This is a genomic window from Parabacteroides sp. TM07-1AC, from assembly GCF_003480915.1.
GTDB lineage: Bacteria > Bacteroidota > Bacteroidia > Bacteroidales > Tannerellaceae > Parabacteroides > Parabacteroides chongii.
This window is the reverse complement of the sequence record NZ_QUKD01000013.1, coordinates 1-57,671: the sequence shown is the minus strand read 5'-3', so window position 1 is coordinate 57,671 and position 57,671 is coordinate 1. Positions and strand designations below refer to the sequence as shown.

General features: G+C 45.1%; 53 protein-coding genes, 3 tRNA genes and 1 pseudogene (1 of these 57 running past the window's edge). 40 read left to right on the top strand and 17 right to left on the bottom strand.

From position 1 onward, the window contains the following. The 7 genes from DXD68_RS21245 to DXD68_RS21215 all read right to left on the bottom strand — a co-directional run. Positions 1-581: the start of a lipopolysaccharide biosynthesis protein gene (locus DXD68_RS21245; protein ID WP_122363471.1), read on the bottom strand. It extends 937 nt beyond the left edge of the window; only the first 581 of its 1,518 coding nucleotides appear in the window; it begins with the start codon at positions 579-581; the stop codon falls past the left edge of the window. Next, positions 578-1,786 (bottom strand): UDP-N-acetyl-D-mannosamine dehydrogenase, encoded by a 1,209-nt coding sequence (gene wecC / locus DXD68_RS21240; RefSeq protein WP_122363470.1) that lies wholly within the window; start codon positions 1,784-1,786, stop codon positions 578-580. Before wecC ends, DXD68_RS21245 begins: the two co-directional genes overlap by 4 nt. A 16-nt stretch (positions 1,787-1,802) precedes the next feature. Beyond that, complete coding sequence (locus DXD68_RS21235) at positions 1,803-2,930, bottom strand: MraY family glycosyltransferase (RefSeq protein ID WP_122363469.1); 1,128 nt, start codon at positions 2,928-2,930, stop codon at positions 1,803-1,805. A gap of 676 nt (positions 2,931-3,606) precedes the next feature. Continuing rightward, positions 3,607-3,678: transfer RNA gene (locus DXD68_RS21230), tRNA-Met, on the bottom strand. 178 nt (positions 3,679-3,856) lie between these two features. Then, on the bottom strand, positions 3,857-4,171 hold the full coding sequence (locus tag DXD68_RS21225) for a chaperone modulator CbpM (protein WP_122363468.1): 315 nt from the start codon (positions 4,169-4,171) through the stop codon (positions 3,857-3,859). A 15-nt stretch (positions 4,172-4,186) separates the two neighbouring features. Continuing rightward, the gene (locus DXD68_RS21220) at positions 4,187-5,101 is read right to left on the bottom strand and encodes a DnaJ C-terminal domain-containing protein (protein WP_122363467.1); all 915 of its coding nucleotides are present in this window, start codon (positions 5,099-5,101) and stop codon (positions 4,187-4,189) included. A 162-nt stretch (positions 5,102-5,263) separates the two neighbouring features. Next, positions 5,264-5,335 (bottom strand) — tRNA-Met (locus DXD68_RS21215). A 157-nt stretch (positions 5,336-5,492) separates the two neighbouring features. Here DXD68_RS21215 and DXD68_RS21210 point away from each other — a divergent pair. The 5 genes from DXD68_RS21210 to DXD68_RS21190 all read left to right on the top strand — a co-directional run bounded on the left by DXD68_RS21210 (position 5,493) and on the right by DXD68_RS21190 (position 10,155). After that, positions 5,493-6,080: a TetR/AcrR family transcriptional regulator gene (locus tag DXD68_RS21210; protein WP_305036997.1), complete on the top strand. Its 588-nt coding sequence runs from the start codon at positions 5,493-5,495 to the stop codon at positions 6,078-6,080. Positions 6,081-6,088: 8 nt separating this feature from the next. Then, positions 6,089-7,033, top strand: a complete 945-nt coding sequence (locus tag DXD68_RS21205; protein WP_122363466.1) for a 3-oxoacyl-ACP synthase III family protein — start codon at positions 6,089-6,091, stop codon at positions 7,031-7,033. A 53-nt stretch (positions 7,034-7,086) separates the two neighbouring features. Next, a complete protein-coding gene (gene fabG / locus DXD68_RS21200; RefSeq protein ID WP_122353044.1) occupies positions 7,087-7,833 on the top strand; it encodes a 3-oxoacyl-[acyl-carrier-protein] reductase in 747 nt (248 codons plus the stop codon). Position 7,834: 1 nt separating this feature from the next. Continuing rightward, positions 7,835-8,509: an RluA family pseudouridine synthase gene (locus DXD68_RS21195; RefSeq protein ID WP_122363465.1), complete on the top strand. Its 675-nt coding sequence runs from the start codon at positions 7,835-7,837 to the stop codon at positions 8,507-8,509. A gap of 107 nt (positions 8,510-8,616) precedes the next feature. After that, positions 8,617-10,155, top strand: coding sequence for a family 43 glycosylhydrolase (locus tag DXD68_RS21190; RefSeq protein WP_122363464.1), 1,539 nt, complete (start codon positions 8,617-8,619; stop codon positions 10,153-10,155). 11 nt (positions 10,156-10,166) lie between these two features. Here the strand turns inward: DXD68_RS21190 and DXD68_RS21185 are convergent, their stop codons facing one another. After that, a complete protein-coding gene (locus DXD68_RS21185; protein ID WP_122363463.1) occupies positions 10,167-11,108 on the bottom strand; it encodes a DMT family transporter in 942 nt (313 codons plus the stop codon). 243 nt (positions 11,109-11,351) lie between these two features. On the opposite strand from DXD68_RS21185, the gene DXD68_RS21180 reads away from it, so the two are divergent. From DXD68_RS21180 to DXD68_RS21155, 6 genes are all read left to right on the top strand, one after another. Then, on the top strand, positions 11,352-12,074 hold the full coding sequence (locus tag DXD68_RS21180) for a FadR/GntR family transcriptional regulator (protein ID WP_122363462.1): 723 nt from the start codon (positions 11,352-11,354) through the stop codon (positions 12,072-12,074). A gap of 29 nt (positions 12,075-12,103) precedes the next feature. Further along, on the top strand, positions 12,104-13,003 hold the full coding sequence (locus tag DXD68_RS21175; protein WP_122363461.1) for a dihydrodipicolinate synthase family protein: 900 nt from the start codon (positions 12,104-12,106) through the stop codon (positions 13,001-13,003). Positions 13,004-13,033: 30 nt separating this feature from the next. Continuing rightward, on the top strand, positions 13,034-15,469 hold the full coding sequence (locus DXD68_RS21170) for a sodium:solute symporter family transporter (RefSeq protein ID WP_122363460.1): 2,436 nt from the start codon (positions 13,034-13,036) through the stop codon (positions 15,467-15,469). Between the two features lie 2 nt (positions 15,470-15,471). Then, positions 15,472-16,506: an exo-alpha-sialidase gene (locus tag DXD68_RS21165; protein WP_122363459.1), complete on the top strand. Its 1,035-nt coding sequence runs from the start codon at positions 15,472-15,474 to the stop codon at positions 16,504-16,506. Positions 16,507-16,794: 288 nt separating this feature from the next. Further along, the gene (locus DXD68_RS21160; RefSeq protein ID WP_122363458.1) at positions 16,795-19,860 is read left to right on the top strand and encodes a SusC/RagA family TonB-linked outer membrane protein; all 3,066 of its coding nucleotides are present in this window, start codon (positions 16,795-16,797) and stop codon (positions 19,858-19,860) included. 12 nt (positions 19,861-19,872) lie between these two features. Next, entirely contained in the window at positions 19,873-21,345 is a 1,473-nt protein-coding gene (locus tag DXD68_RS21155; protein ID WP_158585917.1) for a RagB/SusD family nutrient uptake outer membrane protein, read from the top strand. A gap of 80 nt (positions 21,346-21,425) precedes the next feature. Here DXD68_RS21155 and DXD68_RS21150 read toward each other — a convergent pair whose 3' ends face one another. Continuing rightward, a complete protein-coding gene (locus DXD68_RS21150; protein ID WP_122363456.1) occupies positions 21,426-22,484 on the bottom strand; it encodes a class I fructose-bisphosphate aldolase in 1,059 nt (352 codons plus the stop codon). A 187-nt stretch (positions 22,485-22,671) separates the two neighbouring features. Between DXD68_RS21150 and DXD68_RS21145 the strand changes: the two genes are divergently transcribed. Continuing rightward, entirely contained in the window at positions 22,672-23,223 is a 552-nt protein-coding gene (locus DXD68_RS21145) for an NADH peroxidase (RefSeq protein ID WP_005856013.1), read from the top strand. 215 nt (positions 23,224-23,438) lie between these two features. Then, positions 23,439-23,525 (top strand) — tRNA-Ser (locus DXD68_RS21140). A gap of 92 nt (positions 23,526-23,617) precedes the next feature. Here DXD68_RS21140 and trpA read toward each other — a convergent pair. The 7 genes from trpA to trpB form a co-directional block, all read right to left on the bottom strand. Then, entirely contained in the window at positions 23,618-24,391 is a 774-nt protein-coding gene (gene trpA / locus DXD68_RS21135) for a tryptophan synthase subunit alpha (protein WP_122363455.1), read from the bottom strand. Between the two features lie 77 nt (positions 24,392-24,468). Further along, positions 24,469-25,128 (bottom strand): phosphoribosylanthranilate isomerase, encoded by a 660-nt coding sequence (locus tag DXD68_RS21130; protein ID WP_122363454.1) that lies wholly within the window; start codon positions 25,126-25,128, stop codon positions 24,469-24,471. After that, on the bottom strand, positions 25,122-25,934 hold the full coding sequence (gene trpC, locus DXD68_RS21125) for an indole-3-glycerol phosphate synthase TrpC (protein ID WP_122363453.1): 813 nt from the start codon (positions 25,932-25,934) through the stop codon (positions 25,122-25,124). The genes DXD68_RS21130 and trpC overlap by 7 nt, the downstream gene beginning before the upstream one ends. A gap of 2 nt (positions 25,935-25,936) precedes the next feature. Next, positions 25,937-26,932 carry an anthranilate phosphoribosyltransferase gene (trpD, locus tag DXD68_RS21120; RefSeq protein WP_122363452.1) on the bottom strand — a complete coding sequence of 332 codons (996 nt, stop codon included), beginning with the start codon at positions 26,930-26,932 and terminating at the stop codon, positions 25,937-25,939. A gap of 155 nt (positions 26,933-27,087) precedes the next feature. After that, a complete protein-coding gene (locus tag DXD68_RS21115; protein ID WP_122363451.1) occupies positions 27,088-27,660 on the bottom strand; it encodes an anthranilate synthase component II in 573 nt (190 codons plus the stop codon). Between the two features lie 61 nt (positions 27,661-27,721). Continuing rightward, a complete protein-coding gene (locus tag DXD68_RS21110; RefSeq protein ID WP_122363450.1) occupies positions 27,722-29,125 on the bottom strand; it encodes an anthranilate synthase component I family protein in 1,404 nt (467 codons plus the stop codon). 67 nt (positions 29,126-29,192) lie between these two features. Next, positions 29,193-30,386, bottom strand: a complete 1,194-nt coding sequence (gene trpB, locus DXD68_RS21105) for a tryptophan synthase subunit beta (protein ID WP_122363449.1) — start codon at positions 30,384-30,386, stop codon at positions 29,193-29,195. Between the two features lie 296 nt (positions 30,387-30,682). Here trpB and DXD68_RS21095 point away from each other — a divergent pair, with 296 nt between their 5' ends. The 9 genes and pseudogenes from DXD68_RS21095 to DXD68_RS21055 all read left to right on the top strand — a co-directional run bounded on the left by DXD68_RS21095 (position 30,683) and on the right by DXD68_RS21055 (position 40,012). Further along, complete coding sequence (locus DXD68_RS21095; RefSeq protein WP_122363448.1) at positions 30,683-31,870, top strand: THUMP-like domain-containing protein; 1,188 nt, start codon at positions 30,683-30,685, stop codon at positions 31,868-31,870. A 74-nt stretch (positions 31,871-31,944) separates the two neighbouring features. Then, on the top strand, positions 31,945-32,451 hold the full coding sequence (locus DXD68_RS21090; RefSeq protein WP_122363447.1) for a DoxX family membrane protein: 507 nt from the start codon (positions 31,945-31,947) through the stop codon (positions 32,449-32,451). 4 nt (positions 32,452-32,455) lie between these two features. Next, positions 32,456-34,099 carry a Gfo/Idh/MocA family protein gene (locus DXD68_RS21085; RefSeq protein WP_122363446.1) on the top strand — a complete coding sequence of 548 codons (1,644 nt, stop codon included), beginning with the start codon at positions 32,456-32,458 and terminating at the stop codon, positions 34,097-34,099. A 258-nt stretch (positions 34,100-34,357) separates the two neighbouring features. Then, positions 34,358-35,635: a phage integrase SAM-like domain-containing protein gene (locus DXD68_RS21080; protein ID WP_004293508.1), complete on the top strand. Its 1,278-nt coding sequence runs from the start codon at positions 34,358-34,360 to the stop codon at positions 35,633-35,635. 380 nt (positions 35,636-36,015) lie between these two features. Then, positions 36,016-37,266: a site-specific integrase gene (locus tag DXD68_RS21075; RefSeq protein ID WP_117722017.1), complete on the top strand. Its 1,251-nt coding sequence runs from the start codon at positions 36,016-36,018 to the stop codon at positions 37,264-37,266. Between the two features lie 16 nt (positions 37,267-37,282). Beyond that, positions 37,283-38,242, top strand: a complete 960-nt coding sequence (locus tag DXD68_RS21070) for a tyrosine-type recombinase/integrase (RefSeq protein ID WP_118419102.1) — start codon at positions 37,283-37,285, stop codon at positions 38,240-38,242. 5 nt (positions 38,243-38,247) lie between these two features. Continuing rightward, positions 38,248-39,279, top strand: a complete 1,032-nt coding sequence (locus DXD68_RS21065; RefSeq protein ID WP_117722019.1) for a tyrosine-type recombinase/integrase — start codon at positions 38,248-38,250, stop codon at positions 39,277-39,279. 86 nt (positions 39,280-39,365) lie between these two features. After that, positions 39,366-39,479: pseudogene (locus tag DXD68_RS21060) on the top strand (histone H1); the annotation flags it as partial. Positions 39,480-39,775: 296 nt separating this feature from the next. Further along, entirely contained in the window at positions 39,776-40,012 is a 237-nt protein-coding gene (locus DXD68_RS21055) for a hypothetical protein (protein WP_009316603.1), read from the top strand. A 23-nt stretch (positions 40,013-40,035) separates the two neighbouring features. Here the strand turns inward: DXD68_RS21055 and DXD68_RS21050 are convergent, their stop codons facing one another. Beyond that, a complete protein-coding gene (locus DXD68_RS21050) occupies positions 40,036-40,317 on the bottom strand; it encodes an HU family DNA-binding protein (RefSeq protein ID WP_008142902.1) in 282 nt (93 codons plus the stop codon). Positions 40,318-40,453: 136 nt separating this feature from the next. On the opposite strand from DXD68_RS21050, the gene DXD68_RS21045 reads away from it, so the two are divergent. The 18 genes from DXD68_RS21045 to DXD68_RS20955 all read left to right on the top strand — a co-directional run bounded on the left by DXD68_RS21045 (position 40,454) and on the right by DXD68_RS20955 (position 57,588). Beyond that, the gene (locus tag DXD68_RS21045) at positions 40,454-40,888 is read left to right on the top strand and encodes a DUF5675 family protein (protein WP_009316602.1); all 435 of its coding nucleotides are present in this window, start codon (positions 40,454-40,456) and stop codon (positions 40,886-40,888) included. Between the two features lie 5 nt (positions 40,889-40,893). Continuing rightward, positions 40,894-42,483, top strand: a complete 1,590-nt coding sequence (locus DXD68_RS21040) for a phage terminase large subunit (protein ID WP_004303996.1) — start codon at positions 40,894-40,896, stop codon at positions 42,481-42,483. Between the two features lie 15 nt (positions 42,484-42,498). Further along, entirely contained in the window at positions 42,499-43,518 is a 1,020-nt protein-coding gene (locus DXD68_RS21035; RefSeq protein WP_122363445.1) for a hypothetical protein, read from the top strand. Between the two features lie 606 nt (positions 43,519-44,124). Continuing rightward, positions 44,125-45,288 carry an IS4 family transposase gene (locus DXD68_RS21025; protein ID WP_008675277.1) on the top strand — a complete coding sequence of 388 codons (1,164 nt, stop codon included), beginning with the start codon at positions 44,125-44,127 and terminating at the stop codon, positions 45,286-45,288. A 564-nt stretch (positions 45,289-45,852) separates the two neighbouring features. Next, positions 45,853-46,332, top strand: a complete 480-nt coding sequence (locus DXD68_RS21020) for a hypothetical protein (protein WP_233577266.1) — start codon at positions 45,853-45,855, stop codon at positions 46,330-46,332. Next, complete coding sequence (locus DXD68_RS21015) at positions 46,329-47,888, top strand: ankyrin repeat domain-containing protein (RefSeq protein WP_009316598.1); 1,560 nt, start codon at positions 46,329-46,331, stop codon at positions 47,886-47,888. The genes DXD68_RS21020 and DXD68_RS21015 overlap by 4 nt, the downstream gene beginning before the upstream one ends. Before the next feature lie 10 nt (positions 47,889-47,898). Then, positions 47,899-48,870: an ankyrin repeat domain-containing protein gene (locus tag DXD68_RS21010; protein ID WP_009316597.1), complete on the top strand. Its 972-nt coding sequence runs from the start codon at positions 47,899-47,901 to the stop codon at positions 48,868-48,870. 41 nt (positions 48,871-48,911) lie between these two features. Next, positions 48,912-49,940: a DUF1266 domain-containing protein gene (locus DXD68_RS21005; RefSeq protein WP_009316596.1), complete on the top strand. Its 1,029-nt coding sequence runs from the start codon at positions 48,912-48,914 to the stop codon at positions 49,938-49,940. A gap of 247 nt (positions 49,941-50,187) precedes the next feature. After that, the gene (locus DXD68_RS21000) at positions 50,188-50,694 is read left to right on the top strand and encodes a hypothetical protein (RefSeq protein WP_233577265.1); all 507 of its coding nucleotides are present in this window, start codon (positions 50,188-50,190) and stop codon (positions 50,692-50,694) included. 14 nt (positions 50,695-50,708) lie between these two features. Next, a complete protein-coding gene (locus DXD68_RS20995) occupies positions 50,709-51,269 on the top strand; it encodes a LemA family protein (RefSeq protein ID WP_009316594.1) in 561 nt (186 codons plus the stop codon). A 3-nt stretch (positions 51,270-51,272) separates the two neighbouring features. Then, positions 51,273-52,301, top strand: coding sequence for a DUF3137 domain-containing protein (locus DXD68_RS20990; protein WP_004328545.1), 1,029 nt, complete (start codon positions 51,273-51,275; stop codon positions 52,299-52,301). A 37-nt stretch (positions 52,302-52,338) separates the two neighbouring features. Beyond that, entirely contained in the window at positions 52,339-52,992 is a 654-nt protein-coding gene (locus tag DXD68_RS20985) for a hypothetical protein (RefSeq protein ID WP_004328544.1), read from the top strand. A 35-nt stretch (positions 52,993-53,027) separates the two neighbouring features. Continuing rightward, positions 53,028-53,486 carry a hypothetical protein gene (locus DXD68_RS20980; RefSeq protein ID WP_009316593.1) on the top strand — a complete coding sequence of 153 codons (459 nt, stop codon included), beginning with the start codon at positions 53,028-53,030 and terminating at the stop codon, positions 53,484-53,486. Positions 53,487-53,497: 11 nt separating this feature from the next. After that, positions 53,498-53,764: an immunity 17 family protein gene (locus DXD68_RS20975; protein ID WP_004328542.1), complete on the top strand. Its 267-nt coding sequence runs from the start codon at positions 53,498-53,500 to the stop codon at positions 53,762-53,764. Positions 53,765-53,814: 50 nt separating this feature from the next. Continuing rightward, positions 53,815-54,735, top strand: coding sequence for a hypothetical protein (locus DXD68_RS20970; RefSeq protein WP_004328541.1), 921 nt, complete (start codon positions 53,815-53,817; stop codon positions 54,733-54,735). A gap of 145 nt (positions 54,736-54,880) precedes the next feature. Next, positions 54,881-55,636, top strand: a complete 756-nt coding sequence (locus tag DXD68_RS20965; protein ID WP_009316592.1) for a DUF4261 domain-containing protein — start codon at positions 54,881-54,883, stop codon at positions 55,634-55,636. A gap of 98 nt (positions 55,637-55,734) precedes the next feature. Beyond that, positions 55,735-56,457, top strand: a complete 723-nt coding sequence (locus tag DXD68_RS20960) for a toxin-antitoxin system YwqK family antitoxin (protein WP_224241383.1) — start codon at positions 55,735-55,737, stop codon at positions 56,455-56,457. A 12-nt stretch (positions 56,458-56,469) separates the two neighbouring features. Continuing rightward, on the top strand, positions 56,470-57,588 hold the full coding sequence (locus DXD68_RS20955; RefSeq protein WP_009316590.1) for a tyrosine-type recombinase/integrase: 1,119 nt from the start codon (positions 56,470-56,472) through the stop codon (positions 57,586-57,588). Positions 57,589-57,671 lie beyond the last annotated feature (83 nt).

The following is a 57,671-nucleotide window of genomic DNA, read 5'->3' as shown; positions in this document are numbered from 1 at the left end:
ACCAGCAGTGAATAGAGTATCAGTTTATCCGTATTTATCACTACCAGTAAATAAACGATCAATAGTTTGAGTACAACATCTATAATACTGACATACGCATAGATATTCATGCGTTCATGGGCAATAATACAAGCGTTGTAAGGAGACTGGATAATCGTCAGCAGACTGGCTGCGATGGAGAACTGATAACACCACTGTGCCGCATACATCCTGTCTGGTGGAATGTTCATCTTGTAATCGAGAAACCACAGGCCGATTGTTTCCGCCAGAATCAGGATCAGGATAGCCAGAAAGAAATGGATGACGAGAGTGGCAGAAAATGTTTTTTGAAGTCGGTTGAAATCCTTTCTGCCTAGTTCGAAGGTGAGGAACCGCTGTGTTCCGGAAGTTAATGTCCCTTTCAAGAAAGAGAACATGGTAACTACTCCGCCGACCACATTGTAGATTCCATAGTCATTTACTCCCAGCGCATTTAAAACAACCCTGGAAGTATATAAGGTAACTGCCATAGTCAGCAGCATCCTTATATACATCATCATAGCATTTTGGGCAATGCGCTTGTTACTATTTGTCGTTGTCATTCCCTTTTGTAGACTCCGGCAAAATCAAGTATTATTTTCTTTGGGTCGTAAACTAACTCATTGAAGGGGGCGTGTTTCACCAGGAATACCACGATATCAGCTTTTTCATATGCCTCCCTGTAATCGGTGAGTTTGAACACTTTGTGTACTTCTACGTTCGGTTCCACCACTAATATGTCGGCATTATTATGGCTTTGCATCACCTTGGTTGTGATGTATTTGGCAGGTGACTCCCGTAAATCGTCGATATTTGGCTTGAAAGCCAGTCCCATCATGGCAACAATCGGTTTGCGGTGATGCTCCAGTTCGAATTTCAGCATGGCGCTCTCTACCTTTTCCGCGCACCAGAAGGCTTTGTAGTTGTTGATCTCCCGTGCCTTGGCGATTAATTGTGATTCATAAGGAAATTCAGCCGTGATGAAATAAGGGTCTACAGCAATGCAATGGCCGCCTACACCGGAACCCGGTTGCAAGATATTTACCCGCGGATGCTTGTTTGCCAGTTCAATCAGCTCCCATACATTGATCCCTGCTTTATCGCATATCAGCGACAACTCATTGGCAAAAGCAATCTGTACGTCCCGTGAAGAGTTTTCCGTTAGCTTGCACATTTCGGCAGTCTTGGCATTTGTTTTGTGCAGGGTCCCTTTTACAAACCGGCTGTAAAACCCGATCGCTTTTTCTGTCGACTCTTTGTTGATGCCACCGATAACCCGGTCATTGTGTATCAGCTCGTAGATCACATTACCTGGAAGAACACGTTCCGGACAATAAGCGATGTATATTTTCCCCTCCAGTTCCGGACGGAGTGAATAGATCAGTTGAGTCATTTTCTCCGTTGTTCCGACAGGAGATGTCGACTCGATCACAAACAGATCCCCCTCTTTCAGTAAAGGTATGACAGACCGAGTGGCTGTTTCCACATACGAAATATCCGGTTCATGATTCCCTTTGAACGGTGTAGGTACAACGATCAGGTAAACATCGCTCACTTCCGGTTTCACCGAAGCCCGTAGATGACCGGATGCCACCACTTTCCGGCATAACTCCTGTAATCCAGGTTCAACGATATGTATTTTCCCTTCATTGGTCATATCTACAACCAGCGGGTTGATGTCTACGCCAATTACATCGATGCCGTGTTCGGCTGCTATTATTGCTGTGGGCAGACCGATATAGCCTAAGCCCATAAAACATGCTTTCATAATTCAATTAAACCTTTTAGATGATTTTTTTCTCTTTCAATGAATTCTTTTTGTTTTGTATTTTATCCAAATAAACGTTCAGTCCTGTCCAGATCACTATATCTCCGATAAATAAAATGTTGATGTTTACATAGGGAACCAATATGATATTCAGACTGCTGAAAGTCCATGAAATAGCCAGGATATAAAGCAGGGCCTTGTGGGGGCTGCAGCCCATTTCCAGAAATTTATGGTGTATATGATTTTTATCGGGAGAGAACAGGCTTTTACGTCTGCGGAACCGTATCAGCATCACCCGTATTACATCAAACATGGGAACGATCAATGTGGAAAATGAAATAAGGATGGCGCTGGTGGAGTAGGGGGCAATATCCGGATTGTATGCTGCATAACGGATACACAGGAAAGCCAGAATATATCCTAAAGTCAGGCTTCCGGTATCTCCCATGAATATCTTTCTGCCATGTTCTGCCTGTCCGAATACATTATAATAGAAAAAAGGAATCAGCACCCCCAATGTGGAGAATGACAACATGGCATAGGCCCACATATGATTGTGCAGGAACAAAGATCCCAATATAAGCAGGGCTGCTCCGCTTAACCCTGATGCCAGTCCGTCGATACCGTCGATCAGATTGATCGCATTCGTAATGAACACGATAACAAAGATAGTCAGCGGCATGCCGATCCAGGGTGCCAGTTCGTGGATTCCAAAAAGACCGTAAAAGTTATTGATCCATAATCCGGAAAGAGGGAGTAGGGTGGCAGCGATGATCTGTACGATAAATTTTGTATGGTACCGCAGTCCGATCAGATCGTCTTTGATGCCGGCAAGATAAAGTATGATCAGGCCACAGGTGAGCAAATAGAAATCCGGAGTGATACGCGGAGTAATATCGGCAGGTATTTTGAACCCGTATAAATATCCCAGATACGCGATAGCCGATACGAAAGCTAACGAGAATAAGATAGTCGGAGCGAATGATATGCCACCCAGGCGGGGGATAGCTCCTGTATGTATTTTTCGTTCGTTCGGCATATCGAAAAGTCTTTTCGTCAGAGCCACGATCAGAATACGTGGGATTATCAGCATGGAAAAGACTACTGATATGATAAAGGCCAATAAAATCAAGAGGTATATCATTTGCGTTTTAAGTTAAGTTCTACGACAATGTTCGTCAGTCACATTTACTGTGACTGACGGAAATACAGTTTGGCTTATAAAATACATACCTGATTTTGGCTGAAGGGAGATTCTCCCCGGAGAGGTATGTGTTTTTTGTTTAGCTGTGTATATAAACAGAAAGAACTGGAAAACGTTCAATGTCCAATAGGTTATTACTCAATTTTAACTCTGAATATCAATGTTCTAAAAGAGGCTTGGAATAGATGGACAATTTATGGATCATATGAAAATCCGCCTGTCAAAAAGAACGCTTTTATTGACAAAACGACTTTTTATCTTTACGGGAAGTAAGCATTTCTAATACTAAGATTCAGAGTAAACCATAGGATATTTAAGTATAAACCATTAATATTTTAATAATAAAAGATTATGATTACATAAATGCAGAGTATGCCTTGCCTTTATGTAATTATAGTGTTACATATTTGTAGAGTACATATATTAATTTTAAAAGTCAGGAGATTGTTGTTTAAAAGATAGGAGCCTGGAGGTTAGTTGTCTGGTGGGAGCAGCTTAACAGTAGAGATGAGATTAACCGAGCTGTTTTAGTTAGGTTCATGCGTGGTAGTGACCGTTGAGGGGGATTTCAAGACATAAAAAAAGAGAACCAACATTGTTGATTCTCTTTAGATAGTTGCGGAGGCAAGACTCGAACTTACGACCTTTGGGTTATGAGCCCAACGAGCTACCACTGCTCCACTCCGCGATATAGTTGCTATCATTATCTGATTGCGAGTGCAAAGGTACGAATTATTTCTTATGATCCAAATTGTTTTGCAAAAAGTTTTCAATCCTCTGCTGGAAGCTGGGGATTAAAGGTGTTTTTTGTAACAAAATGACACATCTACCTGGTTGATTGTAAGGTGGATGTGTCGTTTTGTGTTTTATAATTCATTTTCTTCAAAATCTTTTGCCTCATATACATGAAGCATCTTCTTCAGGTGTCCGATCTGCTGTTGCATGGACTTGATACGGTTCAGTAGATGATGGATGGCATCGATCCCTTCGAAGTTGATCGCCAGGTCGTAATACATACGTGTATATCTTTCGATATCCTGTAATTGTTCCGCCTGCAAATACTTCTCACCTTCGACAATGCGGATTTCAATTAGTCCGCCTTCTTCCAGTCTGAAAATGAAGGAAGGTTCGATATGGCATATCCGGCAATATTCGTTGACTATAATTAAATCTGTTTGCATAGTACTCGTGTTTTATTAATTAAGACTCTGTATTTCGCGGAACAACTCTTTCTGTTTTTCCGTCAGATTCGTCGGTATCTCAATAGAGTAGGTGACGATCAGATCGCCGAACTGTCCGTCTTTTTTATAGACAGGGAATCCTTTGCCTTTCAATCGTACTTTGCTGTTATTCTGCGTACCGGGAGCTACTTTCAGTTTGACTTTGCTATCCATCGTTTCGATGATCTGTTCTCCTCCTAATATGGCGGTGTACAGGTTCAGAGGAGCCGTTACATACAGATCGTCGCCCACACGTTTGAAGCGACTGTCTTCACCTATGCTGAACGTTATATATAAGTCGCCTGCCGGTCCGCCGTTTACACCCGGACCACCTTGTCCTTTCAGTTTGATAGTTTGTCCGTCGGCTATACCGGCTGGGACGGTGATACGCAGGTTCTTGCCATTGACCGTGATAACCTGTTTGTGCGTTTTGGCAGCATCTGCCAAAGAGACGTGCAGCTCTGCGTTATAATCCTGGCCGCGGAATGCATAGTTTCCTCTGCCGCTGCTTCGACCGCCTCCGCCGAACATGGACTCAAAGAAGTCGGAGAAGCCGCTACCGTCGTCCGACGCACTCCACTGAGCGCCTCCTCCGTTGCCGCCAAAGCCTCCAAAACCACCCTGGTACTGTCCGTATTGATTCTGTTGAGCCTCGAATTGATCAGCATGTTTCCAGTTTTCACCGTATTGATCGTATTTCTTTCGTTTTTCCGGATCACTTAAAACTTCATTGGCTTCGTTAATCTCCTGAAATTTCCGATGGGCGTCCGGATCATTCGGATTCAGGTCCGGATGATATTTACGGGCCAGCTTCTTGTATGCCTTTTTGATGTCATCCTGCGAAGCTCCTTTGTTCACCCCTAGAATGTTGTAATAGTCTATATAAGCCATATTATTTATATTGTTAAGTCTTTTATCTGTTGCTATTCATACATCTACATTACAATAAACATGCCGGGGCGGAATTTGATCGTTTAATTTTGGCTAATAAAGCTTAGAGAAGATGAAAAATAAAAAAGGCTTCCAGTTTGAACTGAAAGCCTTCTTATATAGTTGCGGAGGCAAGACTCGAACTTACGACCTTTGGGTTATGAGCCCAACGAGCTACCACTGCTCCACTCCGCGATATAGTTTACAATCATTTCGTGATTGCGAGTGCAAAGGTATGGAATTTCTCGTATAAAACAAATTTATTGCAAGTTTTTTTTAATATACTTGGTAAAACCAATCTTTTTTAGGTACTTTGCGCACAGTTTTAATCAAAATGTGCAATACAATGCCGATGACAGTTTCTAAAACACGCGATATGTTGGTGGATGTGGCCAGGCAATTGTTTGCCCGCATGGGGGTTGATAATACGACAATGAACGATATTGCACAGGCTTCCAAGAAAGGCAGACGTACGTTATATACGTATTTCAAGAGTAAAAATGAGATTTATCTGGCTGTGGTGGAATCGGAGCTGGATCAATTATATAAGATGCTGCTTGATGTTGCCGGAAAGGATTTGCCAGCTGATGAGAAGTTGATGACATTCATCTATTCCAGATTGGATGCTATCAAGGCGCTCGTGTTTCGTAATGGTACACTGAAAGCAAACTTTTTCCGTGATATATGGCGGGTAGAGAAGGTTCGTAAGAGCTTCGATATACGCGAAACAGAATTATTGAAGGGAATTTTGGATGCCGGAGTCAAGGAGGGCATTTTCGCAATGCCTGATACGGAAATTACAGCAGTCGTGCTGCATCATGCCTTAAAGGGACTGGAAGTTCCTTATATAAGGGGTATTATGGGAGATAATATCAGCCAGCGGATTAAGCGTAGAGATAATGTAATGAATTTAATATTCAACGGAATAAAGATAAAGTAAAACCAGAGATGTTTATTAATGCAACAGGGTTTTATGTGCCTGAAGAGCGGGTGCACAACCAACATTTTTTGGAATTAAACGGGTTGACAAGTGAGTGGATTGAACAGCGTACGGGTATTAAGACCCGGTCCAAGGCCAAACCGGAAGAGAATATTTGTACAATGGGCATAGAAGCCGTACGTGATGCACTGCCAAAATTGCCATATGACATTACGGAGGTCGATTTGATTATTTCGGCATCCTATTCTCCGTATGATACAGTAGCCACCGCGGCTCATTATACGCAGCGTGAGTTCAATATTACAGAGGCGAAAGCTTTGTATCTGTCTTCTGCCTGCTCTTCCTTTTTAAATGCACTGGAAGTTGTGGAAGGTTATTTTGCTATGGGCAAGGCGACAAAGGCTTTGATCCTTTCGGCAGATAAGAATTCAGCTTATTATAACGAGACAGATCCGAAAGCCGGTCACCTTTGGGGAGATGCGGCAGCGGCGTTCTTTATCTCTAAAGAACGTGTAACGGAAAAAGATCCTCATATCATTGAGATATTTACACAAGGTCTGGGACATTTGAGCAAAGGTCCGGAAGGTGTTCAGTTGCGTCCGCGTGACGGAGGTATCCAGATGCCGGAAGGTCGCGACGTGTTTATCCAGGCTTGTACCTATATGCCTAAGAATGCGTTGTATCTGTTGGAAAAGAACGGATTTGAGCTGGACGACCTGACTTATTTCATCGGTCACCAGGCTAATATGCGCATCATGTCGAATATAGCCAAACAACTGGGGTTGCCGGAAGAAAAGTTCCTGCATAATATCGAAGAGTTGGGTAATACAGGTTCTGTAAGTTCTGCTTTGGTATATGCCCAAAACGATCATTCATTCAAGAAAGGTGATTTGGTTTGCCTGACGGTATTCGGTGGCGGTTATTCTGCCGGTGCTTGTCTGATACAGTGTTAATATAAACAGGAAGGGGCAAAACATTTTTTTGCCCTTCATAAAAAAGAAATAGTATGAAATTATTAGAAGGAAAAGTAGCTATTGTAACCGGTGCTGCACGCGGTATCGGTAAAGCCATCGCTTTGAAGTTTGCCTCTGAAGGTGCGAATATTGCATTTACAGACCTGGTTATCGATGAAAACGGTGAAGCAACACAGAAAGAAATCGAAGCTTTAGGTGTAAAGGCAAAAGGTTATGCTTCTAACGCTGCCAACTTTGAAGATACTCACAATGTAGTGGCAGAGATCGCGAAAGACTTCGGTCGTATCGATATCCTGGTAAACAATGCCGGTATTACGAAAGACGGTCTGATGATGCGTATGAGCGAAGGCCAGTGGGATGCTGTTCTGAATGTGAACCTGAAATCTGCTTTCAACTTCATCCATGCCTGTACTCCGATCATGATGAAACAACGTGCAGGTAACATTATCAATATGTCTTCTGTTGTCGGTGTTCATGGTAACGCTGGTCAGAGCAACTATTCAGCTTCAAAGGCCGGTATGATCGGTCTGGCTAAATCGGTAGCTCAGGAACTGGGTTCACGCGGTATCCGTGCGAATGCGATCGCTCCGGGTTTCATTATCACGGATATGACTGCTAAACTGCCGGAAGAAGTGAGAGAAGAATGGAACAAGAAGATTCCTTTGCGTCGTGGCGGTACTACCGAAGATGTGGCAAATGTAGCAACATTCCTTGCCTCTGACCTGTCTGCTTATGTATCGGGCCAGGTGATTCAGGTAGACGGCGGCATGAATATGTAATATGGAAGTTATCTACGAAGACAATCATATCATCGCGGTAAATAAAACGTGCCGCGAGATTGTACAAGGAGATAAGACCGGTGATACTCCTCTTTCGGAAATGCTCAAGGCATGGCTGAAAGAGAAGTATTGCAAGCCGGGAAACGTTTATGTAGGTGTGACTCACCGGTTGGACCGTCCTGTCAGCGGTGTCGTTCTGTTTGCCAAGACAAGTAAGGCTTTACCCCGTCTGAACGAGATGTTCCGTTTGGGAGAGGTGAAAAAGACCTACTGGGCAATCGTTAAGAATTGTCCTCCGGCAGAAGAAGGCGAACTGGTTCACTGGCTGGTCCGCAACGAAAAACAGAATAAGAGTTATGCTTATGATACTGAACGTCCGGACTCCAAGAAAGCGATTTTGCATTATAAGGTGATTGCCCGCTCGGATAATTATTTCCTGCTGGAGATAGATCTGAAAACAGGACGCCATCACCAGATACGTTGCCAGCTGGCAAAAATGGGATGCCCGATCAAAGGGGATCTTAAATATGGAGCGGACCGTTCGAATAAAGACGGTGGCATCAGCCTGCATTCCCGCAGTGCCGAATTTATCCATCCGGTATCCAAACAGAACATACAGATCATAGCTCCCGTGCCTGACGATAATCTATGGAAAAGTATATCCGAAGGGTTATAACGGAATAAAAAGAGATAAAATAAAAAAAAGCCGTATTCAATATGAATTTACTCATTTGAATACGGCTTCTTTTTTTCCGTTATGTGTTATTAATTAATGAATAGACCATGAAAAAGCTATTGACAATACTATTGTGCTCGGCATCCGCTACTTTCGGGCTGGCACAGCAGCAGACTTATTTTTCCAACCCTGTTATTCACGGAGATCTGGCAGACCCATCCGTCATGTGGATCGGGGAGACTTATTATGCAACCGGAACTTCCTCGGAATGGGCTCCTTATTATCCGGTATTCTCTTCTTCCGATCTAGTCAACTGGAAACCGGAGGGACATGTATTCGACCGGAAGCCGGACTGGACCAAATCTTCTTTCTGGGCTCCGGAGTGGTATTACCACAAAGGGAAAGTGTATGTTTATTATACAGCCCGTAAAGAGTCTGATAATATATCATGTATCGGGGTGGCTGTAGCCGATTCTCCGACGGGAGAGTTCAAAGATTACGGTCCGGTTGTCGAGTTCGGAAAGGAAGCGATCGACGCTTTTATCCTGGAAGATAACGGGCAGCTTTATATCAGCTGGAAGGCATACGGGCTGGACCAGCGTCCGATCGAGTTGTTCGCCTGTAAACTGACCGACGACGGTCTGCGTTTGGATGGGGAACCTTTCTGTTTGCTCCGGGATGACGAAAGACGGGGTATGGAAGGACAGCACTGGTTTAAAATGAACGGGTATTATTACATTATATATTCCGTGAACGGATGTTGTGGTCCGGATAGTGATTATGCGGTAGCGGTGGCCCGTTCCCAAAAGTTGGCTGGCCCGTATGAGAAGTATGAAGGTAATCCTATTCTGCATGGAGGAAAAGATATCCTGTCTATCGGACATGGTACGCTGACGACAACTCCTGACGGGCGTATGTTTTATCTTTGCCATGCATACAGCAATGGGAATAATTTTTATCAGGGACGTCAGCCGCATCTGCAGGAAATGAGGATGGGGGGCGACAACTGGCCTTACTTTGTTACGGGTGAATATGCCAGCATGGTACAACCAATGCCGTTTACCGATTGTGTACAAAAACCGGCTTTTGATTTTGCCGATGATTTTACTGCGACCGCTCTTCGTCCCGAATGGAGTTGGAATTATCCGTATGCAGATGTGAAAACGGAACTGAAAGCGGGAAATTTGTTACTGAGCGGTTCTCCTAAACAGGGTGTAGGTACGGGGAATGCACTTTGCCTTCGTCCGGTGACAGCCGATTATACGTTGGAAACGGCTGTTGTAAACCGGAATGAGAGTTGGAAAGGGGTTGTTATGTATGGAGATGACAAGAACATGCTTACACTTGGCTGTGAAGCGGACCGTCTGAAGTTGAAAGCGGTGAATGACGGAAAGGAGATGGTTCTGGCGGATATGAAACAACCTGCCTCTTCTTTGTATCTCCGGATGAGTGTGAAGGAGGGTGTTCATTGTTCGTTCTCCTATAGTGAAGACGGCAGGAAATGGAAAGAATTGGAGTACTCGCTTTCGCCGGAGGCTGTAAAGTCTCTTGTCCGTTGGGACCGTATTTCCCGTCCGGGATTATATCAGCAGGGAGATATAAATAAACCGGCAATTTATGGTTATTGCCGGTTGTTGAACGAATAAATAAGGTATGGTTATTCAGGCTTGCCCTGTGCGGCCTGATAACCTTCCAGTTGTGCTCTCGATTTGCTCTGTGTCACGATATATACGCCGGAAAATACCAGAGCAACGGCGATACCTTTCATTACCCCGAAAGTATCCATTCCCCAAAGTACGGCTATCAGGGATGCCACGATCGGTTGTACATAGTTATACATGCAGGCTACTGTCGGGCGCAACAGGTTTTGTCCGATAGGGATAAATAAGTAGGGCAGGAATGTTCCTCCCAGTACGACATAGGCGATACCCATATATAATTCAGTAGGAAGATGCAGGAAGTCGATGCCTGCAATGTGGTTGTAGGAGAACGGTATCGTACAGATAGTTGCATACGTGAACATCCATTTCATCAATGTGATCGGAGAATATTTGCCGATCAATCCTTTGAATAGCACGAAGTAGAATGAGAAACTGAACTGCGCGAGCAGGCAGAGCAGGTCTCCCCATATATTGCTGCTTTTCCCTCCGCCGGTACCGGTGCCCTGGCTGCTTAGGATAAGCAATAACGCTCCGGCAGCTCCTATAAATATACCGATAACCTTTTTTCCTGTCACAGGTTCTTTCAGGTAGAAGGCTGCAATGATCATTGTGATGATGGGTGTTGTGGTCGTGACGATAGAGGCATTGATCGGTGAAGTCAGGGAGACTCCGAAGATGAATGACCCCTGGTTCAGTACGATCCCCAGTAGCGCTGCAAAGAATAGCTTCATCAGATCCTGATGATTGACATGTTCTTTTTTCGTAAAGAGGGAAGCGAGCCAGAATACGATTGCCGCCCCTACCATGCGAAAGGTAGTAAGCGATAATGCACTGATAGGACCTGCAGATAATACGGCTTTTGATACCGGTGACATCAATCCCCACAAAATATTGGCTCCCAGCATGGCCAGGTGCCCTTTATAAGCTGCTGATTTCATTTTGCCTTCATTAAAACACGGGCAAAGGTAATGGGTTTTTGGCTTACTGTACTCTTTTGAAAGAATATTAAAATGTAGGGGGATTTTTTTAAACTTGTATTCATTGATATTCAATTCTTTATTTGTTCTGTTTTGATTTTTAACAAAATAAATTACTTATAATGCTTGCTAATATTATAATCATCATTTATATTTGTGGGACATATTTAATATGTCATACATATAACACATAATTATAATACTATGGAATCATTAAAGATTAATACGGAAACTACCACCCTGGTTGATCTGGTGGAAGAGTCTCTTCTTAAATATATTAAGGAGAAGAACTTAAAGCCCGGTGACCGGTTACTTCATGAAGAAGAACTGTCGGAACAACTGGGAGTAGGGCGTAACGTTGTCAGAGAAGCCTTAAGCCGTTTACGTTCATTAGGTATCCTGGACAGCCGTAAAAGGAGAGGGATCGTCCTGCAGGAACCGGACATAAGGAAAAATTTGGAGAAGTTGATCAATCCTCAGATGTTAGGTAGGGATACGATTATCGATCTGCTTGAACTACGGTATACGCTTGAACTGGGAATTATTCCCACTTTGCTGAATCGGATAACGGATAAGGATATTAAAGATCTGGAAAGTATTTTGGCCAAAGAAGTCGTTCTGGGGGAAGTGAGAGTTTCTATGGAAGATGAACTGGAGTTTCATTCCCGGATGTATGCTATTACAGGAAATCAGATTATTATGGACTTACAGCAAATGCTGATCCCTATGTATCGCTATATTCATGACAATTATGATGAGTTTGATGTATTCAATAATAAAATGAAGAAGGAGAAACTTCAGGCTTCTCATAAAGATATTCTTCAGGCTTTGAGGAATAGGAATAAGAATGAGTATGAAGAGGTGATCAGGCGGCATTTGATGGCTTATCAGTTGTATATTGAAGAATACAGGAAAATGAGTAGTTGAAATAGATTATCAACCTTAAATGACAAGTTATGGAGAAGACTAAAATTAAAGGGCTTATTGCCGCCACGGTTACACCGATGGAAAAGAATGGCGATATCAACCTCACAGCGATCGATGCTTATGCGGAGCATCTAATTAAACTGGGAGTGGCAGGTGTTTTTGTTTGCGGAACTACAGGGGAAAGTTTGTTCCTGGACACGGAAGAGCGTAAAAAAGTCGCTGAAGCCTGGATGAAGTTTTCCGACCGGCTTAAAATATTGGTTCATGTCGGCAGTACCAGTTACAGGATATCATCGGAGTTGGCTGTTCACGCCGGTCTCATCGGGGCGGATGCTATCTCTGCTATGGGGCCCTGTTTTTTACAACCTAACCGGGTAGAAGAACTGGTACAGTTTAATAAACTGATTGCGGAGAAAGCTCCGGGCATACCTTATTATTATTATCATATTCCGACAACCTCGGGGGTGAATATTCATATGCCGGCCTTTTTAGAAAAAGCGGCTTCCGAGATTCCGACATTGAATGGTATAAAATATACGTCCTATAATTCAATGGAAATGCAGGAATGTATAAATTATAACGATAAGATGTTCGATATTTTGCATGGCCATGATGAAACCCTGTTGACCGGATTGGTTCTGGGAGCAACCGGCGGGATCGGAACATCTTATAATGTATCTGCTCCGTTATTCAATCAGTTACTTCAGGCATTCAATAAAGGAGAGCTTCAAAAAGCAGTGGATATACAGGCGGATGCAAATAAGTTGATCCGTATCATGGTTAAGTATGTCAATGCTGTTGTGGGTATTAAAGCAATCCTTTCTGTAATGGGGATTGACTGCGGACCTTGCCGTTTACCTTTACAAAATCTCTCTGTTTCGGAAATTAAATCTTTGGAAAATGATTTGAAAACAATCAGTTGGCTTTAATGGAGTAATACTAACAAAGAAATTCATAAGATGAAAAAATCTGCTAAAATAATTGTGTTTGTTCTTTTGTCAATCATTCTTTTCGGAGTGAATGCACAGAAGATTCAGGCAGATGTCGTTGATAAAGCCTCTGAATATCTCTTGAAACAAACAGGGGACAGTTCTTTTTGGAATAAGATTCATGCTTTGGAATTCCTTTGTCAGGTTGGCTATAAGCCACAGGTACAAACTATTTTAAAGAAAGATTTCGAGTATGTTTCTTCTATTCCGGAAAAAAGAATCGGATATTTCAGGTGTTGGGCCAATGCAGCGTTGGATGAGAAGGAAAAGGCATCTTATGTCGATAAAATATTGGAGATATACCTCAATCCGGATAGTCCGGATAAGATACATGCAGCGGAAAGTCTGGCAAAGTTACGAGTTTCTTTGAAAGAATATCCGGCTGTTGTAATAGAAGACGATCCGATCGGTAACGGGCTGTTGCAGGCTTATCTTAAGTGGGGATGTGTTTACAATTCAACATCTTCTATGCCGTTAGATTATACGTTGTTGTTTTCAGTTCTTGATTCCGGTAAAGAGACGGACCGTAAGGTCATGGCTTACGGTTTAAGTTATATGGGTGTTTTTGATACAATTCACTGGAAAAAAATTGTATCATGGGCTTTGGCAGAACCATTGAGTTCTCCTTGTGTGGCCTTTTTATTACATGGCGCTGTTACGACTTGTCCCGATAAGAACACTTTCAGAGAAGAAATAGGACGGATCAGAATCAAATTGCGTGATCTGGCTGTTACAGGTGGAAAAACAGAACGATATGAGGCTTATGTGGCTTTAGGTCAAATAGGTGACCGGGAGGATTGGTCATTCATTACGGATTCGTTTGAAGAAGGAGACGGGGATGAGGGCCTGATCAGTGCGGAAGGGTGGAGGGATATACAATCCGCCCGGGCATACGCGATTTTAAAAATGAATGGCGTACAGAAAACTCAGGGATTTACCTGGTTGGATTGGTCGGTTGTCGTAGTTTTTCTTTTGTTAATGTTGATGGTCGGATATTCTTCCTCCAAACAGAATAAGACTGCCAGTGATTATGTACTGGGAGGAAGGTCCATGAATTCCATGATGATCGGTATATCCTTGTTTGCGACTTTGTTGAGCACATTGAGTTACCTGGCTTATCCGGGGGAGATGATCAAATATGGTCCGGTCGTTTTTACAGGACTTGCCGCTTTTCCTGTAGCTAACTGGATTGTCGGTAAATATCTGATACCTCGTTTTATGTCGATGAGGGTAACGAGTGCCTATGAGATTTTGGAGATAAAGTTAGGAAAAGGCACACGTAATCTGGCTACGGTCTTTTTTCTTTCTTTACGGTTCCTTTGGATGTCGACAATAGTATATGCGACAGTCGATTCTGCCCTTATTCCTATATTGGGGTTATCTCAGGAAATGGTTCCGGCTATCAGTATCATACTGGTGCTGATCACAGTAGTCTATACTACGATGGGAGGTTTGAAAGCTGTAGTTATGACGGATGTATTACAAACAGTAGTGATGTTCGTCGGTGTTATACTGGCTATTGTGGTTATCGGGTGGAAGGTCGGTTCTGTCGATGCTTTTTTGAATCCGGCTCTGTTTGCTCACTGGGAGTCCGTCGATTTTTCTATCAATGCAACGAAAAGAATGACTGTCGGGAATATCTTTATTATGACATTGGTTTGGCAGGTTTGTACGGCAGGGTCGGATCAGATGGCGATTCAACGGTATTTGGCAACTAAGGACGCCCGTACGGCAAGCCGCTCATATAAAATATCATTGGCAGCCTCGTGTGGTATCCAGTTATTACTGGCTGTAGTGGGATTGATGGTCATGGCCTATTTTACTTATTTCCCGGGACAGATGGTAGAAGGTACTACCATATACCAGGATGCAGATACGTTGTTTCCCCGGTTTATCCTGATCGGGCTGCCGGCCGGTATTACCGGACTGATCGCTGCAGCTATTATGGCCGCAGCGATGTCGAGTTTGTCTTCCGGTTTAAATTCTTCTTCCACTGTGATTCAGGAGGATATAATCAACCGGGTACGGAAGAAAAAAAGTGATCCTGTTTCTGATTTGAAAATGATAAAGACAATATCCGCTATTCTGGGTATTGTGATCTCCTGTTCCTGTTTCCTGATTTCTTATGTGACGGGAAACTTACTCGATGTTGTGATCAAAGTCGTCAATTTGGTGGTGGCTCCTTTATTTGTCTTGTTTTTTATGGCCTTGTTTATCCCGTTTGCAACAAACAGAGGGACTGTGATTGCCGGATTGATCTCCCTGCTTACAGCCGTTTTGATTGCATTCTTTGAGATATTCAATATTAAAGTTCTGTGGATTATGCCGGCGGCTTTGATAGTCGGTATTGTTGTTGGTGTTATATGTAGTTATATTGAATCTAAGTTGTTAACTCTAAAAAAGTAATTATGAAACGTGTATCTCTGATTGTTTTTTGCCTGCTGATAGTCAGTATGGCATCGATTACCGCACAAAAGTATGAGGTGTCGGTAAAAAAAATATGGGATAATGGCTCTCACTGTGCATTTACTTCGCTGATCAAATATAAAGGAAAGTTTTATTGTTCTTTCAGGGAAGGTGAAACACATATTTTTGATAGGAAGGGGAATGCAGAGGGGAAAGTCAGAATCTTGGTCTCTGAGGATGGAGAAGAATGGAAGTCGGTTGCGCTGATGTATAAGCCGGAGTATGATCTGCGTGATCCTAAATTGTCTGTCACACCGGACGGACGGTTGATGGTTATCATAGGAGGATCGATCTATAAAGATAAAAAATTGATAGCCCGTATCCCTCAGGTATCTTTCAGCGACGATGGAGTTTCTTTTACAGAACCGGCTCCGATCCATATCGAAGAGAGAGCTAAAAATGGTAATGACTGGCTCTGGCGGGTGACTTGGGATGGTGCTGTCGGTTATGGCGTGAACTATTCGCTGGAAGGAGATAATGAAGCCCGGATCACTTTGCTGAAAACAACCGATGGTGTTAATTATCAATGGGTGTCAGATATGGATGTTCCAGACTTTCCGAATGAAACGACTGTCCGTATTTTGCCGGATAAGAAAATGTTGATGATGGTGAGGAGAGAAAAAGGTGATCGTTACGGATATTGGGGTGTTAGCCTACCTCCTTATAAAGAATGGAGCTGGAAAAAAATGGAGATGCCTCTGGGCGGACCGGATTTTATCTCTCTCGGGAAAGGAGTTTTAGTAGCAGGGTCACGTTCCTATTATGTCCCGTCGCATCATAAAACCGTTTTATTTACGGGTAACGAAGAGGGGGATCTTCAGGAATCTTATGTATTGCCTTCCGGTGGAGATACGAGTTATCCCGGATTCTTGGTAGAGGGAGATCAGTTGTGGGTTAGCTATTATTCTTCACATGAAACTGCAAATTCAGCTGTTTATTTTGCAAAGTTACCTTTGTCATTGTTTCTGAAAAAATAGAAATCGAGTTGTGTCCTAACGAATGACTGTTCCCGACGGTATATATTCGCGCGCTGGTTACCAGGGGGGGGAGGTTGTTTGTATTCTACTTAAAATTTAACTGTATTTTTTGTTTAACCTAGTTTTTGTGTGATACTTATAAAAGAATAATCTTGCTTTAAACAGAGGGTTATGTCTATATGTGCGTTTGGTCACAGACTGAGCGTAGCCCCCTTTTTATCTCGGATCGAACGTTTTTTATAAGTCTGTCCATTATCAAAAGCATCAATCATGAATTAAAGAAAGACCATGAGAAAGAATTTGTTAAAACTGTATTTGTTCCTGACGTTTCTTTTATTATGTGTAAGTCCGTTCCGGCTTGTAGCTCAGGAAAATCAGATAAAAGGTATAGTCTCAGAAGTAAGAGGAGAACGGTTGGCCGGTGTGAACGTTGTTGTGAAGGGAACGACCAGAGGTACTGTCACTGATTTGAACGGTGAGTATTCGCTTGAGGCTAAGAAGGGTGAAACGCTGGTATTTTCATTTATTGGTTATGATTCAAAGGAAATAGTAGTAGGAAATCTGTCTACTATCCATGTGAGTCTCGATGAAAGTGCTTTGGCATTGCAAGAAGTGGTAGCCATAGGTTACGGTAAACTGAAGAGCAGCCAGGTGACGAGTTCCATTACAAAAGTCAGCTCGGAGGATCTGGAAGATCGCCCGGTGACTCGTGTCGATCAGGCTATACAAGGAAAGATTGCCGGTGTATATGTTCAGGAGACATCCGGTGCGCCGGGTAAGTCGCTTAATGTAAAAGTCCGTGGTACGGGGTCTATCAATTACGGAGCTTCACCTTTATATGTAGTGGATGGGTTTCCGATATCAGGCGACCTGAACAGTATCAGTCCTTCGGATATAGAATCCATAGAAGTACTGAAAGATGCGGCATCGGCAGCTATTTACGGTTCACGCGGTGCAAACGGGGTTGTTTTGATCACAACAAAAAGCGGACGCAAAGGAAAGCCGGTAATCGATTTGAATGTGTCTTACGGGATCCAGAAACGATTTAGTAAAGTAGATGTCCTGAACCGGGATGAATATATAGAATATGCCATTGAGGAAAGGACAAACAGCTATATTTATAACGGAGGCGATCTCTCTGTGCCTGAAAGTGACAGAGATAATTATAAATATGCCATCGACCCGTTATGGCGTACGAATCCTACTTCTTTCCCGGATCATGACTGGCAGGAGTTGATCAGCAGGACGGCTCCGGTTCAGAATTACTCGGTTTCTGTTTCCGGTGCGGGAGAGAAAAGCAAGTATTTCATATCTGCTAATTATCTGGACCAGGACGGTATAATAATCAATTCGGATTATAAAAGGTTGTCGTTCCGTTCAAACGTGGAAGTGGATGCCAATAAATACCTGACACTCGGTCTGAATTTACAGACAAGTTATTCGGAGAAAAATGATCCGGATACGGATAGTTCACAAGGACCTATTTCCCGCTCCATCCTGGTTGCACCGATCGTTGGACTGGATCAGCAGACTGTAAAGGGAGGAAACTATTATTATCATGCTCATTTCTTCCTGAATCCTATAGCCCTGGCAAAAGAAGTTGAAAACCAGTCCAAAGGAAATAATTACCTGGCGAACTTATATGCCAATGTAAATATCCTGGATAACCTGGTCTTTAAATCATCTTTCGGTGCCAACATTACGACGTATAATGATAAGTATTACAAGACCATGAACGTAAATAGGGGAAATCCGAGTTTCGGCTCTGTTTCCAATAGTATGCGAAGAAATCTGTTGACGGAGAATACATTGAATTATGATCTGGAGAAGAAGGACTGGTCGTTAAATTTACTGGCTGGTTTTACTTATCAGAATGAATATTTTGAGAACTCGAGTTTCCAAAAGAGTGATTTTCCGGATGATGATATTAAAACACCGAATGCTGCGACGAAGATTGACAGTGCAACAGGCAGTGCAACCGAATGGAGTCTGATCTCTTATCTGGCGAGAGCGAACTTTGCCTATATGAACCGTTATATTTTAACAGCTAGTATCCGCCAGGACGGTAGTTCGCGGTTTGGCAAGAATAACCATTGGGGAATATTTCCTTCCGTTTCTGCCGGTTGGCTGATGTCTGAAGAGGAGTTTATCAAAGACGCTTTGCCTGTTGTCAGCAATATGAAATTGCGTGCGAGTTATGGGGTTGTGGGTAATAATAATATAGGTGATTATTCATCTATTGGACTGATGAGCAATACGAACTATATCTTTAACGGCAATAAGGTTGGTGGTTATAGCCCCAGCAGTTTCAGCAATCCTGATCTTGGTTGGGAAAAGACACAAACGACCGACATCGGCATAGACCTTGGATTTGTGAAAAACCGTATCAATTTAAGTCTGGATTATTATATTGCTAATACGAAGGATCTGCTTTTGAATGTACCGATCCCTCAGATTACAGGATTTGGGACAGCCTTGCAGAATATCGGAAAGATACAAAACCGAGGTTTTGAAGTAGAGCTGATGACTAAAAATATAGTAGGTGCCTTTAACTGGAGTACCAATTTCAATCTTTCTTATAACCATAATGAGGTAAAGCAGCTGGGACCTGACGGCAGTCCTATTATCGGTTATCAGGAAGGTTTCCCGATCACAAAAACAGAGATAGGCGAGTCGATCGGAAACTATTATCTGTTTAAGACGGACGGTGTTTTCAAAGATGAGGAAGATTGCCGGGTAAACAAGAATATGTCTTATGCAAATAAGAACCCTCAGCCGGGAGATATTAAGTATAAAGATATGAATGGTGACGGTGTGATCGATGAGCTGGATAAAACCAATTGCGGCAATAATGTTCCTAAGGTCACGTGGGGATTGACCAATAATTTTTCCTATAAAGGTATCGAACTGTCTATTTTCATGGATGGCGTTTCTAAATGTAATTTGATCAACCTGGGAAAGAAAGAGACGACACAGTCCCGCGGTAATGTAAGAGGATACTGGAGAGATCGTTGGCGTTCGCCCGAACAGCCGGGTAACGGGAGAGTGCCGCGTGCCTGTACAACGGATAATCTGACAACTCCGTCCGACTGGTGGCTGGAAGATGCCTCTTTCTGGAGAATACGAAATATCAATATTGCTTATAATTTTCCGCAAAGTTTAATGAGTAAAATCTTATTTATCAGCAACTGCCGGATTTATTTCAGTATGGATAATGTCTATATGCATGATCATTATAACCACATGGCACAAAATGCTCCGTTCAGTAACAGTAATTTAACTCCGGGTGTGGATTATGATTCCGGATATCCTCTTGCCCGTACGTATCAGTTTGGAATAAATGTCAAATTTTAAATGCAGGAGATTATGAAAAAGAGTTTGCTATATATACTAAGTTCATTGTTATTGGTGGTAGCCGGAGGATGTTCGGATGACTTGAATTTGTCTCCGATCTCAAATAAGAATATCGAAGGATTTTATAAGACACAAAGTCAGTTCGAACAGGCGATTATCGGTTGTTATCATGGTTTACGGAATGCTAATCTGAAAAGCAATTTTTCTTATCAGTTGACCGAATGCCGCAGTGATAATGCCTGGCAACAGGTGGATTATGATGACGGTATGATTTCCCGGTTTACAGAGAATGCTGCGACTCCGGTGCTCAATACAGCTTGGGCAGATTTGTATAATACGGTTATGCGTTGTAATTATATTCTGACCCGTATCGAAGATGCAACTTTTGACGACGAAGGCGTAAGGAAACAGATAGAAGGAGAGGCCCGTTTTGTCAGGGCTTTGATCTACTTTGATTTAGTGCGTTATTTCAGAGGCGTTCCTATTGTTGATAAACCGTTGACGATTAGTGAGGCTTATTCTGTGACACGGGCAACGGAAGAGGAAGTGTATGATTTTATTATCAGTGATCTGAAAGCGGCTATCGGTTTGTTACCGGATGTGAAGCCAAAAGAACTGCCTAACAGGGCAACCGTTTTGGCGGCCAAAGGTTTTTTAGGTAAAGTCTATGTGTTCCAGTCCGGTTATCCGCTGAATAAAAGCAGTTGGGAGTCGGCAAAGGGTGAGTTGGAGGCTGTTGTCAATGGTATAGGTCAGGCCGGATTCTTTTCTAAATATGAGGATATTTTTTTGTATGAGAATGAAAACAAAGATCAAGCGGTGTTCTCTTTAGGTTGCCAAACGAATGCGCAGGGAGAAGGGAATCCTTATCCGAGTCGTAATGCGCCTAATGGTATCAAGCCGGGAGATACGGAACTTACCGTGCCGTTTGGAGGAAGCCCGTGGCAGCTCTTCTTTGATGATGAGATTCTGGACGATATATTTTCCGAGGAAGGGGATGAGCGGAGAGTTTATTCTATACAGACGGAATGGGAGGAAAAATCGGGTAGCATCATTACTAATAAGCCGTTTGTAAGAAAGTATCAAAACGGACCGATCAGTGCGGCGAGCGATTGGGATATCGACTGGATCATGCTGCGTTATACGGATGTTTACATGTTGTATGCAGAGGCTCTTTATCATACGAATAATCAGGCCGGAGCGTTGGATATAATAAATAAGGTGCGTATTCGGGCTGGTTTGACGGCATTGACCTCTGCTGCCATATCTTCGGTAGATAGTTTTACGGATGTGTTGTTGAAAGAACGGCGGCGTGAGTTCTGTTTTGAAAATCAGCGGTGGGGAGATCTGGTCAGGACAGACAGGGCTTTCGATATTATGAAAAAGTTCTTGTCCCGTTATGGTATAGCTGATAATCTGAAAAGTAAGGAACAGTATTTCTATCCTATACCGGAAAGGGAAACCAATGTTTCCGGTATCAAGTAATAGCCTGAAATAAAAAACACCCGAAAAACATTCCATAATCGATGGTGAGTTTTCCGGGTGTTCTATTTAATCGTTATTACTTATGCGATTGTAATTTCCGGGTCTAGATATACGTCCTGAATGGTGTGTAACAGTTCGACACCATCCTTCATGGAGCGTTGGAATGCCTTACGTCCGCTGATCAGTCCCATACCGCCGGCACGTTTATTGATAACGGCTGTGGTAACGGCATCCTTCAGATCGGAGGCTCCGTGTGATTCACCGCCGGAGTTGATGAGGCCGATACGTCCCATATAACCGTTTGCAACCTGGTAGCGGCAAAGGTCGATCGGGTGTTCGGTAGTCAGTTCGGTGTACATCTTTTTATCTACTTTGCCGAAGTTGATGGCAGTGAAACCTCCGTTGTTCGTCGGTAGTTTTTGTTTTACGATATCGGCTTTGATGGTAACGCCCAAATGGTTAGCCTGTCCGGTCAGGTCGGCAGCTGCATGATAATCGACACCATCTTTCTTGAAATCATTGTTTCTTAAATAACACCAAAGCACAGTTGCCATACCCAACTCATGGGCATATTCAAATGCATCTGCAATTTCAACCAACTGATCACGGCTTTCGGCAGAACCGAAATAGATCGTAGCACCAACGGCTGCGGCACCCATATTCCAGGCTTCCTTGACCGTACCGAACATCACCTGATTGTAACTGTTCGGATAAGTCAACAATTCGTTATGATTGAGCTTTACAAGGAACGGTATTTTATGTGCATATTTGCGTGCCACTACTCCTAAGTTCCCGAATGTGGAAGCCACAGCGTTACAGCCTCCTTCGATAGCCAGCTTTACAATGTTTTCCGGGTCGAAGTAAATAGGGTTGGGGGCAAATGAAGCGCCTGCCGTATGTTCTATATCCTGGTCTACGGGAAGGATAGACAAATAGCCGGTATTGGCAAGACGTCCGTTTCCCAGCATCCTTTGTAAATTATTTAATGTTTGAATATTTCTGTCTGTATTGATCCAGATATCATCTACTGTTGAAGGAGATGGAATATGTATCAGCGATTTGTCGATCGTTTTGCAGGTATGACCAAGTAAATACTCCGCTTTGTCGCCTAACAGGCTTTTAATCTTTGATGTATCCATAATATATGTAAGTTTTATAATCTAACACTTGCCGCCGGAAATAAGTTCCATAGTTTTTATCAATTAACAGATAGAATATATCTATCGGAGATCATTTGCCTTTTAGATTTGTTTGGTTAATTTTGTCGCAGGAAATAACAATGATTATATATACTAATAGTTTTACAACCAATAAAATTTTACAAAGATGAAAAAGAAATGGATCTGCACAGTATGTGGTTATGTTCATGAAGGTGACGAAGCTCCTGAATTTTGCCCGCAATGTAAACAGCCGAAAAGCAAGTTCAAAGAACTGGTAGAAACAGAAGGTGCTTTACAGTTTGTTGACGAACATGTATTAGGAGTAGCTAAAGGTGTTGACCCTGTTATTCTTGAAGGGTTGAATGCTCACTTCATGGGTGAATGTACTGAAGTCGGTATGTATTTGGCAATGAGTCGTCAGGCTGATCGCGAAGGTTATCCTGAAGTAGCAGAAGCGTTCAAACGTTATGCTTGGGAAGAAGCAGAACATGCTGCTAAGTTTGCAGAACTGTTGGGTGACGTTGTTTGGGATACAAAGACTAACCTGAAAAAACGTATGGAAGCGGAAGCTGGTGCATGCGAAGACAAAAAACGTATTGCAACATTAGCTAAACAGCAGAATCTGGATGCAATCCATGACACTGTACATGAAATGTGTAAAGACGAAGCTCGCCATGGAAAAGGCTTCGAAGGTTTATATAATCGTTATTTCAAATAATAACGGATAATTCGTTAACACGATAGGAGAGGGGGAGACCGGAAGGTTATTCCCCTTTTTTATATTGATAGTCTTGTATTTTTAGCACAGTAGTGCTATGACTACTAGTACTATAGTGTCACGCCTGTTAGCACAGTAGTGTTACTGATTGAAAAAAAGAGCTTTCGGAGGATAACGGTATGAAATTTTTCATACATTTGTCACGCAAACGACCGGGAAAGCTGCCAGAGTGGTCGAATGGGCCGCACTCGAAATGCGGTGTACGGGTAACTGTACCGGGGGTTCGAATCCCTCGCTTTCCGCTGAAATATAGAAAAACGGGTAGGCATCACTGTATAAATGGATGCCTACCCGTTGTTTGTTCGGTGCTTACCGGTTTGGACGGAGTACCCGATTACTTTTTCAATCCTTCCAACAGCTTATCTACCGCATCGGAAATAGTCTTTTCGCTTTTCAGTAACTGGATAAACTTGCTGCCGATGATGGCTCCTGAAGAATTGGAAGAAGCAGCTTCGAAAGTTGCTTTGTTGGAAATTCCGAAACCTACCAGGCGGGGATTCTGCAGATTCATTGCATTGATACGACGGAAATATGCCTGCTTCTGATCGTCGAAACTCTGTTGTGCTCCGGTGGTGGCTGCACTTGATACCATATAGATAAAGCCGGAGGTATGTTCGTCGATCAGGCGGATACGGTCTGCGGAGGTTTCCGGAGTGATCAGCATGATCAGTTTCAGGTCGTAGCGGTCGGCAGTCTCTTTATAGTCTGACATATAGTCGGCAAACGGGAGGTCGGGGATGATCACGCCGTCTATACCGGTTTCCACACACTTCTTACAGAATGCCTCGAAGCCGAATTGCATGATCGGATTAAGGTAACCCATCAGTACCAGCGGCATTTGAACTTCCTTTCGTATATCCTTCAACTGGTCGAACAGGAGATGTAACGACATGCCGTTATGGAGGGCCTGGGTTGCAGCCTCCTGGATAACCGGACCGTCAGCCATCGGATCGGAAAAGGGGATGCCTACTTCTACCATATGGATGCCTTTGGCTTCCAACTCTTTTAGAATGGTTACCGTATCGTTTAACTGCGGGTAACCGGCTGTAAAATAAACGGACAGGATGCCGTTCTTTTTTGTTTCGAATAAGTTTGTAATACGATTCATAATATGTTGTTATAATTATAGTTCAGTTATTTCTCCAAGTAATCCATTGGCACATTACCCCATTGGCATATTATTCTTTATTCCTTAATCTTTTCTATAAACGTTCTTATCTTTTCTGTATCCTTCATGCCAGGTTCGATCTCGAACCCGCTGTTCAGGTCGATACCGGCGAGTCGGGGATGTCGGAAATGTATGATGGCATCCGCACTGTCGGGGTTGATACCACCGCTGAGCAGGAACGGGGTATTTCCTTTATAAGAAGCAAGCACCGACCAGTCGAACTGCTTACCGGAACCACCGTAACTGTTACATTTGGTATCGAACAGGAAATAATCGGCACGTCCTTCATATTCAGTCGTGGAAGCCAGGTCGTCAGCCGAAGCAATAGGGAATGCTTTGATAATGGCATAGCCTCGCTTTTGCAGTGCGTAACAAATATCCGGCGATTCGTTACCATGCAGCTGTAAATAGTCGAGCCGATACAGTCGAGCTATCTCTATCATCTGTTCGGTCGTGGCATTGACGAAGACACCGACTTTTTTGAATTGACAATTGAGAATTGACAATTGAGAATTATTAAGAGGGGAGCTCTTTCTTTCATTTTCAATTTTCAATTTTCCATTGTCAACTGAGCGAGCAGAGCGAGCGTAAAAGATAAAACCCATCCAGTCGATCCCTGTAGCAGCCACCTGTCGGATATTTTCCGGATCCCGCATTCCGCATACCTTGATCAGCATGGCAAACCTCCTATGAAAGCAGAGAGAGTATCACCCGGCTGCCCCGTTTTCATAAATGTTTCACCGATCAGGAAGCCCCGGAAACCGGCTTCACGCAATTGAGAGACAGTCTCTGTCGATGAGATTCCGCTTTCTGATACCAGGAGAGGAGCAAGGTCTTTTTCTTTGACTATCTCCTGCATCTTCTCTGCCAGCCGGAAGGAATTGGCTACGTCGGTGTGGAAGGTCCCGAGGTTGCGGTTGTTCACGCCCAGCATGTCGATATGCGGATTCAGGTATTCCAGCTCAGCTTCGCTATGGATTTCCAGCAAAGTTTCCAATTGCAGGGTGTGCGCCAGTTCTGCCAGTTCCAGGCATTGGTCCGGTGTGAGGCAGGCGGCAATCAGCAGGACGGCATCGGCTCCCATGACACGAGCCTGGTAAAGCTGATATTCGTCGATGATGAAATCTTTCCGCAGCAGTGGGATGTCGACCAGTTTGCGTGCCAGACACAGGTCACCCAGTGAACCGCCGAAGAACTGCGAATCGGTGAGGATGGAACAGGCAGATGCACCGGCTTCTTTATAAGCGGGGACTATCTCTGCAATGGCGGCATCGGGATGTAACCAACCCTTTGAAGGGCTCTTGCGCTTGAATTCGGAGATGATACCGGATGAGGAAGCAGCCAGCGATGCACGCATCGAATAGGTGGTGCGTTCCAAACGTTCGCCACCCAAAGCCAATAAGGTCTGAAGGCGCACTGCCTGCTTTTGGCGGTCCACTTCAATGCGTTTGTTGGCGATGATGTCTTGCAATATATCTTTCATAGTTAATTGTTTAATGAAATGAATTTCTTTAATGTCTCTAACGCCTTACCGCTTTCCAAAGATTCACGAGCTTCAGCGATACAGGTTTCTATCTTCTTTTCCGGGCAGATTACCTGGATGGCAAAAGCGGAATTGGCAATCACGCAATTCTTTTGTGCCGGAGTAGCCGTGTTGTGCATCACACTGTCGAAAATACGGGCTGCGTCTTCTACGGTCTGCCCTCCGTCGAGGTCTGCTTCCGTGCAACGGGGGAAACCCAGCATCTCCGGTGTGTAGAGCTTTTCTTTCTCCGGCATAGCCACCTTAAACTCTGTCGTCAGCGATATTTCATCGAATCCGTCCAGGCTGTGAACGACGGCAAAACGTGTTCCGCTTTCCTGATACGTGTAGCTGTACAGACGGAGTAACGGCAGGTTATATACGCCTAATAGCTGGTAGGCAGGCATCACCGGATTGACCAGCGGGCCGAGCATATTGAAAAAGCTGCGTACTCCCAGGCTTTTACGTACCGGAGCTACTGCCTTCAATGCCGGGTTGAACAACGGAGCATGCAGATAAGCGATATGGCAGGTATCCATGCTCCGGCGTAGTTGGTCGATATCGTTGGTGAACTTCACGCCGTGCTGTTCCATCACGTTACTCGCTCCGCTGACGGAGGTTGCCCCGTAGTTACCATGTTTTACCACATTGTAACCCGCCCCGGCAACGACAAAGCAGGAGGCCGTACTTATATTGAACGTGTTTTTACCGTCGCCGCCTGTCCCTACAATATCGATCGACTTGTAATCCGACAGATCGACCGGAACCCGCATTTCGAGCAGTGCTTCGCGGAATCCGCTCAATTCCTCTACGGCGATGTTACGCATCAGATAGACGGTGATCAGGCTGGCAATCTGTGAATCGTTATATTGTCCGACCGCCATATTTTGAAGTATCTGCCGTGCTTCATCCCGTCCCAGATACTGATGTTCGAATAATCTGTATAATATATCTTTCATGACTCTTTTTCTTTTATAAATTCTCTCTACATGCTGTTATTTGTTTCACCCTAATGAAACAACTGTTTCTACGTAATGAAACAAGTGTTTCACTATGGAGAAACAGTTTGTTTCGTATGGTGGAAATAGGTGAAACACTTTACTTGCTGATTCCATTACCGCATGTTTAACCAATTTTCTATGATAGCCTTCCCTTTCGGGGTCAGTACGGATTCCGGGTGGAACTGGATACCTCTTACATCATAGGTGCGGTGACGTAAAGCCATGATCTGTTTCTCTTCCATATCTTCGGCAGTTATTTCCAGGCAATCAGGGAAGTTCTCGCGTGATACGACCCATGAATGATAACGTCCGGCACGGAATCCGGGTTCCAGTCCCGTAAACAACGGTTCTTTAGCTGTTACTTTTATATCGGAACAAACACCGTGATGTACGTCCTTCAGATTGATCAGGGTTGCTCCGAATGCTTCGCCGATGGCCTGTTCACCCAGGCAAACGCCCAGGATACTTTTGGTCGGGGCATATCTGCGGATCAGAGGAAGCAGGATACCTGCCTCTTCGGGAATGCCGGGACCGGGTGAAAGGAGTATCTTGTCGAAACGGTCTACTTCTTCCAGTGATATTTTATCATTGCGGTGTACTTCAACATCTGCACCAAGTTCCTTCAGTATGTGTAATAAATTGTAGGTGAAGGAATCGTAATTATCGAATAATAATATCTTGCTCATAATGTTTGTTGGTTAGGGCGGTTCGCGAACCGCCCGTACGGGGGATTCTAATTTTTAATTCTCAATTCTTCAGTTTTTCTGCCAGGTCGATTGCTTTCTTCAAAGCGCCCAGCTTGTTGTTTACTTCCTGTAGTTCCCGCTCGTCGTTGCTCTTGGCAACGATGCCGGCACCTGCCTGGTAATATAATACATTGCCGCGGCTGACGAATGTACGGATGGTGATTGCCTGGTTGAGGTCACCGTTCAGGCCGATAAATCCGATGCAACCGCCGTAGGCTCCGCGGTTATGTTTCTCGATGTCCGTAATCAGTTGCATGGCACGCACTTTCGGGGCACCGCTGAGGGTTCCTGCCGGGAAGGTGTCGATATACGTTTTCACCGGATTGCTATCGTTGTTTATTTCACCGCTGACACGGGAAACCAAATGGATCACATGGCTGTAGTATTGCACTTCTTTATAGAAATCGACTTGTACGTTGTGGGCATTCCGGCTCAGGTCGTTACGTGCAAGGTCTACCAGCATCACATGTTCGGCATTCTCTTTCGGGTCTGCCAGCAAGGCTTCGGTACGCTGTTTGTCGAGGGCTACATTTCCGGTACGGAAAGCGGTTCCGGCGATCGGGTCGATGCTGGCATGGCCGTCCGTCACTTTGCAATGTGTCTCGGGAGAAGAACCAAAGATTCGGAAACCGCCGAAGTCGAAATAAAACAGGTAAGGTGAAGGATTGATACTCCGCAATGCACGGTAGACTTTGAAGTCATCCCCTTTGAACGGTTGTTCGAAGCGACGGCTAAGTACGATTTGGAAGACATCGCCACGCAGGCAGTGTTTGATTCCTTCGCGGACCGATGCTCTGTATTCTTCATCGGTGATGGGAGAAGTCTCCGGTCCGGAAGTCTGGAAGTTATAGGAAGCATAGTTGCGGTTTTCGATCAGTGCTTCTATTTCCTGCAGGTTACTCTGTTCGTTTTCCTGCAGCAGCTCGACCAGGGTCAGTTCATTTTTGAAATGATTGAATACAAGGATATACCTATATAATATGTATAGCATGTCGGGTGCGTCGTTCTCTTCGTGATGAGCTTCCATCACCGGGATATTCTCGAAGTAACGGACTGCGTCGAATGCCGTGTAACCGAATAATCCGCAGACATTTTTGTCTGCTCCTTCAATACTGTAGCGGCTGAGGAAAGCATTCATTGCATCTGCCACATTGTAATTTTCGGTAAGAGGGGTAACCTCCCGGATTCCGTCGGGGAAAGCCGCTGTACTCTCACCGTTGTTGATGCCGATACTGGCCAACGGACAGAGAGCAATGAAAGAAAGGCTGTTCTCATTTCCGTGGAAGTCGGAACTTTCCAGTAACGCCGATTCCGGGTAGATATCCCGTACTTTTAAGTAAATGCTTACGGGAGTATGCAGGTCGCCTAAGACCTGTTTGCTTATCGCTTTGAAATGATAGTGCATAATAATTGAAAATTAAAGATTGAAAATTGAAAATTGAAAATTAAAGATTGAATCGTGTAGCCAATTTTCAATTTTCAATTTTCAATTTATAATTAATAAAAGTGTCCATATCTTTATCCCCACGTCCGGAAACAGTCAGTACCACCACATCTTCCGGTTTGAAATTCACTTTACTGAGTGCCCCCAGTGCATGTGCACTTTCCAAAGCGGGAATGATCCCTTCCAGTCGTGTCAGTTCGAAGGCCGCTTCCAGCGCTTCATCGTCGTCGACAGCCAGGATGGAAGCCCGGTGAGTAACGGAGAGATTCGCATGGATCGGACCGATACCCGGATAATCCAGTCCGGCGGAAATCGAGTAAGGTTCTTCTATCTGCCCGTCTTCGTTCTGCATCACCAGTGTCCGTGCTCCGTGGATAATGCCTTTCTTTCCCAATTGGATAGTAGCGGCGCTCTGACCGGAACAGATTCCTTTTCCCCCGGCTTCCGCCAGTACGAGCTTCACGCGTTCATCATCGACAAAATGGTAAATAGTCCCCGCTGCATTACTGCCTCCTCCCACACAAGCGATCAGATAATCTGGATGATCCCGTCCCTCTTTCTCCAGCAGTTGCTTCTTTATCTCTTCGCTGATAACGGATTGCAGACGTGCTACCATATCCGGGTAAGGATGAGGACCTACGGTAGAACCAATGATATAATACGTATCGGAGGGATGACAACACCAGTCACGGATCGCTTCGTTCGTTGCATCTTTCAGGGTCATATTACCGGATGTGACCGGAACGACTGTTGCTCCGAGCATCTCCATCTTCTGCACATTGGCGTGCTGGCGTTCCACGTCCGTCTTACCCATATAGACAATACACTCCATATTCATCAGGGCGCAGACGGTTGCTGTTGCCACACCATGCTGTCCGGCACCTGTTTCTGCGATGATGCGTGTCTTACCCATACGGCGTGCCAGCAGGATCTGTCCGATCGTGTTATTGATCTTATGGGCACCCGTATGATTCAGGTCTTCCCGTTTCAGATAGATCTTGCAGCCATACTTTTCGCTTAACCGTTTGGCAAGGTAAAGAGGAGAGGGACGGCCTACGTAATCGCGGAGTAACAGATTGAATTCCTGTTTGAAACTTTCGCTTTCCAGTACTTCCAGATAAGTGTTCTGTAAGTTTTCCACACACTGGTGAAGTATCTCGGGGATATATGCTCCGCCGAACTCTCCATAATAACCGTTTTTGTCAACTTGATACGTTTTCATCTTTTTGCTATGTTGTTTTAATTGTATTTCGTGAATGCTGTAAAAAGAAAAAAGGCCCGTCGCAAGTGCGACAGACCTTTCTATGATATCTTGACTAGTATATACACAGGACTGCGTTCCTTACGACCGTTTGAGGAGTAAAGAGCGCCACCACCAAAATGTATTTACTATAAATGTTGTCATTGTTTTTTCTGTTATTACGGCAGCAAATATAGATATTCTCTGACAAACTGCAAATGATTTGCTACTTTTTTTTGAAAAAATCTATATACAGGAATTCTTCTTATCTTTGCGGCATGAAACAGACTGATGAGTTCCGGAGATTTGTAAAAGAGCATGCAGGGGATGATTTGACACGTCTCTTGTTGAGTGCTTCCCGTTATCCTTCGATCGACGTTCCTTTTGCGGCAGACCAGATTGCTGCCCGCCGCCAGATCAGGGAGAAGCTGCCTTCATGGTATGCCAATGATGCTTTATTGTTCCCTTCGAAGATATCCGCCGAACAATGTTCGTCCGAGCAGACCGCTTTTTATAAGCAACGTTTGGTGCAGGAGAACGAAACGCTGTGCGATCTGACCGGCGGGCTGGGAATCGATAGTTATTATTTTTCCCGCCGGGTCCGTCATGTCGATTATATCGAACGTTTCCCCGGATATTGCGAGGCGGCACGGAATAACTTCTCCGTCTTGGGAGCGGATAATATAACGGTGATCGAAGGAGACAGCACGGAGCTTTTATCCCGTTTGCCCCAGGTCGATGTCTTTTATATCGATCCCGCCCGTCGTGGCGAAGGCAACAAACGTGTCTATGCCTTACCCGATTGCGAACCGGATCTGCCAGCTCTTTTGCCCGACCTGTTTCTCCGTGCTCCCAAAGTGATTGCGAAGTTATCTCCGATGGCCGATATCCGGCAAACACTTGAACTGTTACCCGGAACGATTCAGATACATGTTCTGTCAGTGAAGAATGAATGTAAGGAACTTTTATTTGTTATAGAACGCGGGAGTGCAGTCACCTCACCGGCTATCCATTGCATCAATTATGACAGCAGCGGGAGGGAAGATGCTTTTACTTTTACATTGGAAGAAGAATATTCCGAGCTTCTGCATCCGGCAAACCGGATCGGCCGTTTCTTTTACGAACCCAATGCTTCTTTGCTGAAAGCCGGAGCCTTCAAGTGTGTGGCAACCCGTTTCGGGCTGGAGAAACTGCATGTAAGCAGCCATCTCTACACCTCGGATACCGTGGTCGAAGACTTTCCCGGCAGATGCTTCGTTGTCGAGGAAGTCTATCCTTTTTCCGGAAAACTATGTAAAAGTTTATCCAAAGACATCCCTCAGGCGAATATGACTGTCCGCAATTTTCCGTTGTCCGTCGAAGAATTGCGCAAACGAACAAAGATAACGGATGGGGGAAATGTGTATCTTTTTGCTACAACCCTTGCCGATGGTAGTAAAATTATGGTTAAATGTAGCAAGTTGTAGTATCATAAATCTTTTCATGTCTTTTATCTCCGGATTTTATCCCTATATTTGCGGGGTTAAATCAAATACATGAAATGATACAGAAAGATTCTTACACTTCTGCGCAGCTGACCGCGATGGTCGTCCTGCGATTATTCATTGGCTGGCATTTTGCCTACGAAGGACTGGTGAAGATCCTGAATCCCAAATGGACGTCGCTTCCTTACCTCCTCGATTCCAAAGGTTTTATGTCTGACTTTTTTGCCGGGTTGGCTAGTGATCCGGCTATGATGAACATGGTAAATGCGCTGAATGAATGGGCGCTGCTGTTGATCGGTCTCGGACTGATAACGGGTGCTTTCAGTAAACTCTCTTCTATCGGGGCAATGGTATTGCTTGCGTTTTATTACCTTTCCCATCCTTCTTTCATCGGCGCACAATATATGATGCCGTTTGAAGGTTCATACCTGTGGATAGACAAGAATCTCGTCGAGATGGCGGCACTGGCTGTACTGCTGGCTTTCCCCACCTCTCATATTATCGGGCTGGACCGCTACCTGAAAAAGGCGATCCCCTTATTGTCTAAACTCAAATTAATGTAACAGCATGGCAACAGAGAACAATACTCCGAAAGAAAGTAAAGGCCCCGAATCGGAAGGCCGTCGTAATGCCCTGAAGACATTGGCTACCATCCCTGTGTTGGGTGCGTTGGGTTATGGCGTATACAGAAAACAAAAGCACGATAAGGAATCGAAGAGCCTGGGCAGCGCTTTCCGTTTCGATCAGGAACATCATATGATCCCTGCTCAGCTGGACGGAAAAAAGATACGTATCGGGATGATCGGATTCGGTATCCGCGGTAAACAGTTGATGCGTGCGGCAGGCTTTGCCGAACCTTCCTGGATCGACGGACTGATCGAAGGGGCGAAGAATGACAGCAAAGACAAACGTTACGAGCAGTTCCTGGAACAGGACGATCTGAATATCGAGGTGACCGGCGTATGCGACATTTTCGATGTGTATGGTGAGGCGGCTGCACTGGCTGCATCCAATATTCACCGGGAAGGATCGAACGGTAAGTTCGGCAAAGCTCCGAAGCGTTACAGGACGTATAAGGAGTTGCTGGCGGCTGACGATATCGATGCCGTTATCATCGCTACTCCTGACCATTGGCACAGTACGATGGCGATGGAAGCTGCCAAAGCAGGTAAGCATGTCTATGTAGAGAAACCGCTTTCATGGACAGTCCCCGAAACATATGAGGTGCGTAAAGTGGTGAAAGAAACCGGTATCGTGTTCCAGTTGGGACACCAGGGCCGTCAGACAGACAGTTATATCCGTGCCAAGGAGATCATCGACAAGGGGCTGATCGGTAAAGTCTCGCTGATTGAAGTATGTACCAACCGCAACGATCCGAACGGTGCCTGGGTGTATCCGTTGATCGACGGTGCTTCCCCGGAAACGATCGACTGGAAACAGTTTGAGGGACCGGAAGAACGTATTAAGGAATATACCGACTATATGACATCGAACAACCTGCAACGGTATATCGGTCCCGATCCCCGCGACAAGTTCAGCCTCGAACGTTTCTTCCGCTGGCGTTGCTGGTGGGATTACAGTACAGGATTGAGCGGCGACTTGCTGACGCATGAGTATGATGCCATCAATCAGATATTCGGTGTGGGGATCCCTCATTCGGCTACCTCTTCCGGTGGTGTCTACTTCTTCAAGGACGGACGTACCGTGCCGGATGTGCTGCAGACTACCTTTGAGTTTCCGGACCGCGATATGACGATGTTGTACAGTGCCACACTGGCAAGCAACCGTCCGCGTGGAAAAGTGATCATGGGGCATGATGCCCAGATGGAGCTTTCCAATACGATTACCTTAAAGGCCGACCCTGCTTCCGAAATCTATAAAGACAAGATCGACCAGGGGATCATCAAGCCGAACGAGCCGTTCTACACCTATGTGCCGGGACAAAATTCGGTGGATGCCATCACGTCGCCTACGGAGTTGTACTTCGCCCAGCGCGGTTTGCTTTATACTTATGTAGGCGGTAAACGTTTCGACACGACCCATCTCCACATCCGTGAATGGTTGGAATGTATCCGCCAGGGAAAACAGCCCAGCTGTAACATCGATGCTGCATTCCAGGAAGCCATGACCGCCCACATGGGTACGCATGCTTATCTGGAAGGACGCACGATGTACTGGGATAAGGAAAATGAAGAGATTGTGAGAGGATAATCTGACAAGAATAGATATAAGAAAAAGGGCAGCGTCTATATGGCACACCCTTTTTTCGGACACAACTTTTGTGATTAGGAAAAATAGTTGATTGATAACGAGTTAGTAAATGACACAAGTACGGATTTATCCGTATAAACATTATTTCGCTAAGGAAACTACTCTTTTCATGTAGGTTTCTATGTAGGTTAATTAATACCAATTGATTCCTACTAATGCGAATTAATAATAAGTCATTAACTAACTCGTTATCAGTCTATGTACACGATTAACATCAGGGGTAAGCAGAACCCGAAAGACACCAAGATGGTCAAGCTGGAGATAATTTTCTTCAAGACCGGTTACGCCCGTGTGCCGAAGGTTATAAACATCACAGGGCTATTAAAAGACTGGGATGTCAAGTCTCAGAGTTTCCGTGTAGGGAGTGCGGAGGCCACTACCAAGAACAAACTGCTTTTCGATTTGCGAACCAAATATCTGCATGTCGCCGATACCTGGGAGATGGAAGGCAGGAACTGGTCGCCCGTCCAGCTATCACATTGCTTCGATGAAATCAAGGCGGCCAAACCCGAGGTCAAAGTAAAGAGTGTCCAGCAGATGATCGATTATCTTGAAGAGACATTCAAAAACAAGAAACGCATCAAGAACGGTCAGATTGTCGACAGCACGACCAATGCTAAACGGTATGTCTATCTCAAGCGTGAACTGCAGGCGTTTACAAAGGAAAAATATGAAAAAGCCTTTTCCTCTTATTTCTTTACGGATATTACAGAAGAGTTTCTTCTTGACTTTGCGTTTTGGCTTAAAGAAAGAGGTATCAGAAATGGCAACAAGGCCGGACTTACACACAAACTAAGGTTGCTCCGTGCCGTATGCAGGCAGGCAGAAAAGAAAGAGATGTACGGGGTGAATATGGATAACTTCCTCTGTCTCGGTGATGATATTAATTGGCCGGAAACCACTTCAAGAGCAGTTCCGGAAACAGTCATAGCTAAAATCGCAAATGTTGACCGTACCTTGTTTACGAAAAAAGAGCAGTTGCATCTTGATTTGTTCCTGTTCAGCTACTATACCGGAGGTATGGCGAATGTCGATGTATGTAACCTGACATGGGATTTGGTCCAGGAAGACCGCATCGTCTATGAACGTATCAAGTTTCCCAAAACAGCCAAACCGGAATTACTCAGTAAAGCAAAAGCCATCATGAATAAATACCGTGGGCAAAGTTATGGAAATTATGTATTTCCTGTTTTTACTCATAAACACACGACCACTTCCAAGAAGACTACACGTGTCAAGCAAATTTCCACACGCCTTTCACAAACCTTGACGAAAGCATGCAAGATGCTGCGCATTAAAGAAAACATCACATGGTATTCCGCCCGTGGCTCTTTCATATCGAAGATGGTAGATGCCGGTAATAATCCGTATGTGGTTGCAGAGATGGCTGGTAACAGCCCATTGACCATCTATAAGCATTACTACAAGAATACAAAGCGGGAAGAAATCAAGCGGCAGATGGAAGAAATGTTCTGACCAGACATATCCATAAAGTTGTAAACACCTTGACAATTTCTCTGATGGATAAATCATACGGTGTAATGGCTGTTAAAAGTCATTGATTACCAATGTGATATTTGCAATATTGACAAAATCGCTCTTATTCTCGATTATTTTCATTACCTTTGTGGTCAATAACTTAAATAGAATTTATATGAAAGAATTGGTTTCAAAAATACAGGAAGTATATGCTACATTCTCCACGGATGCGGCACTTCAGATTGAAAAAGGCAACAATTAGGTAAACACTATTATAATGTAAAGAAGCGGTTGGAATATATTATGTTCCAGCCGCTTCCTAATTATTTTCTTTACATAATTATTTGTAGCTTTAGTAAATTCTAAATCTACAAGTTATGTGTAAAACGAATAAATCCATCTCGGAAATTATCGATGCATATCGATGTGAATTGATTGACAGAGGTTATAGTCAGGGAACTTTTTATGATTATTCGAAAATCTGTCGTATCATACAAAAATGGTGGGATAAAAAAGGTCTTAAAGAATTTAACGAAGAAAATGCCTTCCAATTTTGTGACGAATTTATAGGGACACGTTATCTGGCCCCATCTTTAACATCAGAACAGAGGCGTAAACTGCGGGTTATTCGAATGCTTCTGTCGATATATAGAGATGAAGATTTCGAAAATTATACACCCTCTCACCAAAAAATTTTTAAGACAAAACTTGGTGATGTCTTTTATCCGTATATCGACTGGTGCATATCGACACTCAAATTCACACCGTCCACAGTGGAAACCCACAAACGGGTTGCAACTAAATTCGATTCTTTTTTATGGGCACGAGGAGTTAATTTGGCGGAAGTCTCATCATCGCTTTTTGAAGATTTTATTACGTCCGAATCAAAATCCAACCGAGTAAGGTACAAAGGCGTTCTTCGCAACATTTACCGATACCTGTATGAAACAGGTATTACGAAAGGGGATTTATCAATATTCATACTCAAAGAGCCTTATATTCGTGCTGCATCAAAGCTGCCTACAACATATACCGAAGAAGAAATTAAAAATCTAATCTCATCCGTTGACAGAAGTACACCGTTGGGGAAACGGAATTATCTTATTTTACTATTGGCTTCAGAATATGGTATGAGAGCATCGGATATCCGGAGTTTGAGTTTGAAACACATCGATTGGGAATCGAACACGATATTGTTTAACCAACAAAAAACAGATATTCCGGTTTCTTATCCTCTTATTCCGTCTATCGGTAATGCCATTATTGAATATTTGAAATACGGACGGCCTCCGGGTGGAGATGATGTGATTATTGTACGACATGACTCTAAACGTAAAGGGTTACGGCTTTCATCCGGCGGGATTTATTCCATAGTGGAAGGCGCTTTTAAGAATTCGAATATTTCGAATTGGCAGAAAAAGAAACATGGTCCTCATTCTCTTCGGCATAGCTTTGCTTCAAATCTGTTAAAGCATGGAGCTGGATACTATATAATCAGTATGACCATGGGGCACAGTTATGCTGAAACAACCAAAACATATTTGCAAATCGACTTTGACCAATTAAGAAAATGCAGTTTACAGATTCCAGTTGTACGCAGTATCTATTATAACCATATGGCATATTAAGGAAAGGAGGTGGCATATGGGTAGACCTAATTATTATTCAGCCTTTGCAGAACATATTTCCAAGTTCTTAGATTATAGAGAGAATAGCGGGATAAAATATATGTATCCGGATTATGTGCATCTCAAGAACCTCGATAACTTCTTTATCCAAGAAGGAATTACGAACATCTCTTTTTCCAGAGATCAAGCCGTCAAATGGAAACAACAACTTGAGAATGAATCAAAAAGCACACAATATGACAGAATTAATATAACAAAACGATTTTTTGAATATCTGTTCATACAAGGATTTCCGGTATTCCAATTTAAAGACATCAAACACCCTAAATCAAAATTCACTCCTCATATTTATACGGACGAAGAAATTGAAAAATATTTCGTTGCATTGGATCGATATGAACCGATAAAAAATAGAAAGCATAAGATCCAATTACCTGTATTATTCAGAATTATGTTATGCTGTGGAACACGTATGACCGAAACGATAAAGATTCAGAAAAAGGATGTCGATTTAGATGCAGGTATCATAAAATTATCCGAGACTAAAAACTCAAAACAGCGTTATGTGGTTATGTCCGACAGTTTAATAGAACTTATGAGAGCATTTGCCGACAAAACGTTCTACGCTTTATTGGATGATGACTATATATTCTCCTCTTTATACGGCAAGAATATTTCTGCTTCAACAGTTGCGGCAATACATCACGATATTCTTCGGCATGCAGGCATACCGAATAGAGGTAGTGGACGATACGGAAAACGAGTGCATGATTGGCGCCACACTTTTGCCGTAAAGTCTTTTAAACAACTTATTGATTCAGGGATGGATATGTATGCTGCTTTGCCAATTATGTCTGTTTACCTGGGACATGACAGTATCTATGCTACGGAAGGTTATCTGAGATTGACTATCAGCATGTATCCATATCTCAAGGAAAAATTCGAAAAAAATCTTGATGAAATATTTGAAAAATAGCTAATATGAAACGAACTGATTTTGCCGGTGCGCTTTACCGTTATTTCCGTGATTATTTAGTTAATGATCGAGGTTGTTCTGCACGTACAATAGAAACATATCGCTATGCTTTTATACAATTTATTGACTACATGGAAAATCACCTTAATATACGACCGGAGAAAATAGAACTAACGCATATCAATGTTCAAAATCTGCAATCATTTCTCTTGTGGCTGGAGCGCGAAAAGAAAGTATCAACGTCTACACGTAACCAGCGGCTCGCTGCTTTTAAGAGTTTCTCTTCTTTTTTGAAGTACGATCTTCCTGAATGCCTTGATAATGTAATACAAATTCAGAATATTAAAATGAAAAAATCTTTTGTTAAAGACGTATCTTATCTTAAACCGGAGGGGATTAAACTGTTACTATCTCAGATAGATAGGTCTTCGTACAAAGGGAAAAGAGATTATGCAATGTTCTCATTGTTGTATGCAACAGGCATCAGAGTTAGTGAATTAATCAAAATAAGGGGACGGGATATTTCAATGAGTTCTCCAAAGCATATAACTATACATGGAAAGGGAAATAAAATAAGGCATGTGCCAATCGTACAGCACTTGGCATCTATTCTTGAAAAATACTTGGAAGAAAGCCGATCCATGCTCCCGCAAAATCTGGATAAACCAATTTTTGTAAATCATTCGGATGAAATGTTTACAAGACAAGGGATCAATCATTTACTAACAAAATATGCGAATAAAGCGAGGACGGTGAATTCATCTCTCATCCCAAAGGATTGCAGCCCTCATAAGATCAGACATTCTACTGCAATGGCTATGGTTGAGAATGGAACGGATCTAATCGTTATACGGGATTTTTTAGGTCACTCCAGTATTCAAACAACTGAAATATATGCAAGATTATCCGCTTCTCGTCGAATAAAAGCTATTGAAGCGGCCAGTAAAGAAATTGTTCCACCAGAAGATGCTATTTGGGTAAACAACACATCTATTAAAGAGTGGTTGAAATCCATGACAAATCCTAAAATTATGTAAAGAAAATAATTAGGAAGCGGCTGGAACATAATATATTCCAACCGCTTCTTTACATTATAATAGTGTTTACCTAATTGTTGTTATGTCAATATTTACATAACAACAAGGCCGCAGGGACCCGTGCCCGTAAGACCTCGTTGGAACTGGAAAAACTGATGAAAGAGTTTCGTAAGCTTTCCTTGGAAGAGTCTAAAAAATAACCTTTACACGTCCGGTCGTTATCACATAATGGCCGGTTCTTCTGCAGATGCGGCATAAAAACCATATTGGCAGAACGACATAATAAAATACGGAAAGCGTTAGCTTTTGTCATGCACCGAAATCTGGTAAATTTCACTTATCCGCAGGACAAACAGTTTTCGCCTATGCTTTTGCGTGGGCTTAACTTGTTTGCGGATAGGTTTACCAGAACCTCGGTGCTACGGGTTATGTCCCACGCTTTTTGGTCTTGGTACATTGAATGCTTGACGGGACTCAAGCCAAATACGGAGATATTATGAACGACATGAATCTGATGGATGAACTTTTGAAAATTCCTGCTGATGCAACTGCCGCCACCGTACAAGGCATAGAAATGCTGCTTATCGATGAAAACAAGGCGGGGGCTTTATTGGAGTCGGATCCTAATGACAACACCATCCACGAATGCCTTTTAAGCAACGGCCGTTTCCTGTTCCAATCGGACAATACCAACCTCGTTGCCCTGTATAAAGTAACAGGAGCATCTGAATAACGCTCCTGTTGCATATAATCACCTTATTTGTCTGATTTCATCCTTCCTGCAAAGGCTTTTGACGGTTTGAATGCCGGGATATTGTGGGCAGGCACTATTATCGTGGTATTCCTGCTTATGTTGCGTGCTGTCTTTTCCGCACGGTGTTTGATGATAAAAGAACCGAAGCCGCGAAGATAAACCTCCTCGCCGTTTATCATGGAAGACTTTACGCTATCCATGAATCCTTCGACAACTTGTAACACGACCTGCTTCTCCAGACCGGTCTGCGTTGCTATTTCCCTGACGATATCCGCTTTTGTCATATTAACTCTTGATTAAATACTGTCAATCCGTTCACAAAGATACATCATTTCCTGAAATATCCTCCTTTTACAAACACATATAATAAACATTAGCCGGCGTCCGTCTCTACTCTTTCGATACAAATAGTATCGAAGTATGAAGCTGACACTCAACCGCAAATTCAAAGGTCAGACCTATACCATAGGCGACCTGTCCATCGACGGCAAATTTTTCTGTAATACCATCGAAGATGCCGTGAGGGAACTTCCGGCAACCTGTCCGGATACTCCTCGCGGCCGTTCCTGTACCTGCAAGGAAAAGGTCTATTCCAAGACCGCCATTCCTGCCGGGACTTATAAAGTTACCCTTCAGTACAGCCCCAAGTACAAGAAAAAAATGCCATATCTGCACGATGTACCTCATTTCCTCGGCATCCTGATCCATTCAGGCAACACCGAGGGAGATTCCGCCGGTTGTATCATCGTGGGAAAGAATACGGTCAAGGGAAAAGTTTTGGAATCCCGTACTACATTCCAAAAACTGTATGCCATGCTCGAGTCCGAAAGGGACATAACCATTCAGATTATATAAATCGAATGGCGGTCAACAGGCTCAAACCACCCAGAAACCTGCGCATCGAGTTCAAACCGTCCCCACGGCAGTATGAACTCTGGAAACTGTTGCAACCGAACTATTGTCCCCATTGTGGCGGGGAGATCGAGCAAATCCTTATCGGTTATGACCAGCAAGGCAACCCTCAGTACAGGCCTCAATGCAGGCATTGCAAGTCGCAGAACCTGCCGCAGCTGATACTGGGAGGCGGAGCGGCCGGCGGCGGAAAATCGTATATCGGCAGCGTTTGGCTGGTGTCTTCATGTATTCGGTTCGAGAATATCCGTGCGGTGGTGGCCCGTAAGACACTCAAGTCGTTAAAGGAATCGACATGGAACACCATCAAGTCGATTCTGAAGGACTGGGGACTGAAAGAGGATACAAACTACAAGATAAACAACCTCGAAGGCACGCTCACATTCTGGAATGACTCGGTCATCATCATGAAGGAGATGGCGGATATCCCCAGCGACCCCAACTTCGAGCGTTTCGGCTCTTCGGAATATACCATCGCCATGGTGGATGAGGTGTCGGAAATCTCGGAACGGGCCGTCGAAGTACTGTTCTCCCGTCTCCGCTGGAGAACCCATGAGACATTCAAGACCCCGAGAATGCTGCTCACCACCAATCCGACGATTAACTGGGTGCGTTCCCGCTTCGTGCAGGACGAAAACGGAGACAAGGTCATCTGCCGCGAGGGTGAAGCGTATATACCTTTTTCCGTGTTTGACAACCCGAATATCGCTTTCCGTCAGGTGTACGAGGCGGCCCTGAACAAGATCCGGGATCAGGCGACAAAGGAACGCCTGCTCTATGGCAACTGGGATTTCGTGGAAGCCAACGATATGGCGATTTATAACAGTTTCGACGGCTCCCGGCATCTCGTTACCGGACTGAAAGAAAAAGCATACGATCCGACCAAGCCGCTCATCACGGTGTGGGACTTCAATGTTGCCCCCCAAATGTCGGTGCTCTCCGCACAAATAGACTATGAAAACAGGAAGGTCTATATACTGGAAGAGATACTCGGCAAGCCGGAGGAAAAGGAGAACAACACACCTGCGTTGGCACGGAAAGTACGCTTAAAACTTTACCGGGACAAGCATATCGGCGGAGTGGATGTGACCGGTGACCCTTCCGGGTTACAACGCTCCACCACCAACGAGGACGGCATCAACAACTATACCATCATCACGGACACTTTCGGCAGAGGAATCCTGCGACCGAAGGTAAAGCTATTACGCAAGCAGCCTCCGCAGGCTACACGGTGCGAGTTCGTCAACGAGGTATTCGGGGGCTATGAAGGCTGGGAGATACAAATCGATATCAAATGTCGCAAACTTACCCAGGATCTGATTTACCAGCTTCGTAACGAGGACGGTACCAAGAGCAAACAGAAGACCACCGACCCGAAAACCGGTGTCAAATATGAACGGTACGGGCACTTGTCCGACTGCCTTGACTACCTGCTCTGTTACTACCTGCGTGACAGCTGGTACAAGTTCAAGAGCGGAGGCGACGGGAACGGGTATGTGGTATCCACATCGGTAATTCAGGAAGGATTTTCATACTAATAACGGAACAAGGATATGTACAGACGGTTTCTCAATAATGACGACTATCTTGGGATAATTACTCCGGAAGCCCTGGCACAACTCACGCGGGGCAATGATGCACGATTCATCCAGGCGGAAGAATCGACGGAGATGAGTATCGTGGAATATTTGTCGGAGAACTACGAGATTGAAAAGGAACTTGCAAAAGGAAAATATATCGCCGAATACGACCGTCGGATTACCTATCCCGTGGGTGTGCATGTCTATTTCGAGGGACAAATCCATGAGGTGATACGCTCCGTCAGCGGCTATCGCAAGCCGGCAACGGTTGTCTATTGGGAAGAGAGTTCTGATATCCGTGTCGATGCGGGACAAGTTGTAAATTATTCCCAGTTCAACACCTATTATCCGGGAGATAAAGTGAATTATAACGGCATTGTTTATACTTGTCTTAATGAAAACGGGTACAAGTTCGATGATGTCCGTATCCCGTTGGTCGGCGGTTGGATCGAGGCGGAAGCCTCGTTATGGCAGCCTGTCGAGTATCCTCTGTGGGCAGTCGTCGAGTATGAAGGAGCATTCTATACTTTGATGACGCTTGAAGGTTTCGATTACAATCTTGACCCGATGGTTTCCGACTGCTGGGGAGCCATAGCCGATTACGATTCATCATACAATGCCTACGAATTGTCGGAACACGAATATGTAGTTTATGACGGACGGGTATTTTACCCGGAAACGGATGTGAACGCGGACACGCCGCAAGTCGGTCTAAACCTATCATTACACGATCCACGAAACTACAACCTCAAGAAGCATATGGTTCGATTGGCTATCTACGAGCTCACGAAACTCATTGCCCCGAATAATGTCAGTGTTGTCCGTATGCGCGATTACGAGGACAGCATGAAATGGCTTAATGATGCCGCCAAATTGCGACTTAATCCACAAATCCCCCGTAAAGTCGATGACACGAAAAAGCCGGTTACCGATTGGCAACTGGCTACTTTCCAAACAGATTATGACCCGTATCGAAACCCGTGGCTGACCTAAATAACAGTAAATACCGCTACCGGATTTGTTGTCGTAGTCTTTACCATGAACAAGAAACGAAATTACTGCTTGTTTGTTAGTTCCGTTTCCACAAGAGCCCCCCTGAACGGGTGGCAAGTTCCTTGTAATATGCCGCCAAAAGAAGATATAAATTTGGCCTTTTAGAATAATCCAATCTGCTATATTCCTTACTGCCTTTGCGGTATTTAATAATCTCAAGACATTGAATAATTATTTACTTGTTTTTGTGCCCGTTGGATTTAGGTTTGAATAAGGCATGAAGTCTTATCACGCACACCAACAATGTTTCATAATCAACATGAAAGTAGAGGCGTTCATCTTTCAGACTACATTGAAAGTGAATCCGATAGCGGCATGAAACGGTTCTCCCTACAGGACGGGCAGATGAGCAACTGCATGCTCTCTGCCCGTTTTCTATGGTACAAGGCAATTATAATAAAGCCATTTTTATTTTTCCCTGCACTACTGTCCCGTAAAAGTGGATAAATAGTTCTTTGAAATTATTGAAATATAGTCAATTACACGGTTTTTTGAAATGAAACGGACTTGATTTTGCAACTTTGCAGTCTAATACAAATGGCTGCTATGTTCCAAGACAAATACGTATTCTCTCAATTAACCGCTTTTCTGAACAGGACTCAGTTTAACAACTATGTTCGCAAGTATGGTGGCAACCGATATGTGAAACATTTCACTTGCTGGAATCAGATGCTCGCGATGATGTTTGGACAACTGAGTAACCGTGAGAGCCTGCGAGACTTAATCGTTGCTTTCGAGGCGCATAGGGCCAAGCAATATCATCTTGGGTTAGGTCGTGAACCGATAGCCAAGACAACTCTTGCGACAGCCAACCGGAACCGTGATTATAGAATTTTTGAAGAATTTGCATTCTATATGATGAAGGAAGCCTGCGAGAAGCGGACGACCAACATCCTTGACATTTCCGGAAAGAAATATGCGTTTGATTCAACAACGATTCCGTTATGTCTTGCAACATTCCCATGGGCAAAGTTCCGAAACAAGAAAGGAGGAGTTAAGGCTCATGTCTTATATGACATTGAAGCACAAGTTCCTGCCTTCTATACCGTAACCACTGCATCAAAGCATGATTCTACATTACTGTCTTCAATCCATTATGAACCAAATGCTTATTATATCTTCGACAGGGCTTATGATTCCTTTAAAGAACTCTATAAGATACATCTTACAGACTCTTTCTTTGTTGTCAGAGCCAAGACGAATTTAAAGTATAAGACAGTCCAATGGAAGCGAAGAATGCCAAAGAATATAATGACAGATGCGGAAGTGAAACTGACCGGCTATCTCTCCGAGAAGAAATATCCTGAGTCATTCAGACTCGTCCGATATTACGATGAAGAAGATGACCGTGAGTTCACTTTTTTGACAAATGCAAAACAACTTTCTGCACTGGATATCGCCAATCTTTATAAGAAAAGATGGTTAATCGAGCTGTTCTTCAAATGGCTCAAGCAGCATCTCAAGATAAAGAAATTTTGGGGCACAACAGAGAACGCTGTTCGCATACAAATCAGTGTGGCTATTATCACATACTGCCTTGTGGCTATTGTCCAACATGATATGAAGTTGAAACGCTCAACCTATGAAGTTTTGCAAATTCTCAGCATATCATTGACTGACAAAACCCACTTGCGTGACCTGTTCGATAAGACTAATTTCAATGATGTCAAAGATCTAAATAATCCCCTTATTCCGGGGCTATTTGATTAATTGTTTAACTCGTCCCATTTTAACGGGACACTAATGTTTTCCCTGAAAAAAGTGTCGGTTATTTCATTGCAGAACAAAACATTTTTCTATTTTTGTATTTGAAGAAGTATTCACTCTAATAAACTGATATGTATGACAATGGATACATTGTAAAATGTCGCTCGATTTTAACAAATGATATTTGTTTGAGCGAAGCTTCGCATAAAGCGGACGTTTTTCTTGTGTGCATTAGTTACCTTACATATTCCCTTAAAAAGTGTATTAATAATTTGGCAGTGTGGAAAATTCGTGTAAACACACACACACACACACACACAATTATCGCGCGTCAATATATAATAAAACATTTAATTTACAATGGATTACCGGAATCAATTATCCGGGGTTATCCTTGTCTTACGACAAAAGTTCCTATAAATACTCATCCTCTGCCATATTGTCTCAAAAAAGGCAGGATATTTTTATGGTCCGACGGTACTGGGGAGCGTTCTCTGCGCCCGAATATCGTCGGTTTTTTGTTTCCACCCATAACAGTCTGAAATCTCTTTTAGTGTTTAAGTATCTATGATTGGAATATATGGAAATAAACAAACCATGCCTGAATCCCAGAAAAAAGAACTTTTTTCCGCAGGTATTACCTATATGGTAAGTGGCGAATATGCCTTTGCCTTCTCCTGTTTCACGCAGGCAGGAAAGTCTGACCTGCCGACACTTTACAACAAGGCGTTATGCTACTACTACCTTGCTCTGTATAATGACTGCCGTTCCCTGCTGTTGGAAGCGGAGAGGCTGCTGCCACCGTTAACGGAACGTCTGCCGGAAAACCTGCCGGAAGCCGTCCTCCGCTGGGAATACGAAAAAAGCCCTGCCGGTTGTCCCATGCCGGAGGATGCTCCCGATAACCTCGCCGCCGTACAACTGTTGAGGCTGAAAGCGAAAGTGTCGGCCAGACTGCACCTGCACACGGAGGTGCGGACTATCCACGCCCGTTTGGGCAATAAATATCAACACATTGAAGAACTGATAAAAAACATACAACCATGAAATACAGTGACATATACAGACTTTATTCGACAAGTCAGCCGAAGGATGCAATTCATCAGGCGCTCCGGGAAGTGCCCGTCGATGACAGCGACGAACAGTACGAAGACCGTTCTCCGTTGCATCTTGCCTGCCAGTATGGAGACACGGAGGGGGTCAAGATACTTCTTGAACGTGATGCCGAACCCAACACGAAGGATGCAAACGGTTCCACCCCGATTCATATCCTCGGCAGAACCAGTGCCGGCTGTGCAGATGAAGACAAACTGAAAGAAATAGCCGTCATGCTCATAGAACAAGGAGCGAATATACCGCGTTCGGCCAAGAATACGACGGCCCTTATCGAGTGCATAAGGAACCGTCATTTCAAGATGGCGGAAGCGATCATAGATTCCGGAGCACGCGTCAACTCAACCGACCTTAACGGCGAGAACGTGCTTTTCGGTTTTTGTGCCGCTTCAGGCGACATCAGAAGGGATATCCGGTTCGCGAAAAAGGAACTGGACGAATCCGTACAATACCGTTACCCCGAAAACAAGATAGAGGAAATCAGGAGCAGGATTGCAAGGCTGGAGGATGATGGCGAAACCGCCTACCGACTTGCCAGAAGGCTTGTTGAAGAAGACAAGGCCGATCCGGAAGACAAGTCAAACAGTGGAAAGACAGCCTGGGATGCCGCCATAGAGAACAAGGCGATGAAGATCGCGGCCTTCCTTTCCGGAAGCGACCCCGATGTTGACGAACTTTCGGCCTTGCACGGCAACATGGACATATTCCAGGCTATGTACATGAAGGATATGGAGGCACTGGATGCCATTCTGCGTTCGGGTGCAGACCTGCAGACGGTGTGTGAGCACAAGGATATGTATGACTTTGAAAGCAAGTCGCCCCTCGCTTGTGCGTTCAGTTGGTTTGACAGCATACAGGATGCTCCGGCCATGATTCTGAACGGCGGAGCGAATCCGAATTACCGTTTCCCGAATGAAGAGACGGCTTTTTCGGTATGGGTGAGTAAGGACTATTTCTGCAAGGATACCGAGGTTTACAAGGGGCTGCTTGACCTGATGAAGGAAAAAGGCTGGAATCCCGAGCTTCCTGTTGATACGGAAGGCAACACGGCACTTGCCCTTTCCTGCCGCCATACCGGCTACAGGTTGGGTAAAACGGCATTCGGTTGGCTGCTCAAGGGAAAGGCCGACCCCAACGCCGCCAATCTTTCCGGCCAAACTCCCATGATGATTCTCTTCGGTGGTCATAAGGCGAACGAAAAATATGTGCCTTACGGCTGGTCAGCCGGTTCTGACGACCCCACGGAAATCCTCGAAAAGCTTCTCGAAGCCGGAGCTGACGTGAACAAGACGGACAACCGGGGAAACACCCTCCTGCATTATGTGGCGGCATGTTGTCGTGACAGCATGGCACAGAAAGCGATTGAACTCCTGCTGGACTTCAAGCTGCCTGACGTAAATGCCGTAAACAATGAAGGCAAAACGGCCATGGACGTGGCGGCAGACTACAACAATGACAATCTCGTAAGACTATTATTGAAATATTCTTAAACAAAGATATATGGACAACAACCAGACATTTCTCAATGCTTGCCGAAACGGGCAGAAAAGCATTGTCCAGATATTCCTGAAAAAGGGAGGAATTGACATCAACAAAAGGGATCAGGAAGGAAACACTGCTCTTTATTATGCCTGTCAGAAAGGTTACAGGGACATAGTGGCTCTGCTTCTTGACAACGATGCCGACGCGTCATGTATCAACAACCGTTCCGAAAGCCCGCTCCACGCGGCGGCACGGAGCGGCAACAAGGAAATCCTCGGGAAGCTGCTCCAGAAGGGGGCCGACATCAACGTGACGGACAATGAAGGACGAACCCCGCTAATATGCCTGCTTGACAACAAGCGTACAGATGCCGCCCTTTTCCTGATGGATCAGGGAGCCGATACGGAGGTCGCCGATGCCTCCGGCCACAAGGCCATCGACTATGCCACAGCCCACGGGCTGCGGGAAGTGGTCGCCCGACTCTCGTGCGGGAATGACCGGGATGCACGTGGCAACACCCCGCTTCATCAGGCCGTGTATAACGGACAGGGTGAAATTGTCCGCACGCTGCTCCTGTCAGACAAGTCCATGCTTGACTCGACGAATGACGGCGGAGAGACTCCGCTGATACTCGCCTGTATGCAGGGGAATCTTGTCATGGTCAACCTTCTTCTCGGGACCGGAGCCGATCCCGGCAAAGCTATGCTGAGCGGCAATGCCCCGATACATTACGCGGCCATTTCAGGTAACCGCTTTATAGGCGAGGCTCTGCTGAAGGCCAAAGCTGCGGTTGACGCACAGAATGACAACGGGGAAACCCCGCTTATTCTTGCAGCCAAGGAGGGCCACAACGATTTTGTGTCCGTCCTGCTTGAATTTCACGCGAATGTTAGCATCTCAGACAACCTCCAGCACACCGCCCTGTACTATGCAGGAGAGCGCGGCTTCAACGAAATCGTGGAAAAACTTCTTGAAAACGGAGCGGAATAAACAGGTAAGATATTCATTAACAAATTTAATATTAGAAAGATATGGCAGAAGAAACCAAGAAGACACCTCAGACACCCGAGGAAATCGCAAGAGAAGCACAGGCTCAGGCCATGAAAGCAGCACTGGAACAGGCGCAAGCCTTGTATGGCAACGTACCCGGATTTGAAGGCACCGACCTGATGAAGATGCATGAAAAGCTGATGCAGGACTCGGCCGAGATGTTCCCGGGAGTTGCGGAGGCACAGGCATACCAGGCAAAGATGATGGCAGAATCCGCCCAGGATCCCGAGGCGATAATGGAGACCTACAGCAAAAACATCGAGTTCGCAGGGAACATGATGCAGCAGGCAATGAATGCCGGATTCATGCCGGAAGGTTTACCGGATTTCTCGGACGGTTTTGACGTATATGCAGGTTGGGAAATCACCCGCAAGGGCGACAACAGCCTGACACCTGAACAGAACAGACTTCTGGCTTATGGGGCACCTCTGTTCCTATACAACGATGACAACGTGGACTCCCTTGAAAGTACAGCAGGCACGGACACCCTTAAGGAAATGCTTGAGGAATGGTGGGAAGTTACTGACAGGAAGAGTGCCCTGGAGACCATCTCATGGCTGCTGAACGAAGGCCAACATGCCGGTGCGGATCCGGCCTTGACTGAAATCCGCCAGCGTGGAATCGAGGCCATCACCGAGGAAGAAAAGGCGGACGAGGACAGCAAGATCGGCGATGCGTTCACGATAGCTGAATTTGTAATGGGAGTAAATGAAACGACGGAAGCGGACCTGCCCGAAACCGTGCTGGCATGGGACCTTGTACGTGCCGTGAACATGGCCCGTTGGGCTTTCATCTGCGGCTACATCAATGAAGACGAAATGTGGGAAGCCATCAGAACCACTGCCGGCATAGCCAAGGAATCCTTCAATTCGTGGGAAGAATACGGCAACAGCTTTGCCGTGGGACGCGGAATATGGAGAGGCGAAACAGATGACTACGAGACTGCGGATGAAGTCGTGGGAGCGCTTCTCAATAAAGAAGATTCCCCTTGGAAGGCAATCGAATGGTAGAATCCGAAAAAAATAGGATCAACAATATCTTAAAAGTTTTACGATTATGGCACTTTTCAAAAATGCAGCAACAGAATGGGAGAAAACCATGACAGAGAATGATCTTGACCAAATGGAAGCACAAGGTCTTGACGTAAGTAAATACAGGGAGAAACTGGCCGCACGGCGTGCAAAGGAGGCCGAAGAAGCCAAGCGAGACAGGGAACTGTACAAGAACCCGACACAGCTTGACAAGATGAAACCGTACATGCAGACGCCACGCAGTTCTGAGACCGAGTTCTTCAAGAAACTTGCAGGAAAGGCACCATGGCTGGGCAAAAGCAAGTGGTTGAGAAAATTCACGGAAGGATATATCGTTTACGCGGGGATTGTCAGTGCCCCGGCAGAGGCGTGGAAAGGCGTGAAGCACAAGGACGACTCTTTCCATGGTATTGGCATATACGCACTGGACAAGGGACACATGAACGATGTGGAATGGCTGAAGAGAGTGATGGAAAAGCTGCGCAACATGTGTGAAGGCAGGCAGCCGGTAGCTCCCGGATGTGAGGGCGTAGTCAGTCTTGCCAAGGAGGAGGACTGCTGGTCAACCGTGAAACTGAGTGGTGAAATCGTGGAAGGCGCCGATGTGGAAGTAAGGAAACTTGTCCTTTATTACAAGGAACTTCCCCAAGGCTATCTTCCTTCAGACGGCATCGTCCCCCACTTCTACTGGGAAGGGACAATCAGAGTCATACCGGCTGAATTGTATGTCTAAATCCATCTGAAAATATGATTATAGCCGTTATATGTATTATCGTGGTACTGCTCATAATTATTTTATGGGCAGTATTCACTAACAACAGCCTTATTGCAAAGAAGAACCGGGTCAAGCAATGCAGAAGCGGTATCTGCGTGGTCCTCAAACAGAGGAATAACCTGATCCCCAATCTTGTCGCATCCGTAAAGGCATACATGGGGCACGAGAATGAGATTCTCACCCGCATTGCCGATTTGCGGTCAAGGGCTTCGAACGCTACAGAGTCCGAGCAGATAAAAAGCGGTACGGAAATGTCCTCGCTTCTGTCAAGACTGAATGTGGCGGTGGAAGACTACCCGGAGCTGAAGGCGAACCAGCAGTTCCTTCATCTTCAGGTCCAGATCGAGGACATGGAGAATGAGCTGCAGGCAATCCGGCGCACCTACAATGCCGCTGCTACCGATTATAACAATTACATTGAAATGTTTCCGTCGTCGATAATCGCATCCTGGCGCAAGCATGAGCAGCAGGAGTTGATAGAGTTCCCGGAAAGTGAGATCAAGGAAGTGAAAGTGGGAGAATTATTCAAGTAAAGCATGGAAGAAAGTCAGAATATAGATTTCAAGGGCATTTCCCTTCACATGAAGAAAGAGATGTCCCGTATCAGGATGCTCCGGATTGTGTTCCGCATCCTGACCTCCATTGTCTATCTGTGTACCGTCGTGTGGTTCGGTTTCTGTATCTTCGGCGGATTCCTCGTGGACCGTACTGACTATGAGACTTCCGTCACCACGGGAAAATACCTCATGATAGGCTTTGCCGTATTTTTTGTACTTCATTTCGCATTCATGAAATGTTTTGCCGCGCTGAACAAGAGGGAAACCTACACGATGGCCCACATCATCTACCTGCTGTTCCCGGGAGCAAGGTACAATCCTTCCGGTTCCATACAGCCGAAAGTCTTTGCGGACAGCCGCCTGTTCGGAACGGCATTGTCATCGGGCAATTCGGTAAGTTCGACCTGTTACGGCCGTCTTGACATTCCCGTCGGAAATGACATGATGACTGTCGTGGATGCCGGTGTGACTTCAGCCAATTCGAAAGATTTCTCGGCCTTCAACTTCCTTGAAGTGCCGTACCAGTATTTTATCCGTCCGATATTCGGAGTCAGGATAGAGAGCACGATGCACAGTTTCAGGGGCATGTTCGGGTGCTGCAAGCTGAACCGCACCTTCAGGGGCTACGTGATGCTGCTGCCCGACCATCTGGAAAACAAAATCGGCTACCTGGCGCAAACAATCCAGGGAATGAAGGAAAAGTACGGGGCAAAATTCGTACATTTGGAAGACCCGGAGTTCGAGAGGCATTTTGCCGTGTACGCGGATGACGAGGTGGAAGCCCGCATGGTGCTCACCCCGGCGATGATGCGGAAGCTGACCGCCCTGCGGAAATCCTTCAGCCGTGACCTGATGCTCTCCTTCAACGGGAACATGTTCTACTACGCATCCGACACTCCGGACGGTTTCTTACGTCCCGGCAGGAAGTCGCTGGATGACGAACATCTGCTGGAACAACTGTACAGGGAGGTGAACTTCTGTCTCACTGTAGAAAATGGAATCAAATAATCAACAATAATCGAAAACGAATAAAAAGAATTACAACATGAGCGAACTTAAAAATCTGTCAGCCATTCTTGAAGGAGGTGCTGTTCCGGCCGGTTATAACGGGAAAGCAATCGGCAAATTGTCTAAGACATACCTCAAACTGGAAAACCGCAAAGTAGTAAACCTCTATCCCATCAGAACCGTGATGCACGAAGACAGCCGCTATTGCCTGTATGCCTGCCCGTTGAAAGGGACTGAAATTGACGAGGCCACCCTTCAGAGCATCAAGGCTGAAGTGGATACGCTGGAAATCGGTGAAATCCGTTATGATTCCGTACAGTCCTGTGGCTATGACTATTACATAGTAGATCCTGATACAGGCCGTCATATACTGACAGGACAACGGGATATGGATTCGGTAATGGAAATAAGCGATCATTATGACGGCGTCATCCTGTTCAGCAAATCGGTATTCTCGCCAAGAAAGGCCAATCAGCTTGATTGTGCCTATGCCTTGATCGGCATTGAAAAACAGCCCAACGAGTTCAAGATAGAGGCTATTCCTAATAGCGCGATAGGCCAAGCACCTACGATACTGGAATTTGAAGCTCCGCAGGAATCGCCTGCTGTCGAAAAATACAGGTCGGCCATGACGGTCCTGTCCATAATCATCACCGCGGCTCTGCTTATCTGGTACTTTTTCATAAAATAATATCACCGAACGAATAACTTCACTAATATCCGAATATGGCTACATTCAATTATTCTTCCAAATCGTCCATCAAGGACAATCTGACTGAAATCCTTGTCGGTGCCGGACTGATAATAGTACCGGTAGTTTATCCTTTCGGTATAAAAGTCGGTACACTTCGCATCCTCGGACCGTTACCAACAGCCATCATCCTTGCCCTTGTCGGACTGTACATGCTGTTCAGAGCCTGGCGGAAGATACATAAGGCCCGCAAGTTGGCTGCCAAAAGCTGTATCATCACGGTTGACGGCGATAAGGTGACATACCCGGTCATCGTGAAAGGAAATGTTGAGATGCGTTCTTTTACATTGTCGGAAATATCCAGTTCAAACTACAATTACGACAATGGTATTCTGACAATCACCCTCGCCAACGGCTCAACGGCCAAATTTGACGTTGATTTCTTTGACGGACTGCCACAGCTTAAAGAATTTGCGGCGCTCTTGAAAAAATAAACCGGTGAGATATGGAATGGTTGGATAAAATAAAGGATTTTCCGAATCTGATACAGCAGGAACCCCGCTACGGCTATCTGGTCGTGGCGGGCCTGCTTCTGATATGGCTTGTCGGTGTCATCTGTGGCTGGAAGTGGACGTATTCCCGTCCGGGTAGTACAGGAGGTAACTTCTGGATGAATCTGCTCGGTCCGAAAACTTTCCGGTTCTGGCTGGGAGTGATTCTTGCCGTCGGGATAGGACTGTCTCTGTACCTGTTCTCTATTTCCGGCAAATAGCTGAGTGCTCTTTCCCGGATGCCACCTGTAAACTTAAAAAGTGATTGAGTATGAAAACAATTCCAATTATAACCTTCTTCCTGTGCACGGTGATGTATGCCCATGCACAGCTTAACATCGTTCCCAAGAACGATGGACTGAAAGAGTACACGGTGACAAATGCCCACCCCTATGACAGCCTGACGAACGTGGAGAAGCGGAGTTTCACTTCCCTTCCGGGACAGACCCTGTACATGCATGGGGTAAAAAATGACAGGAACGGCTACTGGGATGCTTTCTACACGGTCAATTTCCTTACCGGGGATGACCGAACGGTGTACAAGGCGGTCAACATCAGTACCACCCCTTCTAAAGAGGTAGTGGGGAAATATTACGAGGTAGTGAAGGTCTGGACAAAGACAGACTACCTGTCGGCTGGATGCTGCCTGCTGCTCCGTGAAAAAGAAAGCGGTGATGAGATGTATTACAACCCATTCAGGTATCCGCTGAGCATGACCTGTATAGGGTATTATGAGAAACTGAAACGCTTTGTCGGACAGACATTCCTGTCACTTGCCAAGGCCGTCGAGACCGAGGACGGTCAGGTAATCACCCCGGCTGAAGGTGCGGAGTACCGTTGTGTGGACATCGGCCTGAAGATGAACAGTGACGGGGCGTTTCTGCTGATGGAAGGTGCTGACGGTGTCCGTGTGGAAGCATTTCCTATAGGCGGTGACGAGGTGTACGAGTTTGTAAGCACGGCACGTATCGGCCAGCTGGAAAAACGGTACGGCGAGAAATACGGGAAGCTGATTGCCTTCCGCAAGGTCGATACCGGCATGACGAGGGAAATGGTCATCGCCGCGTGGGGCGAACCATACCACAAATCGGAAGTCAAGAAGGAAGGCAGGACTCTGGAGACATTGCGCTTTTCCGACAACCGCTATGTTGAACTGCTTGACGGGGAAGTACAGTATGTGCGCATCTATTGAACGGAGCGCAACCTTTATCTGTAAAGTCACAGGCAGGGCCTGCATTTATCGTATATTAACAGATGAAAGTACCAAGGAATCAGGGTAAAATACCTATCTTGCGCAAGAATCTTCAATAATTGACGACTCAAAAAGAAAGAACTATATGGAAAAGGATAATATCAAAGGATGCTTTGTCTCGTCCGTGTTGCTTTCACAAAATCAATGGGACAAGAAACAGTTCATCCATGACTTCGAGGAAGACTGGGGAATCGTCCTTACCGATGACGACGACAACGGGGACGTACTTGTCGGAATGTTCAGCGGCATGACATTGGCAATAGCCATCATGCCCGGTCCCGTACCCAACGGAGAAGCGGAACACTATGCACAGGGCAACTACCTGTGGAAAGATGCAACAGAAGTGGCACGACAACACGAGGCTCATATCCTCGTATCCGTGACCGGAGACCAATCCAACCTGCTGGAGAGAGCCAAACTGTTCACCAGAGCCACGTCTTCCTGCCTGAAACAGTCCTACGCTACAGCGGTATATACCGACGGTATGGTGTTCCAACCCGAATTTTACAGGGATATGGCCGCACTCCTGCAAGAAGATGAACTGCCCGTCATGGACTGGGTATGGTTCGGCATCTACCGCACACAGAAAGGAATCCCCGGCATCTATACCTACGGACTGAGAAAATTCGGGAAAGAGGAAATCGAAGTGTATGCCCCTGCCGATCTGAGTGACATCCGTGATTTCCTAATGGACATCGTGCATTATATCCTGTCGGATGATGTCACCTTGCAGGACGGGGAAACCATAGGATGCTCCGAAGAACAGAAACTTGCCATCACGCTTAGCGAAGGCATCGCTTTGGACGGCATGACATTGAAACTTGAATATCCGGACGAATGAGAAAGGTAAAGGGAAACATAAGAAAAATGCTTGCGGCCATCGTTCTCACGCTGCTGTGTTGTTCTGCCTTCGCACAGCGGATCGTGGAATCCGGTGACTTGCGAACCACCACGGACGAACAGCATGGAACAGTCGTCCATTATCTGAAGGGCGGAAAACGTCCGCTATCGGGCAAATTCCGTATCTTGCGGGGGCAGGATGAGGAAATAGTGCATTTTTCCAAAGGGGTTATGCAGGGCGAGTACAGGCGTTTCCGCAACGGCAGCCTGCGGGAAAAGGGCAAGTATACCGACGGCAGACGGCATGGTCTGTTCGTTTCCTATCATCAGGACGGAAAGACACCGCAACGGGAAGCACCCATGCAGTACGGGAAGATAGACGGTACGGTAAGGACATGGTTCAGCGACGGGAAGCCGGACATGGTTCAGGAATATAGGCAGGGCAAGCGGAACGGCAAGGAACAACGCTTTGACCCGAAAAGCGGCAAGCAGATCTACGAGGCAAACTATACCGACGACCGGAAAGAGGGAAAACAATGGAAAATCAGCGAGGATACCACCGAGAGATGGGTCAGCAAAACCGTCAGCCACTATAAGAACGGCGAACTGGACGGCCCCTACGAATACACGGCCCACCTACATGGCAAGCTGTACGCCTACAAATCCGGCTCGTACAAGAACGGCTACAAGCACGGTTCGTGGAAAGAAATCGACCGGGACGATATCGCAGTCCAAGGCGAATACACCGAGGGACGCGAGACGGGACACTGGATACGATATGATATCATAAGCGGAGAAATCCTGAACGAGTGGGACCGGTAAAATTTAAAAAACATGGAAATATATACTCCAAAACCCAAAATCAAACTTTCTCCTGTGGTAAGAAACGGGAGAGAATTTGTCGAAGTGACTTTCGGTAATGACAATGACATCCGCTTGTCGCTGTCGAAGGAAGAAAACGTACTGCTTGTCGGTGGCAGAGCTTATCTGCCGGCAGAGAATTTCGTGCTTGCCGAGTTCTTCGACCGCTATGTGAAAATGGCGTTTATAGACTATTCCGCCATCAAGGAAACCGCACCCCGTAAAGAGGAAGACAAACGGCCGCCACTGCCGGAAGGTTATCTGGAAAAACTCCAGCAAGTGCGTTACAGTGACCATACCGTAAGGGTATATACCTCCTATTTCCGCGATTTCCAACAATATTTCGAGGGGCGTAAGATTGAAACGGTTACTCCCGACGAGATAAACGACTACCTGCTGTATCTCATCCATGAGAAAAACATATCCTCCTGCCAGCAAAACCAGCGTATCAACGCCATCAAGTTCTATTACGAGAAAGTTCTCGGTCAGGAACGGCGGTGTTACAAGGTGAACCGTGCCAAACGGGAGAAGACGCTGCCCGACGTGTTGAGCAAGGAGGAAATAAAGAAAATACTCGACGTGACAGTGACAGACCTGCGTTTCTTCTGTATGTTCTCCATACTCTACTCCGCAGGGTTGCGCATCAGCGAACTGCTGGAACTGAAACCCGGCGACATCAACGAACCCCGCTCCCTGATACGGGTGCGTCAGGGAAAGGGCAAGAAGGACCGCTACACCCTGCTGTCAAAACCGTTGATGAAAAAGCTGACGGAATATAACAGACTATACAAACCGAAAGTGTGGCTCTTTGAACACAGACCGGGCGAACCTTTCACCGAGAGTATCGTGTCGAAACGGTTGAAGGCTGCGGCTCGGGAAGCGGGAATCACGAAACGGATTTATCCGCACCTGCTGCGCCATTCGTTCGCCACCCACTTGCTGGAGCAAGGAACCGACATCAAAATTGTGAAAGAGCTTATGGGACATAACAACATCAAGACAACGGAAAGGTATGTCCACATAGCCGACACTTTCAAAAGCAATATCAAAAGCCCGTTGGACGATCTGTTGATGGAGGAAGACGAGGTCTGATACTTAAAGAAAATAACAACCAAATCGGCTGATAGTATAACGTTAGTGATTATGAATCAAAAAAAGGAAATATTAGAAAAATT

Excerpts from the sequence above, each read along its gene's own strand:
- trpC (WP_122363453.1), bottom strand. The coding sequence starts at position 25,934 with ATGAAAGATATATTGCAAGACATCATCGCCAACAAACGCATTGAAGTG.
- DXD68_RS21210 (WP_305036997.1), top strand. The coding sequence starts at position 5,493 with ATGACAGTTTCTAAAACACGCGATATGTTGGTGGATGTGGCCAGGCAA.
- trpB (WP_122363449.1), bottom strand. The coding sequence starts at position 30,386 with ATGAAAACGTATCAAGTTGACAAAAACGGTTATTATGGAGAGTTCGGC.
- DXD68_RS21020 (WP_233577266.1), top strand. The coding sequence starts at position 45,853 with ATGATTGGAATATATGGAAATAAACAAACCATGCCTGAATCCCAGAAA.
- DXD68_RS21130 (WP_122363454.1), bottom strand. The coding sequence starts at position 25,128 with ATGCTGATCAAGGTATGCGGAATGCGGGATCCGGAAAATATCCGACAG.
- DXD68_RS21025 (WP_008675277.1), top strand. The coding sequence starts at position 44,125 with ATGTTCCAAGACAAATACGTATTCTCTCAATTAACCGCTTTTCTGAAC.
- DXD68_RS21110 (WP_122363450.1), bottom strand. The coding sequence starts at position 29,125 with ATGCACTATCATTTCAAAGCGATAAGCAAACAGGTCTTAGGCGACCTG.
- DXD68_RS21035 (WP_122363445.1), top strand. The coding sequence starts at position 42,499 with ATGTACAGACGGTTTCTCAATAATGACGACTATCTTGGGATAATTACT.
- DXD68_RS21085 (WP_122363446.1), top strand. The coding sequence starts at position 32,456 with ATGGCAACAGAGAACAATACTCCGAAAGAAAGTAAAGGCCCCGAATCG.
- fabG (WP_122353044.1), top strand. The coding sequence starts at position 7,087 with ATGAAATTATTAGAAGGAAAAGTAGCTATTGTAACCGGTGCTGCACGC.
- DXD68_RS20970 (WP_004328541.1), top strand. The coding sequence starts at position 53,815 with ATGAAAACAATTCCAATTATAACCTTCTTCCTGTGCACGGTGATGTAT.
- trpD (WP_122363452.1), bottom strand. The coding sequence starts at position 26,932 with ATGAAAGATATATTATACAGATTATTCGAACATCAGTATCTGGGACGG.
- DXD68_RS21045 (WP_009316602.1), top strand. The coding sequence starts at position 40,454 with ATGAAGCTGACACTCAACCGCAAATTCAAAGGTCAGACCTATACCATA.
- DXD68_RS21115 (WP_122363451.1), bottom strand. The coding sequence starts at position 27,660 with ATGAGCAAGATATTATTATTCGATAATTACGATTCCTTCACCTACAAT.
- DXD68_RS21225 (WP_122363468.1), bottom strand. The coding sequence starts at position 4,171 with ATGCAAACAGATTTAATTATAGTCAACGAATATTGCCGGATATGCCAT.
- DXD68_RS21095 (WP_122363448.1), top strand. The coding sequence starts at position 30,683 with ATGAAACAGACTGATGAGTTCCGGAGATTTGTAAAAGAGCATGCAGGG.
- DXD68_RS21000 (WP_233577265.1), top strand. The coding sequence starts at position 50,188 with ATGCAGACGCCACGCAGTTCTGAGACCGAGTTCTTCAAGAAACTTGCA.
- DXD68_RS21090 (WP_122363447.1), top strand. The coding sequence starts at position 31,945 with ATGATACAGAAAGATTCTTACACTTCTGCGCAGCTGACCGCGATGGTC.
- DXD68_RS21190 (WP_122363464.1), top strand. The coding sequence starts at position 8,617 with ATGAAAAAGCTATTGACAATACTATTGTGCTCGGCATCCGCTACTTTC.
- DXD68_RS21205 (WP_122363466.1), top strand. The coding sequence starts at position 6,089 with ATGTTTATTAATGCAACAGGGTTTTATGTGCCTGAAGAGCGGGTGCAC.
- DXD68_RS21220 (WP_122363467.1), bottom strand. The coding sequence starts at position 5,101 with ATGGCTTATATAGACTATTACAACATTCTAGGGGTGAACAAAGGAGCT.
- DXD68_RS20975 (WP_004328542.1), top strand. The coding sequence starts at position 53,498 with ATGGAATGGTTGGATAAAATAAAGGATTTTCCGAATCTGATACAGCAG.
- DXD68_RS21080 (WP_004293508.1), top strand. The coding sequence starts at position 34,358 with ATGTACACGATTAACATCAGGGGTAAGCAGAACCCGAAAGACACCAAG.
- trpA (WP_122363455.1), bottom strand. The coding sequence starts at position 24,391 with ATGAATCGTATTACAAACTTATTCGAAACAAAAAAGAACGGCATCCTG.
- DXD68_RS20995 (WP_009316594.1), top strand. The coding sequence starts at position 50,709 with ATGATTATAGCCGTTATATGTATTATCGTGGTACTGCTCATAATTATT.
- DXD68_RS21165 (WP_122363459.1), top strand. The coding sequence starts at position 15,472 with ATGAAACGTGTATCTCTGATTGTTTTTTGCCTGCTGATAGTCAGTATG.
- DXD68_RS21235 (WP_122363469.1), bottom strand. The coding sequence starts at position 2,930 with ATGATATACCTCTTGATTTTATTGGCCTTTATCATATCAGTAGTCTTT.
- DXD68_RS21005 (WP_009316596.1), top strand. The coding sequence starts at position 48,912 with ATGGCAGAAGAAACCAAGAAGACACCTCAGACACCCGAGGAAATCGCA.
- DXD68_RS20980 (WP_009316593.1), top strand. The coding sequence starts at position 53,028 with ATGGCTACATTCAATTATTCTTCCAAATCGTCCATCAAGGACAATCTG.
- DXD68_RS21065 (WP_117722019.1), top strand. The coding sequence starts at position 38,248 with ATGAAACGAACTGATTTTGCCGGTGCGCTTTACCGTTATTTCCGTGAT.
- DXD68_RS21150 (WP_122363456.1), bottom strand. The coding sequence starts at position 22,484 with ATGGATACATCAAAGATTAAAAGCCTGTTAGGCGACAAAGCGGAGTAT.
- DXD68_RS21145 (WP_005856013.1), top strand. The coding sequence starts at position 22,672 with ATGAAAAAGAAATGGATCTGCACAGTATGTGGTTATGTTCATGAAGGT.
- DXD68_RS20990 (WP_004328545.1), top strand. The coding sequence starts at position 51,273 with ATGGAAGAAAGTCAGAATATAGATTTCAAGGGCATTTCCCTTCACATG.
- DXD68_RS21055 (WP_009316603.1), top strand. The coding sequence starts at position 39,776 with ATGAACGACATGAATCTGATGGATGAACTTTTGAAAATTCCTGCTGAT.
- DXD68_RS20955 (WP_009316590.1), top strand. The coding sequence starts at position 56,470 with ATGGAAATATATACTCCAAAACCCAAAATCAAACTTTCTCCTGTGGTA.
- DXD68_RS21170 (WP_122363460.1), top strand. The coding sequence starts at position 13,034 with ATGAAAAAATCTGCTAAAATAATTGTGTTTGTTCTTTTGTCAATCATT.
- DXD68_RS21180 (WP_122363462.1), top strand. The coding sequence starts at position 11,352 with ATGGAATCATTAAAGATTAATACGGAAACTACCACCCTGGTTGATCTG.
- wecC (WP_122363470.1), bottom strand. The coding sequence starts at position 1,786 with ATGAAAGCATGTTTTATGGGCTTAGGCTATATCGGTCTGCCCACAGCA.
- DXD68_RS21185 (WP_122363463.1), bottom strand. The coding sequence starts at position 11,108 with ATGAAATCAGCAGCTTATAAAGGGCACCTGGCCATGCTGGGAGCCAAT.
- DXD68_RS21075 (WP_117722017.1), top strand. The coding sequence starts at position 36,016 with ATGTGTAAAACGAATAAATCCATCTCGGAAATTATCGATGCATATCGA.
- DXD68_RS21040 (WP_004303996.1), top strand. The coding sequence starts at position 40,894 with ATGGCGGTCAACAGGCTCAAACCACCCAGAAACCTGCGCATCGAGTTC.
- DXD68_RS21010 (WP_009316597.1), top strand. The coding sequence starts at position 47,899 with ATGGACAACAACCAGACATTTCTCAATGCTTGCCGAAACGGGCAGAAA.
- DXD68_RS21160 (WP_122363458.1), top strand. The coding sequence starts at position 16,795 with ATGAGAAAGAATTTGTTAAAACTGTATTTGTTCCTGACGTTTCTTTTA.
- DXD68_RS21155 (WP_158585917.1), top strand. The coding sequence starts at position 19,873 with ATGAAAAAGAGTTTGCTATATATACTAAGTTCATTGTTATTGGTGGTA.
- DXD68_RS21050 (WP_008142902.1), bottom strand. The coding sequence starts at position 40,317 with ATGACAAAAGCGGATATCGTCAGGGAAATAGCAACGCAGACCGGTCTG.
- DXD68_RS20965 (WP_009316592.1), top strand. The coding sequence starts at position 54,881 with ATGGAAAAGGATAATATCAAAGGATGCTTTGTCTCGTCCGTGTTGCTT.
- DXD68_RS21195 (WP_122363465.1), top strand. The coding sequence starts at position 7,835 with ATGGAAGTTATCTACGAAGACAATCATATCATCGCGGTAAATAAAACG.
- DXD68_RS21015 (WP_009316598.1), top strand. The coding sequence starts at position 46,329 with ATGAAATACAGTGACATATACAGACTTTATTCGACAAGTCAGCCGAAG.
- DXD68_RS20985 (WP_004328544.1), top strand. The coding sequence starts at position 52,339 with ATGAGCGAACTTAAAAATCTGTCAGCCATTCTTGAAGGAGGTGCTGTT.
- DXD68_RS21070 (WP_118419102.1), top strand. The coding sequence starts at position 37,283 with ATGGGTAGACCTAATTATTATTCAGCCTTTGCAGAACATATTTCCAAG.
- DXD68_RS21175 (WP_122363461.1), top strand. The coding sequence starts at position 12,104 with ATGGAGAAGACTAAAATTAAAGGGCTTATTGCCGCCACGGTTACACCG.